The following is a 57,671-nucleotide window of genomic DNA, read 5'->3' as shown; positions in this document are numbered from 1 at the left end:
GTCCAATTTTCCCTTTGAGAAACTGGCTGACTTTACGATTGTATTTAAAAATATAATGATTCCCTTTTTTGGATGTCGTGATCTGCAGCAGCTTACTGTAGTGAGCTCCAGAAGCAATCCCCAGATTCATGAACAGGTCCTTGTAATTGATGGAGAACGCATATTTATCCGCATTCTCCACATCCCGTGCCTCATCCTCCAGCTCTTCCTGAAGATGAGATAATGAGGATATTACCTGCTCGACCTGGGTTTTTGCGTATTGATACGTATCAAGGAATGAATAATCGGTCAGCCGTGCGCCCGATGAATGAATTAAGGACATAGCCCCGGATACGGACCCGGCTGAGTTGGAAATCGCTTGATTCGCTGTATTTTTCTCATTCTCAATCTTTTTCGAAAACTCCCGTAAACGATCGGGATTTACAAGCATCGCCGCTCCTCCTCTCACTCTCTTCTATTTATCCGGTTCTGGAATCACTTTTCCCGGAATGCTGTTTACCTGATTGGCCAACTCCCCGAGCAGGCTCGCCGCATTGCTGATTTTCACCTTGCTTTCTTCAAGGCTTTGAATAAATTTTTGCTTTCTCTTGCTGTCCCATTCATTGCTAGTACCTTGCAGATATTGGTTCAAGTTATGAGAAATCCTGGCTATCCGCTCGCTGTCTTCTCGTATGGATTGTGCCAACCGGTTGATGGCATATGCATCAATATGTGGTTTGGTCATGTTTATCCTCCCATGTCTAGGAAACTCCCAAAACAAAAGACCAGCCAAAGGAATTGACTAGTCTTTCTGGTTTGCTTTCAACAGATTCCTTATTGTGCGTCGACTGTACGGAAACGAGTTGCGATTTGGCGAAGCTCTTGGTCGATGTTGTCAAGTAACTGTACATAAGCCTCCATATGGCGGCGGGATTGTTCGAATTGGTCGAAGAAGCGTTTTTTCGTTGCTCCATCCCATTTACCTTCAAGTGATTGAAGTGCCTGGTAAAGCTGTTGTGTTTGCTGGCGGCTGTTGTCGGATCCGCTTCTGAATTTTTGTGCGATAGCTTCTAGTTCTTCTGGTGTGACGAGAATTCTTACTGACATTCATTTCATCTCCCTTTTTTCCATTATGAGGCAAATATACAATACATTTACCCAGTTAGAAATATCTGAAACTCTTTTCCGTTCTTTTTTCCTATGCAATTTGGTACACATGTACCTGCTTGACCGCTCTTACATTTCTAAAACTTGGTTATTATCACGGACTATAGACTCCCATTGGCGCTGTTCTTCCACAGTAATATACGGAAGGGCCGCCTTAATCCTTGTATGCTTTCCTTTAATAATAAATCCGTCGCCTGCAGGAAGCTCCTTATCCGTCTCCGCATGCGGAAGGCGCATGTTAAAGAAATACAGATCGTTGCTTAAGGTGGAGCCCAACAGGAAGCCAGCGAACTTTTTCTTGATGTTCATAAACCATGCATCATGCATATAGCTGTTCATGCCCGTAAGTGAACCGGCCATTATAAAGTGAATGTTCTTCTGACGTGCTTCCCTTGTCAGCTTTTCCAGATGATCCTTGATTTCAAAATCCATGTTCATCTGCTGCATGAAGTTCTCTGCGTCATCGATCACAATTACGACCGGAGAGTAGACATTTTCCTCCTGCCCGCTTCCCCATCCGAAGGAAAGACTGCGGGCCTTGCGCTCGTCCATTTTTGCGGCGATTTCATTAAACAGCTCCTTTGCCTGCATGAAATCAGTGGCATATCCCTTGACATGCGGAAAGCCGGCCATGCTCATGATCCCCTTGGACTGCGGCTCCATTTCGATCAAATAGAGATCAATTTGGTCCGGCCGGTACTGGAACATCATGGACAAGGAGAGAGACTGAAGCAGCGATGTTTTGCCCGATTCCACACGGCCCGTCACAAAGACATGGTCCGCGTCATCCAGATCCAGTGACTGAATATCGAGATCTTCCACATCAATACCATACGGCAAAAGCTTTGTATCGGCTGGCGGAAACTCATCGAGCAGCTGGTTGAGCGAAACTTCGCCCGGCAGCAGCTGGATCGGCTTGGCCCGTTCATTCTTCGCTTCCTCCATCATTTTTCCTGACAATTCGCGGATAAAGGACACCTTCTCAAGCTCGCTTCCGCCCTTGTAAGGAAGCATCGCCTGGAAAATGTGCGGCGGGTTATGGCCCTTTACAAAGCCCCGGCCCTCAGGCAGGTTGACCGCTTCAAAATTCGGCCGTCCGACCGCATAGTAATAATCGGTCGGATCCGCAAGCTCAAACGCCACCATGGACGTAAAATTGCTTCGGTATCGCTCGTACATGTCATTGGTCTGGTTCGCCGTCACAAACACAAGTAAACCGTATGTGGCCCCTTCCCGAAGGATGGTTTCGAGCCTTTCATTTTCAAACTCAAACGTAGACCGGAACCGGTGATAGCCATCAATGCAGAGCAATAGCACCGGCAGTGATTTTTTCGTGATGCTGCGGTACGTTTCCAGGGAACTTACCCCTTCATTGGAAAAAAGCTCTTTGCGCGCTTGCAGTTCCTTCAGGAAATAACGGAACAGGCGCTGCATTTTTTCGCTATCTTCTTCATGTACAACACCGCCCACCTGCGGGAAACGGGAAAAGTCCTTCATCTGCCGGCTGAAGTCAATAATATAGGTATACAGATCACGCGGACCGTGATGATGGAACAGCGACAGCAGCACAGACTGCAGGAACGTTGTTTTCCCTGTTCCCGGCATGCCAAATGCCATCAGATGCCCTTCCTTCAAATCAATGTGAAGCGGATATTGATCCTGGTTTTCGACGTCATCAATGATTCCGGCGACCGGCTCCATCCATTTTCCCTCTTCATTCCATCTGTCTGACGTCCAGTGATCCGTATCCACCAGGCGGGTGATCAGCAGACTTTCTGGCAGCGGCTGCAGCCATGGTCCCGGAAGAGGCCGAACCCCGTTCTTTTCCGCTTCTTCCTTCATATAGCGGATGAGCACCTGTATTTGTTTTTCCGCAGTTTTACTGTCGGTATTAATTTTCTTCTGCACCTCATCCGTCCCATCCAGCTTCACTTCGGAAATAGCGATGGTATTGTTTTCTTCATCACTTTCCGGATAATAGCCGGCTCCGCTCCAGGCGGACTGGAAGTATTCGAGTACTTCATTATTGCCGACCTGAAAATAGGCACGTCCCGGTACGTTGATGCTAGATGCATTCGGAATCTTGATCATTTCTCGGCTGTCATTGTCATCCTGCACGCGCAGACAGATACGAAACCTCGAGTTACTCCATATTTTATCGTCAACCACACCGGCTGGCTTTTGGGTGGCCAGCAGAAGATGGACCCCAAGCGTACGTCCGATTGCAGCAATGGAAATGAGCTCGTCCATGAACTCCGGCTGGTCTTTTTTCAGCTGGGCAAATTCATCAATAATAATAAACAAATGCGGCAGCGGTTCTTTCGTCTTCCACTCCGACTTGAAGTATTCATCAATATGCTGGATGTTGCCCGCACGGTTAAACAGCTTCTGCCGCCGTTCAAGCTCAGCACGAAGCGATATTTTGGCCCGGTTGATCAGGTTCGGATCCTCGAGGTTCGTGATCGTGGCCACTACATGCGGAAGCTCTTGGAACGTGTTGGACATTCCGCCGCCTTTATAGTCGATCAGCATGAACGCCATGTCATGCGGATGGTAAGTGGCCGCAAGCGAAAGAATCATCGACTGGATGACCTCACTCTTTCCGGATCCGGTCGTACCCGCCATCAATCCGTGGGGTCCATGCCCCTTCATTTCAATCTTGTCGTGTATGTTCAAATAAACCGGCTTACGCCCTTCTCTTACACCGATCGGAACCGGCAGCGTGTCCGGATAGCGGTTTTCGTTCCATTTGTTTATGACTTCAAGCTCTTCCACCTTTTTGACCCCGTACATGTCCAGGAAGGAAAGCACTTTTGGAATCACACCGGCTGAAGACTGCTTCACCCTGAGCGGGGCAATCATTCGTGACATATTCTGTGCTTCAATAAGGGAGAAATGATCAATGGCTATTTTTTCGGAACCAGTAAAATAAACAACTTCATCCTCATCATTGGAGAACGTCTCGTAGAGCTGAGCCACACCGTCCCGCACTTCCACAATGAGCTCGCACTCCATCGGAAGCGCTTCCTTTGCCGGCGCCAGCAGCACGGCAGACGCACCGATTGCATCCCCTTGCTTTAAAATGAGCGGCAGGAGGGAATCATCCTCCAGCAGCGCCAAGCTTGGCAAAAAGAACACATATTCCGGCACGTGGATCACGTCATTGCTGTCTTTCCCCTCCTGCTCAAGCCTGCGGATATTGAGCTTACTGTAAAGCCGCTCAAACAGCTTCTGGGTCATGAGCTTTCCTTCTGCCACATAGCGGCGCTCGCGGTCTTCATCCCACACGTGCGGAAGCCACTTCATCCAGTCCCACTGCCCGCTCTCGTTTTCCATATAAGCGGTCACGAGCTTCACCTCTTCCGGAGACTGGTGGGTAACAAGCTGAAGGGCCAGCACACGGGCCATTTCAAGGATATCTCCGCGGTCCCCAACCAAGCCGACCACGCGCTTTTCCTGCAGCGGAATGGATACCGGAACATTCTGCAGCTCCCGGTATTCGGCCTGCAGCTTTTGCGCCTCCGCAATCAGCGGGTTCACGTCATACCCATCCTGCGCCGGTACCTCAATCTCCATCTGAAACGGACGGGAACCCAGGCCGAGCCTCAAATCCATAAAGTCTTCAGAGTTATACGCCCGTTCCCAGAGCGAGCTTTTGCGGTCGGCAATCCTGCGCACACAATCTTGAGGGTTCGGATCTTTGTCCCGCAAAAACTGAGACTGCCTGTTTTTTAAATCTTCAATTTCGGCATGATGCTTTTTGATCTGCTCGTAATATTCGTTGTGCAACTGCTCTACTTCGAGCCGGTACGTCTTCTTTTTCTTGAAAAAAATTACAATCGTCGCAATATATGAGCCCAGCATTGGAATGCTCATCGCCATCATAAAAATGGCATAGCTCGCGCTGTTGTACATCGTTTTTGAGATGTAGTACATGATCCCGACCGTTGCGAGGGTCAGAAAGATCGGTATGATCATTGATTCGAACGAAAACTTCGGTTCACTCGGTTCCGCTTTTGGGCGGTGGACGATCATTCTTCCTGACGGCATTGCCAGCTTAAGCCGCGGTGCCCGTTTAAAATACGGCGATTTTCTCATCCCGTCCACTCCTATTCAATAATTTTCCAGGCGTAGCCGCTTTCAGCCTGAACCTGGGCCTGATCCTCTTCTGTATGTCCATCGGCAACAAAGTCATCTTCTTTTGGCAGAGACGACTGCCCTTCCCGGCAAAATCGCATAAATGTTCCATCCCAGATGCCTGCCTCGCTCAGCGATTTCTTTTTCTCCAGTCTGAACCAGTTCTTCTGGTTAAAGGAATATTCCAGGTCATAGGGCTCCTCTCCCCAGCCCCGCTCAAACCCGAGCCATTCATGAAGCGCCTCGGCGATTTTTTTACTTTCCAGATGATTGGGCAGGCGCAAATCCCGCTCCTGATCATTATGTATAAATGTCAAAATAATATCTTCCATACTGCTTCTTCCTCCCTACCAGGCGATATCCAAAAAGGAAAGATCATCACTTAATGGGGATTGCAGCGATTTTTTCACAAGAATCTGCAGCTGATCCGTCGAAGGCAATGTCTTTAAACCATCGATCGCTGCAAATCCATCCGAATAAACCGCAATCCGCCGTGTGTCTTTGAGCATGCCTCCCGTTGCGATTTGAATCTCCCCGCCAATGATGCCGTCTTTAGTGGACCAGCGCTTTTTCGTGTCCGAAGTGATATGTGGATTTGAAATCTCTTCAGTATGACCCCAGAGCCTGAGCCGCAAATCTCCGGATGAAGCGAGAAAAACATGAGCCTCATGCGTGATGTCATCGGCCATGTCGATCCGTCCGCACAAAAACATCGTCTCACTGCCATTCGTTCGTTTCTCCTCCAGAACTTCCCTCAGGATAGGAGGCATCGAACCCGGCAGCCGGTGCCTTCGGATCGCCTCTGTCCCTTTGGCCGTCAGCTGACCGAGGTGTTCTGTCAGCTTTTCTTTGATAATAATCTCGTCCTTTAACTCTTCAGGTGTCCGGCTCCCCAGCCATTGAAGGAGCTCTTCGGATAAAAAACGGGCAGCCAAATCTCCGCAAAACGACAGGCTGACCCCGTCGCATACAGCAAACACAAGGCTTCTTTCCTTTACTTCAAATGCGAGAAAATCCTGTCCGAAATCGTCTGCTTCCTGAGTCTCGTTTGCCCGCGCATAGCCGTATCGAATCGAAAAGGGATCCCGGTACACCGAGGATACCGGTGTTTCTTTCTTTTGGTCACTGTAGAACGTGTACATGAATTCACCTCAAACCGGTTGGATTTTTATCGTACAGGTGTAGCGGCAGACATTTGAAAGCCAAGCGAAACCAGGTCGGCATTCGTGCCTGGCAGCATCATCAGCGCTCCCGGTTCAATTTTATATCCGGTTTCAATCATCATTTCACGGTAGCTTTCCGGGAGAGGGCTCGACAGACGCTTCAGCTTGTTGCCATAGTCTTCCTCCAGCACGGTTTCATACATGATGCCGGGCCATTTTTTCGAATTCTCAATAGGCTTGGACAAAATTTCATCCGAGATAAAAATGTTTTCGACGAGCACTTTGCCGTCCGGCACGGAAAGATTCATAATCCGCTGCACAATCGGCTCTGGATCCTCCCCTGTATAAGCACCGTCTGTCATGTGGCAAATTAAAGGTGTCGGACAATCCTTCATCTTGTCCAGTTCCTGAAGCAGAATTTTTTCAGCAGCTGAAAACGCCTTGGCCGTATTCGTCAGACGCTGAGTCTGAACGTTATCGAGCGGCTTCATACGGGCGAGCTCATCTATGCTCTTGATGCCGCCGAGCACATCAAAAACGTTGTCGCTGTATGCCAGGATCGAAACCTTATAGCGCGGGCTCAGCCGGCTTCCTTTTGTTGACCGGAACACCATCTGCCGGATGGCTGAATTCAGTGCACTCGTCACCACATCGATGCGTCTTTTTTCCTGGCCGTTCCCCGCATCCATCAACTGGTTCATCGAGGCACTGATGTCGAGCAAGTACATAATATAGGCGGGTGTTTGTTGCGTTGCTTGAAGGCGATAATCCATTTATTTTCCGTCCCCTAGTTTAATAGTTTTAGTTAGTTCCTACTCTATATTGTAAGAAAAAAAACTGGAAAAGTGTAGGTCAGATGAGCAATCCAGCTTACTATGTGACTATTTCCCTATTTCCTGTTTTTTAATACAGTGTTTTCCAGTCATAAAAAAATCCCGGACAGTACTTCCTGTCCGGGATTTTTCTCCGTCTTCCTACTCCACCAAGAAGGCAAAGTAACAAACGAAGATGACAAATAATACATACATAATCGGGTGAATTTCTTTGGCGCGGCCTTTTACAAGCATCGTTACCGGGTACATGACGAACCCGAGCGCGATTCCTGTGGCAATTGAATAGGTGAGCGGCATCGCAATGATCGTCAAGAATGCGGGTACAGCAATCTCAAGCTTTTCCCATTCAATCTTGCCAAGCACACCAACCATGAGCACACCGACCACAATCAAAGCCGGAGCGGTTACCGCTGGCGTGACTACTACCAACAGCGGTGAGAAAAACAACGCTAATAACAGGAACAAACCCGTTACAACCGAAGTAAAACCTGTCCGTCCGCCTGCTGCAACGCCAGAAGCTGACTCGATGTAAGCAGTGGTGGATGATGTACCAAGGGTTGCACCAACCACAATTGCAGAGGAATCCGCCAACAACGCACGTCCGGCACGCGGAAGCTTGTTGTCTTTCATGATTCCGGCCTGGCTCGCTACTGCCATGATCGTTCCAGCTGTATCAAAGAAATCAACGAAGAAGAACGTTAATACAACGACAATGATATGCGGCGTAAAGACTTTATCGAAGTTCGTGAATGCTTCGCCAAAGGTTGGCGCAAGACTTGGAACAGAACCTACAATTTTGGAAGGTGCATCGATCAGTCCGAAGATCATCCCCACAACAGCGGTGATCACCATTCCGTAGAAAATTCCGCCGCGCACACCGCGCACTACCATCAAAATGGTTACGATGAATCCGAAAATCGCAAGAAGTGTATCCGGCTTCGTCAAGTGGCCAAGCCCTACGAATGTTGCTTCATTGGATACGACAATCCCTGCACTCTTTAAACCGATAAAGGCAATGAACAAACCGATTCCGCACGCGGTAGCGTATTTCAGTTCAACCGGAATCGCGTTAATGATTGTTTCACGAATTTTAAAAATGGTAATCGCAATAAAAATAAGTCCGGATAACAAAACACCAGAAAGAGCGGTCTGCCAAGGAATCCCCATGCCAAGCACGACGGAAAACGTAAAGAACGCGTTCAGTCCCATTCCGGGTGCCAGTGCAATCGGATACTTGGCCACAAGTCCCATAAATAACGTTCCATATGCCGCAGCCAGCGCTGTTGCTGTAAACACGGCGCCCTTGTCCATTCCTGTTTCACCCAATACAGACGGGTTGATAAAAAGGATATACGCCATGGACAGGAAGGTTGTCAGTCCTGCGATAAATTCTTTGCGGTACGTGGTACCGTGTTTGTCGAAGTTGAAGTAGTTCTTCATGTAAATCCCCCTGATTTCACTAGAATGAAAAAACAAAAAAGCTCAAGGCGTTTGTTTCTGCCTTGAGCTAACATACAAAGGGAATGGAAGAAGATATGACAAACCTGCTGCAGCTGCTGCAAATCTGATATATAATTCCATGTACCTTCGTAGTCAGGCCATTTACGGCAGCCTGGTAGAAACTTTTGGGCCATATTCCCAAATTTATACGAATGACTTAAGCATCACGGTTAAAAGCGGTCAATAGCTTCGATCCTGTGACTTTTATACTGTTTACATGGAAATTATACAAATTGCTACACGTTTCGTCAATCTATTTCCGAATATTTTTCTGGTAAGATTATCTAACGTTCGTATTTTGCTGTTATTCCCACTCGATCGTTGCCGGTGGCTTGGACGTAATGTCATACACCACGCGGTTGATGTGGTCTACTTCGTTTACAATGCGTGTGGAAATCTTCTCGAGCACTTCATACGGAATACGCGCCCAGTCAGACGTCATTCCATCAATAGATGTTACAGCTCGAATACCGATCGTGTAATCGTACGTTCTCATGTCTCCCATAACGCCTACGCTGCGAATGTCCGGAAGAACGGTAAAGTACTGCCATACATCACGCTCAAGGCCAGCTTTGGCGATCTCGTCACGCAAAATAAAGTCGGACTCGCGCACGATTTCAAGCTTCTCATCCGTAATCTCACCAAGAACACGGATACCAAGACCAGGTCCAGGGAAGGGCTGGCGCCAAACAATGGCATCAGGAATTCCAAGCTCTGTACCCACTTTTCGGACTTCATCTTTAAAGAGGGTATTCAATGGTTCGATCAATGTAAATTGCATATCTTCCGGAAGCCCGCCAACGTTGTGGTGAGACTTGATCGTTTGTGCCGTAGCCGTTCCGCTTTCCACGATATCGGTGTACAGTGTGCCTTGGGCAAGATAGTCCACACCTTTAAGTTTGCTTGCTTCTTCATCAAATACATAAATGAATTCATTACCAATGATTTTACGTTTTTTCTCAGGGTCGGAAACACCTTTCAGCTTGCCTAGGAAACGGTCCTTGGCATCAACCTTGATGACGTTCATGTGGAAACCTTCACTGAACGTTTTCATAACACTATCCGCTTCCCCTTTTCGAAGGAGGCCGTGGTCCACAAAAATACACGTCAGCTGGTCACCGATTGCTTTATGAATCAACACCGCAACAACGGAAGAATCCACTCCGCCGGAAAGCGCACAAAGAACACGCTTGTCACCAACAATATCGCGTATCTTTTGAAGCTCGTCCTCAATCCAGTTTTCCATCGTCCAGTTGCCTTCGCATTCACAGATCGAGAAAATGAAGTTACGAAGCAGTTCGTTGCCATATTCGCTGTGGCGCACTTCCGGGTGGAACTGCACCCCATACAGATGGCGGGAAACATCGCTCATTCCGGCAACCGGGCAGGATATGCTTGTTACATCGGTAACGAACCCCTGCGGTGGCGCAAGAACAAGGTCACTGTGGCTCATCCACACGACTTGCTGTTCCGGAAGATCCTGATACAGCTTGGACTGGTTAACAATCGTAATTTCTGCTTTTCCGTACTCACGGTGATTGGCGCGTTCAACTTTTCCGCCAAAGTGGTGGCTCATCAGCTGCATACCGTAGCAAATTCCGAGAACCGGAATTCCCAGGTCAAAAATGGCTTCATCCGCGGACGGCGAGTTTTCTGCATAAACGCTGTTCGGCCCGCCGGAGAAAATGATTCCCTTCGGATTCAGCTTTTTGATTTCCTCTGCAGTGGTTGTGTGCGGAAGCAGTTCGCTGTATACGCCAAGATCACGAATACGTCTTGCGATCAGCTGATTGTATTGGCCCCCAAAATCTAAAACGACAATCATCTCATTGGCTAAATTCATTCTGTCACCCCATCTATTGATCTTTCCGTAGTATTTGCATTATTTACCCCTGCATATCCTTTTGCCTATAAAAAAACCGGAATCCCGACTCTGTTTTTTCAGCAAAAAAAACAAAGGCAGAATTCCGGCTTATACATCAAGAACCCTGCCTTCATAGTCAGGCCATTTACGGCAGCCCGGTAGAGACTCTCGATCCTTATTATCGAGGATATACGAAGGTAAATCATATATACGGCATAATATCTTAAGCACATTCTAACAATGGCTTGTCAGGCGGTCAACCCCGCAGCCTTTTAATTAAATTTTCCCACAATTTGCGGTTCGTATCGTTCCAGTAATCCGTGCTGTCCCGCCTTCCGTATTGCAGCGATTCATACGCAGATGTCAGGACTTTCATATCCTTCGTATCAAGGGAACGGTCAACATAGGCGGCATATTCCCTTAACGTGAAAGCCGGGTCGCGCTTTAAACCGTACAGCTGAGTCAGATAAAGAAGACGGTGATACGCTTCTGCAAAGGTTCCCGTCCCTCTTTGCCGGCGGAACTTCCAGATGTAATACTGGCGCAGCCATTTTTTACGGAATAAAGCAACGATTGGCACAGCGGCCAACACAAGGAACAGTGCCACAAAACCGGCAATGTTCACGCCGGCGTCGCTTTTCTTTGCCGCTTTATCCAATCCCTGTTCTTTTTGTTTCGGTTTAATCTCGTTCTTTTTCTTATCTTTTGGAACAGCAGGAGCAGCAGGAGCGGCAGCGCTCTGAATTTCCTCTTCAAATGAACTCGGGTTGGAAAAACCACGGGTCGGTTCAAACGGCACCCAGCCTACTCCTGAAAAATATACTTCCGGCCACGAGTGGGCATTGGCATTGGTGATTTTGTAGGTTTTGTATTCTTTATTCGTTTCCTGGTAATCACCATACGTAAATCCTTTTACCCAGCGGGCCGGTATGCCTACTGACCGCAGCATGACCACCATGGCAGAAGAAAAGTTATCACAGTAGCCTTTTTGTGCCTTGAACAAAAATTGGTCCACGTAATCCTCATCTCTTTTTGGTGCCCGCACGTTTACCGTATCGTAACCATAGTTGTTGAGAGCAAAATAATTTTCGACAGCCTTTGCCTTATCGTACGGATTATCCAACTTCCCGGTCACCTTCGCGGCAAGCTGCTTCACACGTTTTGGCAGTTCGGCCGGCAGCTGCAGATAAAGGCCGGAAACATACCTCGGGTAATCTCCCCCGCTTTCCCGCAGCTTCTTTTCATCATACTGCGGCAGTTCATAATCCATCTGGTAGCTTTTGAGCTCGGTCGAGCGGTTCTGGCTGAACGTATTGATTTTTCCAGTTTGGGGATGCATCAGAAAATTCACATCGTCTCTGGCACGAAGCGAAGTAATCACGCCGGGGGACACGATAAACGGATATCGTTTGGTCATCTTAATGGAGGCTTTTTGCTTTTCCATTTCGGCTCCGCCCGGTTCAATCAGGTTAGAGCCCAGTGCGTTGTACTCCACATGATCCCGGTTCAGGAACAACGGTTCATCCCGTTCGGAGCTCTCCCATCCTTTTCCGGTATACGTATCCTTCGTTTCCACCCGCCAGTAATGCCGCTCTTTCACTTTGGCCGTAAACACTTCATCATAATTAAACTTGAACGGACCGCCCAGCCGGCTGTCATTGGTGCCGTAGCCGATACGCCCAAACGAGTTGCCATCTCCCGGAATTTCCTCATCCGAGTTGTTCAATGCAGAAAGAAATGGTACAGGATCCGGCCATTGCGGAGACGCTTTTGGAGCGAGCAGCCCCAATGTGGACGACAGGGCGATAACCACTGACAGCGGCACCATCCACATTACAGGAAAGCGGCCTTTCATCAGGGAAAATCCTTCTTTCTCTACAATCTTCGTGATCCGGAGAATTCCCACGAGAATAAGCCCTATAAATACTGTACGGACAATCGCGACCTTGGCATCATACGGAGTGAACGTGTCTAGAACCGTAATATAGAGTACGGTCATGAACAAAAACAGAAAAATGCGCTTTGTCTGCGTGAGCCAGTAATTCATAAGATAGCTAACCAGCCAAAGCAAAATGAGGAACAGCAGTGACCGGGTGACCGAGGATAATTCAGTCCAGCTCCGGCTCCAGATCATTCCCATGTTGGCTTGGATATCTCCCAGCAGATGTGGAACCCATTGAAAGGAAAGAAACAGATCAGGATAGTAGAGGGAGTGAAGGGCATACAAAAGGGCAACGAATTTGATGGGAAACGAGATCCACAACCGCAATTGAAAATAGGTGATCAAAAACAAAAACGCCGTAAACACCACAAAAACGTGAGTGTCTTCAGTTGATGAAATCTGGTTTAGCGGCCGGAGCCACTCCCACAAAAGCATGAAACCCAGAAAATAAAGCACAAGAGAATAAAGCGCCGACGGCCGTTTTTCCTTAAATGCTTGCACGATTTGCACCTGCCTTTAACGCCTCATTGAAATGTGGCCCATAAATGGCTGTGGTCGGAATTAACCCATTGTTTAAACGGTGAATATAGGACAATTCCTGCGGATGAAGTCTGTCATTCGGTGACATGTAAAAGAAAATCATATTTGCCTGTCGGGCCGAAACCACTTCCAGGGTCTTCATCATCACATCATCCAGCAGCGGGGATATGACCACAACCGTGCGGCTCTCCAGCCGGCCTTCTGTGAATTCACGCCTGAGCCATTCGTAAAAAGGCTCCTGAAGACGGGGCTGGACCCCTGCCAGCTCATGAAAAATCCGCCATTCATGGTCGGTACCGGTATTCATCGGCACCCGCTGCCTGCTGCCGCTGCTGTGAAGGCCGAGTGAAGCTCCATTTTGCACCGAATAATGGGTGATGGAGGCAGCAAACGAAACGGCCTTTTCAAAAAGCAGGTCGTTATTTTTATAGCTGAGCGCGGACTGGTCGAGAACGATGACATAATCGTTGTTGCGCTGGTGTTCGAACACCTTTGTGACCAATTTATTGGAGCGTGCGCTTGCCTTCCAATGCAGCCAGGACAGGCGGTCACCCTGCACATAATCCCTGACGCTCACGCTTGACGTATAATCGGTCATTGAATTTCTTCCTGACTTTTGAACGCCGTTTTGGAGGTGTTTATCCATCTCCAGATGCTCAATTTCCTGATAACGGGGATAGATAAAAACCCGGTCGCTAAGATGGACCTTTATTTCCTTTTGAACAAAACCAAATACATCCCCGGTCCGAAGCGAAACGCTGTTCAGCTCATAAATGCCCCGTGGTACCGGCTTAATTCGGTATAGATATACCAGCCTCTTCTTAAACAACGGAAAAAACAGCACGCGGGAATGAATCTGGTCCTCCTCCCCGTCATGCAGAGCTTCATTATATAAAGGAGCGGGAATTTCATCATGAATGATCAGATAGAACAACGGAAATGGCGTCTTGCGTTTCAGTTCAATCGTTACCACCAGTTCCTCTCCCGCCATCATAAGCTCCTTGTTCAGCGTCCGGGTGATTTCAATTTTATGAAGCGGATAGAATACCATGGTGATGGTATACGCCACAAACGGAAGCATGCTGTAAAACAGAAACCAGCTTACAAATCCTCCCTGGAACATGGCGTATGAAAAAAGCATTCCAAGCAGGACCATGATGCCGGTCAGGCCAAGTGGAGTTTTGTACTTGCTGCCCAGTTTCCATGTTAACCGTTTCATCTGGCATGCTGGTCTTTCTGAATCGGTACAGGGACACGATTTAAGAGTTCCATAACGACAGACTGTGCTGACTCCCCTTCAAACCTCGCTTCCGGTTTTAAAAGAATCCGGTGGGTCAGTACGTACGGTGCGAGATATTTCACATCGTCCGGCACCACAAAATCGCGGTCCATAATAAACGCCAGCGCCTGGGAAGCCTTCATGAGGGCAAGCGATCCGCGCGGGCTTGCTCCGAGGTAAATGGAGCGGTGGTTCCGTGTACGATTGACCAGATCAATAATGTATTTTTTAACGGTGTCGTCCACATAGACTTCCGTTACTTTTTGTTTCATCTCCTGCAGCTGCCCGGAGGTAACAACGGGCTTCAGGTTATCAATGGGATGGTGATGAATCATCAGGTTGAGTATGGACATTTCTTCGTCTGGAGTGGGATAGCCCATGTTGAGCTTCAGGAGAAAACGGTCCAATTGGGCTTCAGGAAGCGGATAGGTTCCTTCATATTCAATCGGGTTCTGAGTAGCCATCACAAAGAAAGGGTTGGGAAGGATATGAGTGTGGCCATCGATCGTTACGCTTTTCTCTTCCATGGACTCAAGCAGAGCGGACTGTGTCTTTGGTGAGGTACGGTTGATTTCATCGGCCAGAACAACATTGCCCATCAACGGGCCGGGCCGGAATTCAAAATTCATTTCTTTCTGATTAAAGATGGAAACACCAGTAATATCAGAAGGCAACAGATCCGGGGTAAACTGAATCCGGTTAAACTGCAGTCCAAGGGATTTCGCAATTGCACGCACCATCATCGTCTTACCAACACCCGGTACGTCTTCGAGCAGCACATGCCCGCCGGCAAGAAGGGCAACAAGGCTCAACTCAGAAATCTGCTTCTTTCCAACAATTACGTGCTCTATATTCTTAATTACCGCATCAAGTTCAGAACGATAACTGTCATACCTGGCTTTGTTTACACTCATTAGAATCCCCCTTCATAATCGCCTACTCGCGGCATACCATACTTTGGATATTCCCGTACTTTCAGCCTTATAACCCTCATCCCCAAATTCTGTCTAGTCGATAGTACCTATATTATTAAATTCGGAAACTCTCGCCTTATCTCCTTGTTTTCGACAAAAAAATTACAAGACGCTGCCCACAACACAAAAAAGCCGCCGGGAAATCCCCGGCGACTTATGTGCGGTTTCGTGAATGTTATTTTTTAGCCGATGACTCTATAAAATATTTTACACCGGCCACTGTCCCAATGCCAAGTAATGCGTACTTTAACCCAACCAATGTCGTATGCGGCGATACGCCCGATTCCCAGAAGGAATAAAGTACGCCAAGAACAATCGCCACAATCGGGATATAGCGGTTTGATACCTTTGAAGTCTGACGGATGGCATACAAAATGACGGCTAACCCAACATACGGAGCAAAATCATTGATAATGTCCATTCTTAGCCCTCCTTATTGATGCGTTGCTATTTGTACTAATGTATGTCGGATAACTTTACAGCAGAACAGAACGGTCCTGTTCTACTTCTGTCGATATCCACGAAAAAGCTGTAGATATTTCTCGGGAAATGTTGAAGGCAATCGAGGATCGAGCATTTAACTTGTGATTTATTTTGATAGGCGTAATATGTGTTAGGTATAGGTCAAGGAGGCACAGCGATGAAACAACTTTCACGAGCACAAACCGCCTTTCTGCTTACATTCCTTGTGATTCTATGGGGGATCAATTGGCCGTTATCCAAAATGGCCCTTAATTACACACCCCCATTATTATTTGCAGGAATCAGAACGATTTTGGGCGGTCTTATCTTACTTCTTTTCGCACTTCCACGGTTGAAGAAGCTTCGTTTTAAAGAAACATGGCACTTTTATTTTATTTCCGCTTTTTTTAACATCATCCTTTTTTACGGGCTTCAGACGTTAGGCCTCGGATACGCCCCGGCAGGGTTGTTCTCCGCCATTGTTTTCGTTGAGCCTGTGCTGCTTGGGATTTTCTGTTGGATTTGGCTCGGGGAATCGATGTACGGTTTAAAAATAATCGGGTTGTTCCTCGGCTTTGCAGGTGTGGCAATCATCAGCGCCAGTGGATTTACGGGAGAGATTTCAGTAATAGGCATCATACTTGCGCTTGGCTCCGCCATTGGCTGGGGACTTGGCACGGTTTATGTGAAAAAGGCCGGTGACCGGGTGGATGCGATCTGGATGGTTACCATACAACTGCTTATCGGAGGGATCTTCCTATTAGGCGCAGGCACCGGGTTTGAAAGCTGGTCAATGATCAAATGGGAAACACCATTTATCATAAATCTAGCTTTCATTTCTACCTTTGTGATCGCCTTTGGCTGGCTTGCCTTTTTTACACTGGTTGGTTCCGGTGAAGCGAGCAAGGTCGGATCCTTTACCTTCCTGATCCCGCTCATTGCCATCCTTTGCAGCTCGTTTTTGCTGCATGAAAGCATCACCCTGAATTTAGTAGTTGGGTTGTTGTTTATCGTAGTCAGTATCATTTTTGTTAATATGAAGCTTAAATCGAAGAAGATCACCGATTCGGGTGCTTAAAGCCACTAGAAGGCTGTTTCCTTTAAGGAAGCAGCTTTTTTGTTTTTCCACCCCACCTCTTTTTGCGCATCAGTCACCAATATAATGAGAGAATCGTTGATTTATAAAATGGGTAAATTATGTATCAGCGTAAATCTTTTCAAAGTAGCGAAGTATATGTTGGACATACATACAGAAAAACACCCCCCGCCTTTATATGAAAGGAGGGCACGCATGAAGACCATTCGGGGCCGCCTGCTGCTGATGCTTGTTCTTTTTATCCTTATCCCTTATTTCTTAACGGTTCTTATCCTCTATGGAGTAACTAAAAATAGCGTAGAGAAGCATGAATTGGAAAACAGCAGGGCGCAAATGCAGAAAAACGCGGAGGAACTTCAGCAGTACTTTGGTGATCTGGTGGACCTGCCGTATATCCTGTACCGCAATCCTGATTTGTTCCGGATTTTTCAGCATGGATTCAAGGATTCCATCTACCTGGATCAGTCTTCCATGGAAAAAAGCCTGGAGACCTTTTACCTGATGCGAAAGGAAATCCGCCAGCTCCGTTTTTACATCGCCAGGGATAAGGAGTCGTTCACCGTTTACAACGCGATTGTCAGCACACGGAAACACAAGCCGGACGTCCTAAAGGAAAAGCCTGTTCAACACTTGCTTCACTCCAAGCAAACGTACATCATTGAACCGCCACATCCACTGAAAAACTATAATAATGTAGCCATTGTTCCACAATCCGATAATACAAGCGTGCTGACGATTCACCATAAGATCAAAGATATCCTTTCAGGTAAGTTCCTTGGCATCATGACGATGGACATCAACCTTAGCACCTATTCCAGCATCATTGAGAAAGTAGAACAGAAAAACGGCGCTTCTGTTCTGTTGATTGATAACAATAATCAGGTGATATTCGGAAGCGATCGGTCTCTCATCGGCAAAGAGGTTCCTGCTTCTTTACAAAGAAAGATGGATGCTCCTAAATCGAAGGCGAACATTATCTTTTCTAAAACCCTGTCAGGGCCGCTCGGTGGATGGAAGCTGGTGAAGATCACCCCTGGTGATGTCTTGTTTTCCAACGTAAGGAAAACAGCCTATACCAACATTTTGATCGGCCTTGGTGTGGGACTGCTCGGACTTTTAATGATCGGCTTCATCTCCTACCGGATCACCCGTCCGATCCAGGAACTAAGCGGCAAAGTCCGGTCCATTGAAGGCGGAAAGATGGATGTCTCCTTCGATACGAGCAGAAAAGACGAGATCGGCCATCTGGAGACTCATATTCAGGAAATGATGCACCGGATCAATCTTCACATCGACCGTGAATATAAGCTTGAAATCGAAAACCGGAAAAACCAGCTCAGGGCGCTAAAATCACAGGTGAACCCGCATTTCCTCTTCAATGCCCTCCAATCGATCGGGGCAGTTGCCGTGCGGTCCAGGGCACCAAGGGTCTATCAGCTGCTGACGTCTCTCTCAAAAATGATGAGATACTCCATTCAAGCAAACCAGTGGGTAATGGTGAAGGATGAAGTGGCCTATATCAGGGCGTACCTTATCCTGCAGCAAGAGCGGTTTGGCCGCTCGTTAAACTACTCGATTGAGCTCAGTGACCAGATCATGCAGCTGACCATCCCCAGCATGATCCTTCAGCCGCTCGTGGAAAACTTTTTTAAACACGCGTATGAAAAAACGCATCAGGCTCATCTGTCCATTTTCGGAGCGCTGGAACAAGAGTTTTTATTCCTCTATGTGGAGAACAACGGCCCCACCCTGTGTGATGAAGCCCTTCAGGAGGTAAGGAAGACGATTTACACCTCCCCTGTTGACGGAGATCTCCCAAATGAACATATCGGTCTGAAAAATATATATGACCGTCTCCTGTTAAATTACGGGCCAAACGTGCGTCTTGAGATTGATACGTTACAAGGAAAAGGATTCTCTGTGAAACTATCGATCCCCCTGTCAGAACCAACCGATGGAAAGGAGGATGGGCATGAAAGTTTTAATCGCTGATGATGAATTTAATGTACGGGATATAATCCGCCACCTGGGACAATGGGACGCCCATGGAGTGACTCAGCTATTAGAAGCAAGCAATGGAGATGATGCCCGGCAAATCATTGAGACATCTGAGCCGGAATTGATCTTTACTGACATCAAAATGCCCGGTATGAACGGGATTGAGCTCATCGAATGGCTGAACAGCATTTCCTATCCCGGGAAAGTAGTGATGATCACCGGGTATGACGATTATGCGTTTATGCGAAAAGCCATCCAGAACAACAGCTTTGATTATTTGCTGAAGCCGATTGAAGAAGAGGCTTTTAACGCCACTCTTGAAAAGGCGGCCAACGCCTGGAAAGAAGAACAACAGAAGCTTCTTTTCACTGAAGATGCCAAACGGCTCCGGCTTAACCAGGTGATCACTGCAGCTTGTCAAGGTGAACCGGCCGACCTGGAATTGGCAGCACCATACCTTCCTGAAGCGGAAACCTATGAGGTGACTCTTCTGTCGTTCTATCAGATGCATCAGCCTGACGCTCACCTTCATGACCTGGCTGATTACCTTTTGGAGCGCCGGCTCGGCTATGCTTTCAAGCTACAGCATCAGCACAATTCCGGATTGGTGATCACAGTGCCCGGAGAGTGGCTCGCAGCAGAGGAATGGCTTGTCCATCACCTGGACATACCCGTCCGGCTGGTAAGCGGTATAATCAAATCATTGGACCACCTCCCCCTGCTTTTCTCAAAACTGCAAAAAGAAATGGAGGAACAGAATTTCCGGTCCATCCAGCGGCTTGATGATTTGGAAGCCGCCCGCCGCATGCAGGACATCATTTCCTACGTGGACCATTATTATATGGAAGACATTACGCTGGAGAAGCTCGCAAACCGTTTCTTTTTCAGCCGCGAACATATCTCTAGAAAGTTTAAGCAGGAAACCGGCATGACCCTGTCCAAGTACCTGGCCCGATTAAAAACGGATCAGGCCAAATACTGGCTGAGGGAAACGGACGAAAGCATCTACTCCATTTCATCCATGCTTGGGTATCAGGATGAAAAATACTTTTCCAAACTGTTCAAAAAGGTTGTCGGTGTCACGCCGTTCGAGTACCGGAACAGGCGAAAGACAGGAGTAGAATGAAGATGAGAAAACCTTCTTTGATCCTGTTAACCGGTGTGATCAGCCTGACGCTCACGGGTTGCCAGAGCCCGGACGACAGGGAAACGAAAAAGCAAACATCCTCAAAGCCCGACGTCACCTTGACGATTCGAAATCCGAAGGTGGAAATTTCCACGCAGTTTGAGGAAATGGCCAAGGCTTATGAAAAGAAAAATCCAAATGTGAAGATCGTGATTCATACGGTAGGCGGTGCAGCAGATACCTTATCTGATCTGAAAGCAGAGATGGCCAGCGGCAAAGCACCTGACATTTTTACCAACACCGGATTCGAAAATGCAAAGCTGTGGAGAAAATACATGGAGAATTTATCCGATCAGCCCTGGGTAAAGGATGCCTATGGTGATGCTTTGAACCCCATCAAATTGAACGGAAAAATCTACGGAATGCCGATGAACCTCGAGGGCTACGGACTGATTTACAATAAGGAGTTATTCCGCAAAGCCGGCATTACCCGGGAGCCTGGAACATTGAGTGAACTAACAGCTGCCGCGCAAAAATTGAAAAAAGCGGGCATTACTCCGTTTGCGACCGGTTATTATGAAGACTGGAAGCTGGGTGTCCACCTGTTGAATATCGCGTTTGCCATGCAGAATGACCCGGCCACTTTTATCCAACGTTTGAATAATGGAACCGCACGTATTGACAAGAATCCAAAATTTAATGATTTGCTGGATTTCCTGGACCTTACCTTGAAATACGGTACGGCAAACCCGCTGACCACCGACTATACAGCAGAAGTGAACAGTTTCGCCAATGGAAAAGCGGCCATTATTCTTCAGGGAAACTGGATTCAGCCAATGATTAATGAGCTGGCACCCGGCATGAAGCTCGGCCTGATGCCCGTTCCGATTAATGAAGAACCTTCCAATGACGCCATCGTGGTGAGTGTTCCAAACTATTGGGTGGTTAACCAACAGGCCACGCCCCAAGAGAAAAAGGAAGCCAAAAAATTCTTGAACTGGATGGTTTCATCCTCCAAGGGGAAAGCCTATATGACGGAAAAGTTCAAGTTCATTCCTGCCTTTAGAACGATTAAGCCTGCTGATCCCGGTCCGCTGGCTGCCGAAATCATGCAGCATTATAAGGAAGGAAAAATCCTCTCTTCCAACTGGTTTCAATTTCCTGTCGGCGTACGGGATGAATTTGGCGCCGCCATGAAAATGTATGTAGGAAAAAAGCTGACTCGGGAGCAGCTGCTTCATGAATTCCAGAAATCCTGGGAACGTTCGATATCGCAATAACGGTTTAAGCCTCCAAAGGGGGCTTTTTTTGATTCACTTGGTTTTCCTATATCAATATAAGACGAAATCCTTATCAATATGTGCCATATCCAAGCCTGACCCCCCTGCCCTATAATTCATTGTGTAATAAACAAGTTACACCTGCCGCACGGTTATGACAGGTATACCGCAAAAAACATTATAGGAGGAAACAAAATGAGATTTCAAAAGCTGGCCGTAAAGGCTTCAGCCGTATCGTTGGGCGCCGCTATCCTTTTTGGAGCAGGCGGGCCAGAGGCTTTTGCGGAAACTGCAACAAAAGACTACAAGGAAACGTATGGAACATCGCAGATTACCCGCTCCGACATGAAAGACATGATCTCCCAGCATGGAGATGCCAACTTCGAAGTTCCAAAATTCGATGCATCTTCCATCAAGAACATCCCTTCTGCCAAAAAGTATGACAAAGACGGCAACCTGATCAAAATGGATGTGTGGGATACGTGGCCGCTGCAAAACGCTGACGGAACCGTGGCGAACTACAAAGGTTACAACATCGTATTCGGACTTGCCGGTGACCCAAAGAACGCCAATGACACGTTCATCTACATGTTCTATAAAAAAGCAGGCGACAACTCCATTGATGCCTGGAAAAATGCCGGCCGAGTGTTTGATGACAACGATAAGTATGAAGCGAACGATCGTTACTTAAAGTATCAGTCCGAAGAATGGTCCGGCTCTGCCACGTTCACATCTGATGGCAAGATCCGCTTGTTCTATACCAATCGTGAGCCGTTCACACCTGAATCGAAGCATTACGGCAAACAAACACTGACCACCGCACAAGTTAACGTGTCTGAAAAAGACAGCAGCACCTTAAACATCGATGGCGTGGAAGACTACAAGTCCATCTTTGAGGGCGGAGACAGTAAAATGTACCAAACGGTGGAAAAGGCCTTTGGGGGCGGTGACTACAACGACAACCACACGCTAAGAGATCCGCACTATGTAGAAGACAATGGCCATAAATACCTTGTTTTTGAAGCCAATACCGGCACCGAAACAGGCTATCAGGGTGAAAATCAGCTTTACAACCAGGCCTACTACGGCAACAGCAATGCCTTCTTCCAGGACGAAAAGAACAAACTGCTTCAAAGCCCGAAAAAAGAGGAAGCCGAAAAAGCAAACGGCGCTATCGGAATCATTGAAATCAATGACGATTACACGTTGAAAAAAGTTATGAAACCATTGATCGTTTCCAACACCGTAACCGATGAAATTGAACGTGCCAACGTATTTGAAAAAGACGGCAAATGGTATCTCTTTACAAGCACACGCGGATCCAAAATGACCATTGACGGCATCGATAATAAAGACATTTACATGCTTGGATATGTTGCCAACTCCCTGGACGGCCCCTTCAAGCCGTTAAACAAAACAGGAATAGTCCTTCACCAAGACCTTGATCCAAATGATATTACATGGAACTATGCCCATTATGTTATTCCTCAGAAGAACAGCGACAACGCCGTAGTCACAAGCTACATGACCAACCGTGGGTTCTTTGAGGATCACAAGTCCACCTTTGCGCCAAGCTTCAAGCTGAACATCAAAGGACCGCATACCTCTGTTGTCAAAGACAGCATCCTGAACCAGGGGCAACTGACGGATTAAACGACCACGAAAAAGAAAATGCCAGCACTTCGGCATTTTCTTTTTTCATTTCATGGGAAGGAAGGTGAATGATATGAAGACCATAACTAATAAAAAACTGTTGTGGATAGTTATCGCTCTTGTGGTGCTCAGTCTTCTGAGACTTTATTATTATTCGTTTATACAGCAGCCAGCCGACAATCCGCCAAGGAAAAAGGTAAACGAGCAATCCTACAGGGCAGCGTACCATTTCACTGCACCGGACCATTGGAAAAATGATCCGCAGCGGCCGATTTACGTGAACGGCAAATATCACTATTACTATCTCTATAACAAGGACTATCCGAAAGGCAACGGAACGGAATGGCGCCATGCCGTCTCGGAGGATCTCGTCCACTGGAAGGACGAAGGCGTGGCCATCCCCAAATACACGAACAAGAATGGAGATCCTTGGTCCGGATCGGTCGTCATCGATAAGAAAAACACGGCCGGCTTCGGCAAAAATACCTGGATCGCTATCCTTACCCAGCCTTCAAAAAACGGCGGCAGGCAGGAGCAGTTTCTCTGGTACAGCAAAGACAACGGAAAAACCTTTACATCCTACAGCGATAAACCGGTCATGAATAACCCTGGCACGAAGGATTTTCGTGATCCGAAAATCATCTGGAACGAACAGCACAACAAGTGGGTCATGACGATGGCTGAAGGAAACAAAATCGGTTTTTACGAATCAAGCAACCTAAAGGACTGGAAGTATACGAGCGGCTTTTCCACCGAGAATCTCGGAGTGCTTGAGTGTCCCGACCTTTATATGATGCGTGCTGATGACGGAACAATGAAATGGGTTCTTGGCTTCAGTGCCAATGGCTCCGTTATTGGCGAACCGAACACGTACGCCTACTGGACCGGCAGCTTTGACGGAAACACCTTTATTCCCGATCAGGAAAAACCGCAATGGCTTGACCACGGCTTTGATTGGTACGGCGGCGTGACATTTGAAGACGGAGCAGCGAGCGATCCATACGAAAAGCGTTATGCGTTTGCCTGGATGAACAACTGGACATATCCGCATAACACCCCAACCCGAAAAGAAGGCTTTAACGGCATGGATTCAGTTACCCGTGAGATCAAGCTTAAAACCGGAGATGGCGGTGCCTGTTATTTGGCCTCCCAGCCTGTGAAAGCATTGGAAGATTTAAAAGGCAGAACAAAAACCTATGAAAAAATTGAAGTGGACGGCTCTAAAACACTGGATATGAAAGCAGATGTCTATCAGCTTGAGACCGATATCAGCTGGAACGAGGCCAAGAATATTGGCCTGAGACTTCGTGAATCAGATGATAAGAAGCGTCACATCGTTGTGGGAATTAATGCGGCAGATCAGTATTCTTATGTGAATCGGTCATTTACAGACCATCCCGATAAAGAGAACAAGTTTACCGAGAGCAAGGCACCCTCTGATACAGCCAAGAATAAGGTTCATATGAAGGTATTAGTGGATAAAACAAGTATCGAAGTGTTTATGGATGATGGGAAAACGGTACATTCGAATTTGGTTTATCCTAGGTTTCAAGATGAAGGGGTTTCGTTGTTTTCTGATGGCGGGAAAACGACTTTTCAGAACATTAAAGTTAGCCCTTTGAAAGAGAATCGATAAATCAGGCTACTTCCTTTTGGAAGTAGCTTTTTTATGGCCAAGCAGAACTATTAATATGGTACAATTTGGATAAACCACTTGAAGGGACTAACACTCTTTGGCTATCGTCTATGAAACCAACCGTCTGGTTTTACATGTATTTGATCTCACGTACTTGGAGGATACCCGTCTCTTCTGGGGAGATGATGAAGTGATGGTGCACTGTAACGGGGCAAGTCCTGATGACTTGCTCCCAAAAATCATTGAGGGCTACCGTAAGCTGCATCATAAATATGGATTATCGGTTTATGCAGTTCAACAAAAAGACACCAACAGAATCATTGGTGCAGCAGGGTTTAATATCCATGATGGGTTAGAGAAGATTGAATTGATCTACCACTTTAACAAAACGAGCTGGGGTAAAGGCTATGCCACCGAAGCCGCAAGGGCGTGTATGGAGCTGGCCAAACAAAATAAAAGTGCCCGCTGTGTATATGCCACGGCAGATCCACTGAATAAAGGTTCGTTCACCGTTTTAGAAAAAGCCGGCTTTACACAGAAAGGAACACTTTGGTGTGAAGACACAAAAAAAGAAGAGCCCTATTATGAGTTCATGTTCTAATCTCGTGAACCATATTCAGCTCAAATCTGATATGGCTCCTTTTATATCATCAAGTGAGAAATTCAGTTTGATTTGCATTAGCTTCCGATTATTGGTATGATGACTATAGATTATTTTTGTTCGGTGTAGAAAATTTAATACTTTGAGCAGGGATAGTAATACATTTGTGTGGGAACGCACTAGGAGGCAACATACATGGAAACAGGTACAGTTAAATGGTTTAACGCAGAAAAAGGTTTCGGATTCATCGAGCGCGAAGAAGGAGACGATGTATTCGTACATTTCTCTGCTATTCAATCTGAAGGATTCAAATCTTTAGACGAAGGCCAAAAAGTAACATTTGACGTTGAGCAAGGTGCTCGCGGGGCTCAAGCTGCTAACGTTCAAAAAGCATAAATTGTATTTAAACAGGCTCTTGATCATCAGGAGCCTGTTTTTTTATGGATAAATCCAAAACGATGCAAAAAGCCCCGCACCAAATGGGAGCAGGGCTTTTTACAAGTAATAAAACGTGTAATCTTCACAGGATAGTAACAGTATACCATATGATTTGGAAATGGCAGTGAAAGAGTCCGTTATACTTTAACCTTTGCCAGGATTTTTTTACTATGAAACCACATTCAGGCTCAGTAACAATTCTTTGATTTTCTTTAAGTCACTCTTGGTATAGATCGGCTCTTTATTTGCCTGTTGTTCCAAATATCCCTTTAACTCTTCCTGAGAGCTGATAAATGGAGGATTTCTATCCCCTGTATTCGTTACAAAACTGGTTAATCGGTTGTTTTGATCCTGCGGATAGCCGAAATATAGAATTCCCTGCACCCACTGGCATGGTAAGTTTTCATGGTTTAAAAAGTGATACAGGCTGCCGGCCGTCATTTTCACTTGCTGATCCGGATTTCCATCCCCGTATCGTGTGATCTTTAAGGTGCTTTCTTTTTCAGAAGCAGAGTCAGTATCACTCATCCCTTTTACAACAATCGTGCGTTCATCCGTTTCTTTTATATCTCCAAACAATTTGTCCACTATAAAAGAAAACTCTTTGGCGGTTCTTTTGGAAATGCCATGCAAAACATCTCCTGCCCAGTATTTGGTCTCGATCATATAGATGCCTGTTCTCATCAAAACCAAATGATCAATTTGACGGGAGTTGAATTCTTCCATCGTTGTATGTGTGGCATGCGGTATAAACACATTTCCCATGATCATCATATCATCATAATCCAGCATACCCTTCTCCACAAATTCCTCCTTCACCATGCCGAGAAACGTATGAGTGAGAATCTCGCCTTTATCCCGTTTATAACGCAGCAAATGATTGATATAGTTGTTTTTTTGCAGCAGCTTTTCTTCAAACGTTTGCCTTAGGGCTACTTGCTCTTCCGCCGCCTTCGCCAATTCCCTGTTTTTCTCCTGCAGAAGCTTTTCCTCAGTGATTTCCAGCGTGGCTGCCGTCTGAAGCTGTATTTCTTCGATCTCCGTTATCTTTTCTCTTTTGATCTTTTTCAATTGTTTTTGATGATGAGCTTTAGCATCCGTTTGCCGTTTAAAAAGAAAAATGCAAAGCACCGCTAACACAACAACTAAAATGGACAATGTAATTACCACTTTAACAAACTCCTTATAGATGAATTAAACCGATGCTGATTTAGTTAATGGTTACTTACAATTCTATCCCTGTCCAGTTTGAAGTAAATACTCACAAAGGCCCGATTTGGCTTTATTTGCAAAATTCCTGAATCATTTCTGCTTTTAGTTCATCAATGGGAAAGTTCTCTGGATACGTGGAGATCATCAGCATGATCCCTTGAAGTGTCGATGAAAAATATAAAGACCTTTTTCTCGGTTCCTTCACACCCATTTTTTCAAACATTTCACACTGCAAGTTGAACTGTCTGGCACTCTCCTCAATCAACATTCTGCTGTAATTTGATAAGATCTGATCAGATTCCGGCTGTGTCTGCAAATGAAGATAAAATCGGTACACTTCAGGATGCTCGCAAACATTATTAATCGCCTCTTCGATGATATGCCTAATCTGATTAACCGGTGTTTCAATGGCTACTGCTTCTTCCATTACTTGAATCAATTCACCCATCCTGGTTTCTACCATTGTCGCAAGCAGATCTTCTTTTCCTTTGAAATAATTGTACAAAAGGCCTTTTGATATTCCAGCGTGTTTTGCAACATTATCAATGGAAGTCGCATGATAACCCTGTTTAATAAACAGTTCCATTGCTGCTAATTGAATTTTCTCTTTTGCTTTGCTTCGTATACGTTCATTCTCTTGCTGGGTCCGCGGCATGTCTTACTCCTCCAAAAACTCAGTGATAGTACGACTGACCACATTCGGATGCGTCAACGTCAGCATATGGTCCGCTTCCGGTAAGTGAGTAAATCTTACGTCTGGCAGTCTATTAAAAAAACTTGCGATTCGCTGGTTATCGGGAAGCTCCACTTCTCCGAGAATAAACAGCGTCCTAGCCTTAATCTCCTCTAATCTTTCAATGGCTGGCGGTTCTGGCCATACGGATTCAAACGTCTTCCATTCTCCTATTTTCTTCAAATGATGTCTAAACATTTCGACAAGCAAATCCTTCTGCCGACTCGTCAAAACCACACGATAAGAAGGGGCGTCCAGTGAAAGTTCCAGCATTTTTTCCATATCAGGGAAAAAGGAATTGATCTTTTGCATCCACTGGTTGAATTCCTCTGAGTATTGATAGCCTGACAATGATGGGGCGATAAGGATAAGCTCAGCTACCCTTTCCGGGTACTCCAATGTAAATTCTGTGGCGATTTGTCCACCCATGGAATGACCAACGAGCACAACCTGATCAAGTTCCAGATGGTTCAGCAGGGTAAGCACATCTTCTACATAGTTGGCTGGGCTTACTGGTGAAGGTGACAATCCGGCCCCCCTCCCATCCACAGTGATTACCTTATACTTCTGAGCTAATAGAGGTGCGATAAACGTCCAATCCCGTAAATCCGCACCTCCACTGTGAAGAAGAACAATAGGCTTTCCGCTGCCGCTTGCCTCATAATAAAGGTCCATTAGAATCTCCTCCATCACGTATTCAATTTCCTGTTAAACCCATTTTATTATTGAATGAATGTTCAGTCAATGATAAATTTAAATTTTTGCAGCCTTTCTTTTATACGTTAACGGTGTCATTTTCATGGACTTTCGAAATGTATCAATGAAATAGCTCGTACTGTTAAATCCAACCTGATAGGCTACTTCAGTCACATTTGAATCCTCTTGCTGCAGCAGAATCAGGCTTTGTTGGATACGATACTCTGTCACGTAATTCACAGGTGATTTCTTTAATATCTTTTTGAAATAACGGCAGCACTCTGAACGGCTCAATTGGCCCGCTTTGGCGATATCATCCAGTTTCACCTTTTCTCCATAATGTTCATGAATCCAATTCAGCATCTGCTTCATCCGGAGACTTTTTACCACTTCTGTTTGTTCATGCTCCAGTTGAAATCCGTTGAGTATTAAGTTTTTCCATATTGAAGTCATCTTCATGGTAATCGTGATTTCATAGAAAGAGGGCTTTTGATGAATCAACTGGTGGATCTGTGTAATAGCTTCTAAACTATTCTTCGCCCATGTTACATGGTGATCTAAATAGATGCAGGGTAAATTCGTTGCCTGTACATAGGGATAAACATAAGTCGTATACAGCTCTGGTGATAACACAAAATGAGGAGAAACATTTAGACAAATATACATACTGCCAGGTTGATTTACTTCCTCAGCCTTGTGAAGGCACCCGCTATTGATAAATAACCCGTCGCCTTCTTTAACCACTATTCTTTCTTCATTTACCTGAAAGACCGATTCCCCTTTTACCATCAAAACAAACTGAATTTCATCATGCCAATGAAGTGGAATATAGCCATGTATATTTTGGTTAATCGTGGTTTCATAACACGCAATGGGCAGCACAACTGTACGATGAGGGGTTAATTCTTTTAAGTTTTGGTCAATCTTAAAATTTTTGATCTGCATATAGGCCACCTCAATATCCTTATATTTTTCCGTTCAATCTGCGTATTATCAAGCTCAATTTCCAGTTATTATAGCACTATTATGATAATTGAAGGTGGAGAATGAATCATGAACAGTTCTGCAAGACGAACAGGATTACTCCTCGTGATCACCGGGGCGATATTTTGGGGTATTGGCGGCACAGTAGCAAAAAAACTGTTTCAACAGGGAATTGATGTGAACTGGCTGGTAACCACCAGATTGCTTCTATCCGGTTTTTTACTGTTAATGATTCAATACGTTGGAAAAGACCGCACACAGATTTTAGACGTTTGGAAAAACAAAAAGACTTCTCTTTCCTTGCTTGTTTTTGGGTTGCTCGGCATGCTGGCGGTTCAATATACATACATGGCCTCCATCCAACATGGAAATGCGGCGGTCGCCACTCTGCTGCAATATTTAGCACCGGCCATGATTATTGTTTATTTACTTCTTCGCAAACAAACGACTTTAACAAGAAAAGATATGATTACCGTTTCACTTGCGTTGGTTGGATGCTTTTTCTTATTAACAAATGGCTCGATCTCACAACTGTCCGTGCCGGTCCCAGCCATCATTTGGGGTGTTTTATCCGGAGTATCGCTAACCTTTTATACGTTATATGCTGTCCCCTTGCTGAAGAAATACGATTCACTCGTGATCGTGGGTTGGGCCATGATTATTGGAGGCTTTGCCTTAAGTTTCATCCATCCACCCTGGAAAATGGATATAAACCCCTTCACTTTTGAAACCTTTTTATATCTGCTTTTCGTGATTGTCTTTGGAACGATGATTGCCTTTTGGTTTTATATCGAAAGTTTACAAAGCCTTTCCCCTAAGGAATCCAGTCTGCTGGGCAGTATTGAACCTCTGGCAGCTGTACTGACAACGGTCTTTTGGCTAAAAGAACCTTTTGGATTTTACCAATGGTTAGGCACCGCTTGTATCATCGGCATGATTTTTCTGTTGGCATTGGGTAAACAATCCTCTGTAAAGTCAGATCAGAACGAAAAGCCCCTTAGAGTCAGTTAACTGATTTAAGGGGTTATTTATTTGTTTTAAGTGCAACCAATAAGTTGCACTTAAAACAAACATGTGCTACCTTATAGTTGCACGAAACATTATCCTCTAGGAGGGCTCAAAATGGAAAACGACCGAATTGAACGGAATATTTTCATAAACGCCTCGATTCAAACCGTCTGGGATATCGTTAACGAACCTGCATGGTGGGTCGGTGACGCACCAGGTCCCGACAAGGTGTATGTAGAAGGATCACGTGTGGTGGCCGATACCAGGTACGGGAAGTTTCCGGTAATCACAGAACAAGTGGATCCGCCAAATTATCTCGCTTGCCGATGGGCAAGTTCATTTCCAGGCGAAGAACCTCGGGAAGGAAATTCAACCTTAGTTGAGTTCATGTTGACTGAAAAAGATAGCGGAACCATGCTAAGTGTTATTGAAAGTGGCTTTTCCAGCCTTAACGTGGCCCAGGAGGAACAGCGTAAATTCTTTGACGGGAATGTTAAAGGATGGATATATCAGCTGGAAGTTTTGCGAAAGCGTGCGGAGCAGTAAGATGCTGTCCACAGATAAGCACTTTGAAAGTGTGTTAAATGCCCTGGCCGATCCAACCCGCAGGGAATTGCTTAACCTCATCGCGGAAAGAGGCCAGGCAACTGCCACGACATTGTCGTCTACAGTAACCGTGTCCCGACAGGCGGTAGTCAAACACTTGAATGTCCTCAATAAAGCCGGACTTGTAGCAGGTGACCGCATTGGCCGGGAAATGCGTTATAGCGTATGCCCCAGTCAGCTATCCAATACCGCAGAGTGGATGGCAAATCTGGCATCAGAGTGGGATTACAAACTCCAGTGGGTTAAACGAGCAGCAGAAGCAAAGGACAACAAAAAGCAATAAGTCACCTTCGCTTGATTTGGCTTCACAAAAAAAGACCCTTTTTGGGTCTTTTTTTCACTGCTTTTCAAATTCTCTTATTTCTTCTCGTTCACTTTCCCCAGGAATTTTCCTTTTAAATCTCTTTTCCGATCTAAAAATTGACTAAACTGTTCTTTTGTAACCTCTGATCTCATGGCTTCCACTACAAGCTGCTGCCATTCAGGATCAGGTAAATCCCTTTCCATCATGGCTCTTGATAAATCAATAATCTTGTTGTCCATAACTCCACCCCTTACCCGATTACGGAAATATACGGAACGTTACCCTTTACTTATCGACTTCTAAACTTAATGTTTATATATGATAAATGATGTGGTTTTAGCTATTTATGCTCTTTCTAATTGACCAATCAAAATCAAACAAGCATCCATTTTCCTATTTCAAATTCATATAAGGAATTAGTCAATTGAAAAAAAAGATATAATTCTGTAAAATAGACAAAGTTTGGTTCTTTAGGTATATAAAATGTTTTTTGGAAAATGTACCCTTTTTATCAGTTTGATCTGAATACAAAAAAGGTAGTATTTGATATACACAACACCTTGGAGGGGACCTGCATTGATCATTGAGACAGAAAAATATTACATTCCTAATAAACGACGAGTTATATTATTACCAATCGCTTGGCGAGAGGAATTCAATATCGATGTAGAAGACCATGTGTTAATTGGCTTAAATGATAATGAAATTATTATTAGCCCTGATTCAGTCATGGAAACAGAGTATGCGAAACCTGCAAAGGTTTATAAAAAAGGTGAATTAACCATTCCTAAATCTATTGATGAACAGCTGGAGCCAAAACTTCATCAGTTACTGGTAGACCCTGTAAAAAAATGTTTTTACCTATCCCCTGTCAACTAAGTTTCTTAGTTATGCCTTCTCAAAAAAATAATCCACCCCTGAGGAGGCAGACATCATTACCGCGTTTGATACATAAAAATCAATTTATCTAGTTCCTGACTTTTTTTTACTAACTCATTGCCTGAATAAACTTCCCTCTTTTTTGCAATCGAGTATAGCGATTGACGCACAGCTTTTATTTCTTTTTTTAAGTCTTCTTTAGTCAATTTTTCTACTCTCCCATAAACGTTAAGATTAAGGATAATATAATGTTACTGTTAAAAATTACAAATATCAACTATGATTTGCTGAAAATGAAAAAGCTTCTCGCCAAAAGAAGCTTAATGTTCTCTGTTCCCCTCGAAAGGAGTCTGTGTGTGTCGACATTTACTCACAATTTGTAGATATTTCTCGGGAAATAGCTAATATGCCAGAACCCTTATTTTCCGAATAGAGAAAACAGCTTACCCCATCTTCCTTTACGCTGTTGCAGCGCTTCTTCCAACCGTTGATTAAAATCGGTTTGAGAACTCCATTCTCTTTTTTGTTCATCCCTCATTAATTGTATCTCTTGTTTTAACTGTTCGGTTTTTTGTTTTTCTTGCTGCAGCAATGTTTCATAATGATTCGTTTGCTGTTCGGTTAACTTTTGGATTTTGGCATTCGTTTTTTGCGCTGCGTTTCCTATGGTGGAACTGATAATATGGTGATCTTGCTGGAGTCTGGAAATGGTTGTTTTGAGCTGAGACATATCGTTGGTCAGTTGAATATTCATTTCACGGGTGGCTGCGAGTTCCTTGAATACAATCATTAAGGCTTCTTTTAGTTGATTGGGATCGTGGGGTAGTGTTTCGTATGTATCGCTTATTGCAATTTCTGTTTGATTGGATTCTTTTAATCGTTCTTTCTGCAACTCCACAAGCTCTTTGGCTGTATCGTCCAGAGAGTTCGGTGTATCGCGCAGCGCTACAAGCGCTTCGATGTCAGATTGAACAAAGATTCGGCGTTCACCGTCCTTTAGAAACTCGTATCCATTCCTCTCCAGGACTTGTCCATACTTTCGCACAGTGGGAGTGGCTATTCCCACTGTTTCCGCGACTTCCTTGGACGAGAAAGCACGTTCATTCGGTTGTATATCGCGTCGCATATCGGGCCTCCTTTTCTATTTGAAATGTCGTTAATTATGTAAGTTTGCTTATCGCTTAATATATCGCCCAGCGATACGCAAAACTAAAGCACTTTTTAAAAAAGACATCTACCTATTCAATTATAACATTTCGTTAAATAGGATGCTTTTTTGTCGAGTTATTATATCGGGTAGCGATACAAAAAAACAACTAGAAGTAAAAAAAGCCTATCTGTGTGATAGGCTTTCAAGGTTATTGGATTAGTAGACCCATTTAGTAACCGACTCGGCACTCTGCCTGACTTTTGCATGATTAGGTTCCTGGGCACGGTAGCCAAATGCCGCCATGACTGATACACCAAATGCACCATCTTCCAACAAACCTTCATCCTCAAGGATTTTGGTCACTTTTTCTAGGTTAAACCCTTCTATTGGGCAAGAATCGATGCCAATTTGAGCGGCTGATGTCATCATATTTCCAAGGGCAATGTAGGTTTGTTTACTGGCCCAGTCAAATAACGCCCGCTCACTCTCAAACAAATTCAAATCATTTTCCTGAAAGCTTCTATACGCCTCGTTCATTTTCGCAAGGGTTTCTTCCGGTATTTCCTTCACTTCTCTAAGCAATTGCTGGACATAGGATGAATCGTAACGTGCATTTTTTCGTGCAAGGAGAATGACGAAGTGACTGGCTGTGGGCAGTTGTCCCTGTGCTCCAAAACTGACCTGTCTGATTTTTTCCCGAAGCTCTTTATTTTGAACCACCAGGAACTTCCACGGTTCATAACCCACTGAACTTGGAGATAGCCTGCCTGTTTCTAAAATAAATTGAAAATCTTCCTCCGAAATTTTCTTCGTTGGATCAAACGCTTTGGTGGCATGTCTGAATTGAAATGCCTCTATGATTTTCTTCTTTTTTTCCTGTACAGCTGTCATTTGGTTCCACCCTTTCCTTTCATTATTTCCCTCTACAAGTGACAATATTAATTCATAAATACACTCCAAACAAGTACGCACATTTTTGTGATATAGAACCCTTTTTTATACCTGCTTTTCCACAGAAAAATCCCCGCCCGATTGGCAGGGATTAATGCTTATGTTTATTTTTATGTACTTTCTTCAGCAGTCTTGCCCTTGTTCTTTTTAGAAACACTTCTGACTTCATCCCGATAACGCTCACCCCAATCCCGTAAAGCGAAGATAATCGGATTTAAGGTTACTCCAAACTCCGTCAGTGAATACTCCACTTTTGGTGGAATCTGTTCATAAAATTCCCGATGGACGACGCCATGCTGCTCCAGTTCACGAAGCTGAAGCGTAAGCATCCGTGTTGTAATTTTGGGGACCAGCCGCCGAAGTTCGTTAAAGCGTTTCGGCCCGGAGGTTAAATAATAGAGAATAACCCCTTTCCATCGTCCTCCGATGATTTCCAATGTAGTGGTTACAGGACATCCGGCATTCGTCGAGTAGTCCCTATTGTTATCTTCCATTCGTTCATCACCGCACTTGTTATAGTCGTTATTCACCCTATCGTATCACAAAATAATCTTCAGTCACCATCGGGAAAATCCCCCACACACTTCCCTTCGTCTGCAGTAATTTATGTTAAAATTAAGGCTGGTTCGAACGCAAGGCAGACAGCCCTGTCTGCTTCCAATTGAAAATCAGGGCAGCTTAGGAGTGTTTTTTATTTATGAACAAAAAAGATATTGCTCAGATTCGGAAGCAATTTAAAAAAGATAATCATTCTCTCAAGATCTCTAACATTTTTAATGTTTATATTATGAAGGAAACAAGCGAAATTTATCATCATCAGAATCAGCCGTTTGAAATGCTGGATCCCGACCAGCAAGAGCTCTTTTTAATTAACTTCAAGAAATTACTCGGCGGAAATCTGGATGAGAAGCTCTTTGAACTAAAGTTTCAGCGGAATGCAGAAAACAACAGTCAGCTTATTTTGCATCAAGGATTGCTCAGCAGTGATGTGGAAGACTGGAAAGAGCGCATGCTGCAAATCGTAGGCAAAATGCTGTTAAACCGGCAATACGAGAAAGATATTGTTATTACGTTTATTCGCGGAGAATACTTTAAGCCAAGCAAACGCCGTGGGGCTGATGCGGAGGAGAGTGCCAACGATACCGTTTATTCACATCCCTTTATTCTTTGCAGTATCAATAACACTCAGGAACCAAAAAAAGAACTGCTTTTTGATTATGTAGAAAAAGAGTTCAAGTACAACTTCGTGCTGGATCCCGTTATCAACCTCAACGCACCAATGGGTGGATTCCTATTCCCTTGTTTTACTGACAATGCAGCAGATGTGAACCATATTCTGTATTCCTCCGGGAAGGTCCATGAGCCAGATTATTCTTTCATAGAGGACGTATTGAACGGGGAAGAAACGATGACCGCAAAGGATGACAAAGCGGTTTTTGAAGAAATTATCAAACATGTAACCAGTGATCAATTGAATACATCCACCCTCTCCAATGTGTACGAGGAAATTCACCGGATGATTGAAGAAAATGAAGAAGAGGAACAGCCCAAGTTGGACACGAAGGATGTGGAGCGGGTCCTCACAATGAGCGGCCTGGAAGACATTAGCTCGGAGAAAGTAGAATCAGCCTTTAAAAACATAATCGACGATCAAAACTATGAAATTAAAGCAAGCAACGTTGTTCCGAAGTATAATTCAAAATCCATTAAAATCAACACAAAAGTCGCCAACATTTCAATCAGCCCTCAGGATTTAAGGTACGTCAAACAAGTCCATCTCAGCGGCAAGCGCTATCTCATGATTGAAGTGGAAGAGGATACCGTGGTAGAAGGCTTCACAATGATTCCAGAAGCATTTGGTGAAAAAGCAGAAGAATAATAGAAGAAAAGCTTCTCCCTTTTTAATGGGGGGAAGCTTTTTTGATAGATACTTATACCTTTTGATCAATCGGCAGAGGGGCCAGTGGGGAAACAAGATTTTGGTCCCTTAACTCGTCCCAAAAGTCGGAAGGAATGTCTTCCTTGGAGGCCGCAACGTCCTCCTTTATATGTTCCGGCCGGGTAGAGCCGGGAATAACAGCAGCTACTGCAGGGTGGGCCATCGAAAATTGCAGGGCAGCAGCTTTTACGCTTACCCCGTGCTTTTCGGCAATCTGTTTGATTCTATTGGCTTTTGAAGCGATTTCTTCAGGAATATCTCCATAATCGAAATGACTTCCTCCAACCAATACGCCTGAGTTAAATGGTGCGCCAACGACAATTTTCATATCCTTCTCCAGAGCCCTTGGCATTAACTTAAGCAATGCGTGATCATGATTTAAAAGCGTATAATGGGTCGCCTGAAGGCTGATATCGGGGTGAGCTTCTTCCAGCTCCATGGCAAGTTCAATCGGTTCTGTCCGATTGACTCCCAGCCCCCACTTCGCAATGACTCCTTCTTCTCGAAGCCGGGAAAGTACACGAAACGCTCCTTTTCGTGCAATATCAAACTGTGTGACCCAGTCGTCACCGTGATAATCAGGCGAAACATCATGCACATACACAAAGTCCAAGCGGTCCGTCTTTAAACGCTCAAGACTTTGCTCAACCGACCTCTTAATAGCATCCTCACTGTAATCGGTGGTCACTTTATTTTTGCGGCCATATTGAAACATGCCTTCTTTTACTTCTGTTTCATCTTCAATCACCCTGCCCACCTTCGTCGACAGGAAATAGTCATCACGATTGTGCCGGGATAAAAATTCTCCCACGCGCATTTCTGCTAATCCGGCTCCATATAACGGTGCGGTATCAAAGTAACGAACACCCAGGTCCCATGCCGTTTCAAGCGTTTGTCTCGCTTCGTCCTCCGGAACGTCCCTGAACATATTTCCAAGCGGCGCCGTTCCAATTCCCAGTTTTCCTTTGATTAAACTCATCCATGTTGCCTCCTATCCAACGATTCGTCTTTTTTAACACTGTTTTGTTCAATTCCTTTTCTTTCTGCACTTAAAACAAAAAAAGCCGCCCAATTAAGTCGTGGCGGCTATCATTTCTATTATTGTGATCTTAACCAACAGTAACAGAATCAAATTCATAGTATTTGGAGACTGATTTAACCGTCGTTTCCTTCGCGGTTTTGATGGCTTCTTCAGCGCTTAATTGATAGTACTCCGGACGGAACAATTCAATGGATGCTGCACCATCATATCCAATTTCCTTTAAGGTGGACAAAATACCATCCAGATCAATGGCACCCAGTCCCGGCCAAACACGATCTTCATCGGTTAAAATTCCGATTGGGAAATCTTCTGTATCATCCATATGCAGGATGAAGATTTTTGATCCGTCTGCCCTTTTCAAATCCTCCATGGTTGATCCCATGGCATGGAAGTGGAAACAGTCAAAAACCAATCCAACATTCTCACGGTTAACGGTTTCAACAATATCATATGCTTGTCCAAACGTATTGACCGTACATTGCGGATGACCCACAAACTCAACAGCAATTTTAATTCCATACGGCTCAGCAATAGCAGACAGTTCCTTGAGCACTTCAACACAGCTGTTTTTAATATCTTCTTTTAGAATCTTTTGTTCAGTGACCAGCGGAACAGCGACCACATACTGGATACCCAGCTTCTTGCCGGTTTCCATCATCTGTTTGAACTCGTCAACCATTTCTTTATATCCAGCTTCATCACGGTTATTGAAAAATACGAGCGCGTTGAAAGCAAGCGGTTTAATATGATGAGTTTGAAAATACTCCACGAGCTCATTCAAGGAATGGTCTTTCAAATACTCCGGTAACTTATCCATCGTACGGATTTCAATGAAGTCGTAACCATGTTTGTCGCAGAATTCAAGATCCTTTGCAAGATTTGAGTTTTCAAGAGTTGTCGCCTGGTTAAAACATAATTGCATGGAAGTCATCTCCGTTCTATATCTGTTAAATAATTAGTTGTTTTGAAGAATTTTCTCACTGTAAAACGCCGGTCTCTCCTGAAGGCTGATCCGTTCTTTTTTTCCGGTTTGCTGGGCTTTCACACAAGCATCAGAGGTTACAGCCGCAATATAACCATCCCAGGACGTTGGTCCCTGCGGCTCACCGGACTTGGCGATGGAATCGATAAAGTCCTGGATTTCCACATTGTACGCATCCATAAAGCGGTATTTCCAATCATTTAAAATGTTGGTGCTCAACTGTTCACTCTTTCGCATAACCACACTTGGGAATTCCGGCAATTTTGCAATTCCGTCTTCACCAACGACTTCACACTGAATGTCATAGCCATATTTGCAATTAACGAAAACTTCCACATTCATGACGATTCCGCCAACTGTTTCGATGGTAAACAATTGTGGGTCCTGCAGCTTTTCATGCGCGTTTTTCGTTTTACGCGGAAAGGTTACTTGAACCGTTTTATAATCATCATTTACCAGCCAGTGAAGCACATCGATTTCGTGAATCAATGTATCTTGTACCGCTGTTTCCGTAACGTAATTTTCACCTACTGCCGGGTTGCGGTGCGCGGCATGAATCATTAATGGCTCACCGATTTCATTGTTTTCAATCACTTGCTTCAATTGGGCATATCCCGTATCATAGCGGCGCATGAAACCGACTTGAACGAGTTTCTTCCCCTGTTTCATTTCCGCTTCCACGATTCTCATACAGCCAGCTGCAGTGGTTGCCAACGGCTTTTCGCAAAATACATATTTACCAGCCTCAACAGCTGCTACTACGGTTGATTCATGGGCAGGGCCCCAGCTTGTGACTAACACCACATCCACATTTTCATCTGCAATCAGTGCTTTATCATCCGGGTGGATCACGGTATCCAGTTGATAGGTTTCTACGGTCTGTTTTGCAGATTCCTGATTCACGTCAGTTACTGCAACAATTTTTCCGCCCGATAATTTATTGGTAATACGATCAATGTGTTCTCTTCCGATGGCTCCTGTTCCTACTACACCAAATCTTAAAGTCATGATGTTTCTTCCTCCTCATTTATCGTTCATTTATTTCATTGTAAGAATAGTGTGAATTTTATCCCTGTACTTATTGGTTAGCAACTTTGTTCGCAACCTTTGCTTCACCCTTATCCTTGTAGTTACGGAAAAAGCTTTCCAGCTGCTCAAGTGATTTCCCTTTTGTTTCTGGCAAAATTTTATTTACAAATAGAATGGCACAAATTCCCAACACTGCAAAGATAAAAAAGGTCGAGGATAACCCCACTGCATCTAATAGAATCGGGAATGAAAGACCCACAAGGAAATTGGTAATCCACAAGCAGAATACGGTTACTCCCATTCCAAGACCCCTCAATCGTAGCGGGAAAATTTCGGACAGCATCAGCCAGGTGACCGGTGAAATCGCACCTTGTTGGAAGCATAAAAAGGTAACAGTCAATGTAAGGACGACAAAAGGTAGTGCTGCGGATCCTCCAAGAACCGTAGAAAATAATCCAATCAAGGCCAGTGCGGCAGTCGTTCCCGCCAACCCGATGATCAGCATGGGGCGCCGGCCGATTTTTCCGAGCAGCCAGATACCCACAAACGTCGCGATGACCGAAATGGCACCGTTTGCAATATTACCAATCAAAGCAGCATTGGTTGAAAATCCGGACTTCTGAAGAATTTGAGTTCCATAGTACATAATGGAGTTCACACCTGTAATTTGCTGTACAATCGCAATCCCAATTCCAATCAATACAATGCGGCGTACCCATGGCACATTCAGATCACTATAGGTTGCCTGTTTAATTTCAGACTCTTGCGCAATGTTATTCTGAATTTCTTTCAGTTCGCCTTCAGCTTTACTGGCTTCGCGTATTTCTTTGAGGGTGCGCAGTGCGTCCCCTATTTTTCCCTTGGAGGCCAGCCAGCGCGGACTCTCTGGGACAGACATCATTCCAAACCATAATACGACAGCCGGAAGTGAAGCGATGACGAGCATATAGCGCCATACATGTGCTGCTTCCTCACCAATGGTACTGCCGAGTGCAGCATTAAAGACAAAGGCTAAAAGCTGTCCGGAGACAATCATTAATTCATTTTGGGTAACGATTCTTCCCCTCTGTTCTGCCGGCGCGATTTCAGCAAGAAAACTTGGCACCATTACAGATGCAGCACCTACGGCAAGACCGAGCAGAAACCGAGAGGCAATCATCACTCCGGCAGATGGCGAAATCGCACAGCCGACTGTTGCCAGGAAAAACAGCAAAGCCAGGTTAAGAATCATTTTCCGACGGCCAAAACGGTCGGACAAACGGCCTCCAAATACAGATCCAAATGCTGCCCCAAACAGAAGGGAACTCGTTACGAGACCTTCAGCTGCCGGAGTCAGATTTAACTGATCGGATTTGGCCATGAAAGGCAGCGCTCCATTGATAACACCTGTGTCATATCCAAAGAGCAGTCCCCCAAATGTGGAGATAACCGTAATCTTTTTTAAAGCCTTCTTGTAATCACGTGGTTTTTCAATCGTCTGATTACTCATGCCCTTCCCTCCCCAGGTTCCGATTTTTAATGCTTTACCAATGAACCATTCTCTAATGGAAGTAATTTTGCATCAATATACTTACGGGCTTTTAACGCATATTCCAAGGGGTGTGCAATGGAAGGATCCTGCTCTGCTTCAATGACGATCCATCCTGAATACTGGGTTTCCAGCAGCTTGTTATATACTTTTGTAAAATCAATGCATCCGTCGCCAGGCACCGTGAACATCCCTGCCAAAAATGATTGTAAGAAGGATCGTCCATCTTTGTCGCATTGGTCTTTGACCGCTTGGCGGACATCTTTAAAATGAACATGTTTAATACGGTTCAGGTGTTTATTTAACAGCGTCATAAAATCTCCGTCGGATACATAGATGTGGCCAGTATCATAAAGCAAATGCACATGATTGGGATCCGTGTTTTCCATTAACCTGTCCACTTCTGCGAGGGTTTGGACACCCGTTCCCATATGATGGTGATACACCAGTTTCAAATCATATTGTTCTGCAATTTTCCCCAGTTCATTGAGCCCCTGACATAAATGATTCCATTCTACATCTGTAAAACCGGGTTTCTCCGTAAAAACATTTTTCCCTGTACCCTGGATGCTGTATGTTTGCTCGGATACAACGGCAACAGCTGCCTGAACTTCCTTTAAATACTCACAATGTTTATGGAAAGCTTGTGTTGCTGCTTCCACTCCATCCTGAATGATGTAACTGCTGAACCACTGCCCGGCGATTCGCAGATTACGCAGCTGAAGCTCTTTGTTCAGCACGTGAGCTTCCGGGAAAAAACCGCCAACTTCAGTTCCCTCAAAACCCGCTACAACAATATCGCTGAGCAAATGGGACAATGTGTTTTCTGCACCGATCTCAGGAATGTCATCATTCCGCCAGCCTATGGGAGCAATTCCCCATGCTATCCTCTGATTCCTCATAATCATGCCTTCTTTCTGTTTGGAATCCGCTTTCATTTTCTTAAAAAAGTAAATTCAATCTCTTTTCTTTTCATCTGTTTAATATAAGTTTATCAAAACTTATCTCTTTTTTGGTTAACTCTTGGATATCTTGAATTAATAATAATATTAAAAGCGCTTACAGTCAATCTATTTTTCAGAAAATACAACCTTTTTACCATGACGCAACTGACAGGATCTTAATTAAACACAAACGATGGATCTCCATTGCTCACCTCTAAACGGTTGATTGACTTAAAGGCAGAGGGCATGATTTTTGAGGAAAGCAAAAATAAAAATCAATGAAAATTAAAGATAGTAAGAGAAATTCAAAGAAAAGAATTGATGCAAAAGGCTTACATTCCAGTTGTTGCCGTTTTCATACACTTTGTCAAAAGTTACCCAACAAATTATAATTAATTCATAATCATTTGAATGGAGGAATCGAATATGAAACAATTTGCTAAAGTGATTTCGACTTTCAGAGCAGACTTGGCAGAATCCATGAAAAAATATGGCGCTGCACGAATCAAGATGTACACCAACCTTTAAAATAACCATAACTATTAATTGAACATAAAAACCGCCAACCAGAGTCTCTTGAAAGATCAGGTCGGCGGTTTATTTATGAAGTGATAAAATACGAGGGTGGTTCTGAAGAAAGATGGGAGAATGAGTGGTTAATATCCATTTTCTCCCAATTTTCTGCAGACAGCCTTGGTGCCCGATCAAGATGGCTCGTTCCATTTTTGTAAATTTAAGAATGGTTAATCTTTGCTGCTCTGAGAGTGGTTGATTTCCGTTCCGGGATGCACGCTTTCCTCGGGGCATGCGCTGATCCTCCTCGGCGCCAAGCGCCTGCGTAGTATCACCTGTCACGCTTGTCCCATAGGACAAGGAACGCTTCGGCAGCGATACATCGCACGAAGAAAATGTGATATTCATTTTCGAGGAGTCTTGCACCTTCACTTTAATCAACGTATTAATGAAGCAAGTTAAGAAAAATGTTCCCAAAGCAATATCTTTTGAAGCAAACCTATAGAAAAACCGGGCAACAACTGCCCGGTTCTATTTATGCTTTCTGGTTTGATTTAAATTCCCTGATCTTGGTCTTTACTGTTTCTTTTACGGCTTCTTTCCCCGGTGTAAGGATGGTCCGGGCATCGTAGACATCTTTGTCGTTATCAAGCACCTGGCGAACGGCCTTTGTCCATGCTTGCAGACATTCTGTGTTCACATTGATTTTGGCATGGCCCAAATCAATGGCTTTATGGATTTGATGCAATGGGATTCCTGAACCGCCATGCAAGACAAGCGGAACATTGGTCAGCTCTGAAATCTCAAGCATTTCGTCAAATCCCAGTTTGGGCTCTCCCTGGTAAGGACCGTGAACAGAACCAAGCGCCGCTGCCAGCGCATCAACACCTGTTTCCTGAACCAGCCTTAAGCATTCCTGCGGATCAGCATAGTTGATGCCGCCGATCAGGCCATCCTCGTTACCGCCCACAGTACCGACTTCCGCTTCCACAGAAACGCCAAACTTGCGGGCATAATCGGTAACCTGCTTCGTCATCTCGATGTTTTCCTCAATCGGAAAATGCGAACCATCGATCATCACGGATGTGTATCCAGCATCAATCGCTTCTTTACACCGCTCCACACTTTTTCCGTGGTCGAGATGCAGCGCAACCGGTACAGAGATGTTCTTTTCCTCTACAATTCTATTAATCATGGCAGCTATGGTTTTGAATCCACCCAAATAATCGACGAGTCTGTCAGACGAAGCTACGATAATAGGAGACTGTTCTTCTTCCGCCGCTTCGAGCATCGCTTCCGCCCATTGAAAGCTGTTGATGTTGAATTGTCCCACGGCATAGTGCTCTTTTTTCGCTGTCTCCAGCATTTCTTTCATAGGAACCAGTCGAGTTGTTGTAATCATGTTATTCCACCCCTTTCATTTGATTTTCTTCGAGGCTCTTGAAGGTAGTTGATTTACGTTTTTAGGATGCTCTTTAGTTATCAGTATTGTTTTGCCAGTTCCAATTTTTGCTTTCGGGCGTCAAATGCTTTTTGGATGCTGTCTTTGTGGGAGACTTCGGCTACGCCGACATTCCACCAGCTTTCGTAGCCGTCGGTCATGGTTTTTGGCAATACTTTGATATCAATGAGTGTGGATACTTCCTGCTTTTTAGCATCTTCCAACGCAGCCTTCAGGCCTTCTACCGTGTTTACAATGTATGTCTTTGCACCGTAACCTTCTGCTACTTTTGCATAATCAATATTTAAAATCTCATTATTATGTGTTCTGAATTCAGTGTGGAAACTGTCGCTTCCGTTTTCCATTTGCAGGTTATTGATGCACCCCCATCCGGAGTTATCAAAAAGGACAATGTTCACCTTTTGGTTGTATTGAATGGCGGTAATGAATTCGGAGTGCATCAACAGGAAGCTTCCGTCACCCACCAGGGAGTAGACTTCCTGATTCGGAGAGGCCAGTTTAGCTCCCAGTGCCCCGGATACTTCATATCCCATACAGGAATAGCCATATTCTACGTTATACGTATTTTCTACGGCCGGATTCCAAATCCGCTGGACATCGCCCGGAAGAGATCCGGCTGATGTGATGATCACACTGTCTGGTGCGACCGTATCATTTACCGCCAGTAATGCTGTTGTTTGGGCAAGCTCGGTATTCAGGGCATCCGCATATTCATTGAGTACGTCCTGAGTAAAGTTGTTTTTCACTTCGGGTTCAAAGTTTTCACGGGTGAAGGTGACTTCGCTCAGCCGTTTTCTCTCGGTCAGCCATTCTTCTTTCAACTCGGCGATTTCCCTGCCGAACTCCGTTTCATAGCCTTCCAATAAAGGTGCCAATTGCTCAAGGGTCAATTTTGCATCAGCTACAACCTGGAAGGCATCCAGCTTATAAGCCTGCAGTCGGCTGACATTGATGTTCAAAAACTTGCTCCTTTCAAAATCAAATGCCGTTTTTGAGGATGTGGCGAAATCCGTATATCTTGTGCCGATCCCGATAATCAAATCGGATTCGCGCGCTGCTTTATTGGCCGCGAGTGTCCCTGTGATTCCCATTCCGCCGAGATTATTTCTAAAGTCTGACTCCACCGTTGCCTTACCTGCTTGCGTTTCTACAAGCGGGATATTGTGTTTTTCAGAAAGCTCGATGAGAATCGTTTTGGCTTGTGAATATTTCGCACCTCCGCCCACGAGAATGACAGGCTTCTTGCTGTTTTTGATCAGCTGTGCTGCTCCTTGAAGCTCACGATCCGCCGGTGCCTTGCGATCTACATAATGAACGCGCTTCTCAAAGAATTTCTCGTCATAATCATATGCTTCTCCTTCCACATCCTGCGCAATACAAATCGTTGCAGGACCGGATTTTCCAGGATCGGTCATGACTTCAAAGGCACGAAGCAGACTGGACATTAATTGCTCCGGCCGGGTAATACGGTCCCAGTATCTTGAAACCGGCTTTAATGCATCGTTCGTGGTCACAGCCGCACTGTATTCCTGTTCCACCTGCTGCAATACCGGATCCGGCTGACGGGTCGCAAAGGTATCGGCCGGCAACAGCAACACAGGAATGTTGTTGGCAAGCGCCGTTGCCGCAGCCGTTACCAGGTTGGCAGAACCAGGTCCTACAGAAGTTGTCACCGCATAGATCTTTTGGCGAAGCATTTGTTTGCTGTAGGCCATTGCGGCAAGAGCCATTCCCTGTTCATTTTTTCCCTGAATGACTTTCAGGTGTCCGGGATCCTGTTCAAGTGCCTGGCCGATTCCGAGCACGTTTCCATGTCCAAAAATAGCAAATACACCTTCCACGAAGGGAAATTCCTGGCCATCAATATGGATATATTGCTGGTTTAAAAATTTAATCAACGCTTGAGCGGTTGTTAATCTCACTTTCCCCATGTCCATCAAACCCCTAACGTAATTGATCTGCTGTTTCTGTTCGTTCTGCAATCAACTGCTCGATTTCAGCAACAGTTGGCATCGCTTCTGAAGAACTGTGCTTGCTTACTACAATCGCTGCCGAGGCACTGCCGTATTTTAGTGCGGTTTCAATACCCTTGCCCGAGATCAGGGCATATAAGAAGGCTGAGGCATAAGAATCGCCTGCTCCAAATGTTTTCAATACTTTCGTTAAATACGCTTGCCCTCTGAAGGTTTCACCATTTCTGGTGTAAGCATAAGATCCTTCGACACCATGCTTGATCACAACCAGTTCCGGAGAATAATTAAACAAATGTTTAATTGTGGCTTCGTTATTGCCTTCCGCCACATTTTCCATTACATCAAATTCATCTCGTGTTCCCACTACCACATCGGACTGTTGGGCTACCAGCGTATAGTAAACGGATGTTTCTTCAAGGGATTGCCATGTATACCCGCGATAGTCCAGTTCAAAAATAACCTTCACATCATTTTTTCCCGCTAATTGAACCGCTTTCAAAACTGCTTCACGAGAAGGGCTTTTCGCAAGAGCGGTCCCGGAAACCAAGAGCACTTTTGCCTTTTTAATATAGTCTTCGGATACCTCCGACGGCTCCAGGTAAAGATCGGCTACATCATCACGGTACATAAGAATACTGCATTCTTCCGGACTCTTAATCTCTGTAAATGCCAGCCCCGTCTTATGGCCTTCTTCATCCACCACCATGTTGGACGTGTCAACCCCAAGGCTGCGCATATATTGCTCAATGAAACGCCCATGCTGATCATCAGCAAGCTTGCCGATAAACCCGGCCTTTAGTCCAAGCTTGGAAGATCCAATCGCAATGTTTGCCGGCGATCCTCCAACATACTTCTTGAATGTCATCGTTTCTTCCATTGGCCGGTTATACTCCACCGCGTTCAAATCGATGCAGGCGCGGCCAATCGCAATAAGATCGAATTCCCGATCCGGATTAAATTGAATATTCATCTCTGCCACAGCTCCTTTATTTACGGTTTAAAATCCACTCATGGGCTGGTTCGTTATGGAACTTCCACGAACGCGATGGCCCTGCCATCACATTTAAGTAATACGATTCATAGCCATCGGGGACCCCAACCGGATGGTAGCCTGCCGGTACAACGACAACATCACCATTCTCTGCAGCCATCGTTTCATCAATGGAGCGATCATCGGTATAAACACGCTGGAATACAAATCCTTGTCTTGGGTTCATTTCATGGTAGTAGGTCTCTTCCAAAAAGGATTCATGAGGCAAATTGTCCTGATCATGTTTATGCGGAGGATAACTCGACCAGTTTCCGCTTTCCGTATAGACTTCTACCACCAAAAGGCTGTTTGCGGATGGGTCGGAATCCGGCAGGATATTATGCACCAGGCGTTTATTGCTGTATTTTCCTCGGTTTTCTATGCTGTTGTCCTCTGCCTTAATGAGCTTTGTCGGCAAGGACTGGCCAGAAGGCGAGTAGCAAAGAACGACGCGGGCCTGCGTTACAGCCGTCACTTCAAAGGAACGATCATTGGATACATAGACGCTGTCGGTCGGTTTCTTTTCAAAAACACTTTCTCTCGTACCCAGATTTTCAAAAACCTGTTGTGAATCAGAAACATTTATTTTTCCTGTTAAGGCAACAATGCAGCATTCAGTGCTGCTCAAGTTTTCCTTATAGGAACGCCCCGGAGCAAGGTCCAAGACTTTCACACCGACATATTCCAATTGGGAGTTTTCACTGTTGACTTCCTGAACGACAGTGACTCCTTCTGCTATCTCCTTTTGTTGCGGTTTACGAAGCAATTGACTCACTTTGCCATCTCCTCCTGTCTATGTAAAACCATTATCCTGATGCAGGGGACATCAGGATAATAGCTGTCTATCTAGTAGTTGAAACTCAATCAAATGATGGTGCTTTATAATTGGCAGTCACTACTTTTTTGCGTGTGTAAAACTCAACGCTGTCTTTTCCGTTGGCAGGAAGTGTACCGTAGAAGGAAGACTTCCATCCTGAGAATGGGAAGAATGCCATTGGAGCTGGCACGCCTAAGTTAATTCCAAGCATACCTGCGTCGATATTTTCACGGAAGTAGCGGATTGCAGATGCATTGGATGTATAAAGGCAGGCACCGTTGGCAAACGGAGATTGGTTGGCCGTTTCCACTGCCTCCTTCAAGTTCTTCACACGAACAATGGACAATACCGGAGCGAAAATTTCATCTTTCCAGATGGACATATCGGTTGTTACCTCATCGAAAATCGTTGGGCCTACAAAATATCCTTTTTCAGGTGCATTATTGCGGCCGTCACATACGAGCTTTGCACCCTCTTCAACGCCTTTTTGGATGTAGCCTAATGTACGCTGCTGATTTTGTTCACGGATCACTGGTCCAAGGAATACTTCTTCATCAAGGCCATGGCCGATTTTAACCGTTTTTGCTTTTTCAACCAATTTATCGAGGAATGCATCCGCAATTCCTTCTTCTACTGTTACTACGGAACATGCCATGCAACGTTCACCGGCAGAACCAAAAGCGGAAGCAAACACGTTGGTTACCGCAAGCTCAAGATCTGCATCGTTTAATACAACGGAGTGGTTCTTCGCACCGGTTAGGGCTTGAACACGCTTAAGCTTTTCGCTTCCGCGCTTGTAGACGTATTCGCCGACAGGCTGGGAGCCTACGAAAGAAATGCCCTTTACTTCAGGATGATCCAACAGACCATTTACCACATCGTGTGCACCGTGAACGATATTGAACACGCCCTTTGGAAGACCTGCTTCTTCAAACAATTCTGCTAAACGATTAGCAAGCAGTGGCGTTCTTTCAGACGGCTTTAGAACAAAAGTGTTGCCTACAGCAATCGCCATTGGGAACATCCAGCATGGCACCATCATCGGGAAGTTAAATGGTGTGATTCCTCCAACTACCCCGATTGGATAACGATAATTTGTAATTTCCACATCGGCTGCGATCGTTGCAAGTGAATCACCCATCATGAGTGTCGGAGCGCCAGCTGCGAATTCCACGTTTTCAATTCCGCGTCCTACTTCACCAAGTGCTTCGGTCAGGTTCTTACCATTTTCAATGGTGATGATCCGAGCCAGTTCATCTTTATTTTTTTGAAGGAGCTGTTGGAAGTTAAATAGAATTCGTGCACGCTTTTGCACCGGAACTGCTTTCCAGCTTTCAAAAGCTTGGGCTGCCACTTCGATCGCGTGATCAACCTCTTCTTTCGTAGAAATAGGAACCTGGGCAATTACTTCTTTTTTAGCAGGATCGTATACATCCTCGAATTGAGTTGCTTTGCTTTCCACCCATTCCCCGTTTATATAGTTTTTCAACTTTTCTACTTGCGTTACTACTTCAGCCATGCTTTTTCCTCCTCTGTTATCACTCCTAAAGAGTGCGGTCTGCTTGGTAAAGGGTAAATCAAAATCACATTATTATTATATATTGGTTATGTTTTGGTTATATTTGACTCAATGTTAATACTAAAAGCGCTTTCAGTCAACCGTTTTCTGTGTTGTTTTTTGATAATTTGGAGAGGTTATAATCTTCCGGTTAAAAACTGAGCCTCTCCAAAGCCAAAGCTCCAGTCCGCTGCTCCGTTCGTCACAATGGAAACCATAATGTCGCTTGGTGCAATTCCGCAGCTATCTCCCAGTTCCTTTACCAAAAGGTCATAAAAAGCTTTCTTTTGCTTATCGCTTCTTTGGCTGCTGGTCATACTGACAACCACCACATCACGGCTTCTTCCAAATCCCAACCCCGTATCTTCAATGATCATTTCATTGGGAGAATGCTGGGTTACAATCTGATACCGATCCCGTTCAGGTACACCAAACGCTTGAACCATCGCTTTATGGGAAGCATCCAATAACTGTTTTAACGCTTGATCATCCCGCCCTTTTATTACATCGAATCGAACCAACGGCATGCTTTTAACCCCCTGTTTATGTAGATTCGCAGTACAATTGAGTACATTTTGGTAATATTATGATTATACTTTAATATTATTTGATAATTTGGTCAATAACTTTGATAGAAGAATACCAATAAAAAAAAACCTTTCCTTATACGAAAGGAAAGGCTTTTCGAATTTCAGATTAGATATGTAATCCTTCTCTGATCGACTTTAAAGTCATTTCATTCGACCATTCTGGCTTATCAGGATAGGCAAAAACAGAATTCGTTACAATGCCATCAAACTTCATTTCTCTTAATTTATGATACAACGCGTCAAAGTTTACTTCTCCCTGGCCAGGGTTCAAATGCTGATGAATGGTAACATTCGCATTTGGCGGGTTAATAATATAGCGCAACCCAAATGCCGCTTTGTGATTAAGCGTGTCCGCAATAAGAACATGGGCGAGCAAGTCTCCCGCTTCCTCCAGGTGCTGTTCAACATCGCCAATGCCATCATCATAAAAGAAAGCATGAGCGACAGAATACACCAGCTTAATCCAATCCTTGTCCAGTGCACGGATCATACGTATGGCTTCGGTGTTCAGCTCAATAAAATCATGGGGATGGGACTGTAAGTTAAGCTTAATTCCCTCTTTTTCAAAAAGAGGCATTAACTCGTACATTGATTTAACAAAAGCGCCTTCACTTTCAACCGGACGGCTCTTGTCTCCGCTAAATTCGGTGTTCATTAAGTCGACGCCCAAGTCCGAAGTGATTTCAATACAGCGCTTCCAATTTCTCACGGCCACCTGGCGCTCTTCTTCATTAGGTGAAGACCATTGCTGTACTGGGAGTACGGAAGAGATTTTCACACCTGCATCCGAGCAGTATCGTTTCAGGTCTTTAATCAGCTGCTTGTCTACCTTCGGATATTCATAAAACCAAATAAAATCCTTGCGCGGAGATAACTCTACCCATTCATACCCTAATCGGGCAACTGCGTCAATCGTATCTTTTAAATTGGTGTTATCACGATAGTGTGACGGATCATAAGCTAAACGCATTCAAAAATTCCCCTTTCTTTGGTAGGCAATAAGCAAAAAATCAGAAGCGCTTTCTGTTTGCACTTGGATTAATCAGACCAACATTTAATAATGTGTTGGTTAACTTTTGATTATCTTTAAATCCATATTAATAGTAAACGGATGCTCAATCAAGAATTTTTTATTTGTTGAACTGAGATTTGGAGCTTGCTCACCCATTTCACAAAAAAATCAGGAGAACGAGAGCTCCTGATTCCTATCCTTATTCGGCAATGACAAATTGGATGTTATTCTGTTTCGCAAATTCTTGATAGTTTTCTTCAGGTGCCCTGTCCGTAACGATATAATCAACTTCATCCAAACCACAGTAGGTCATTAAACCGTATTTATCGAATTTGTTATGGTCCACCAATAAGTACACCTCTGAGCTTCGGTTCACGACGGTTTTTTTCAATTCACTTTCATTCGGTGAAGCATTGGTTACACCATTTACCAGCGAGATTCCGGTGGATGCCATAAATGCTTTCTTGATGTTGTAATCTTTTAATAGGTCCATATTTCGAGGGTTAACAAATGAATTGGTTTTTCGGTCCACCATCCCCCCGATTGAGATCACATTTAAGTTTTCATACGGAAGCGCCCGAACGATAAAATCAATGCTGTTGGTAAAAATGGTCAAGTTCTTTTCCTTTAGAAAATTAAACATTTCAATGGTTGTCGTTCCGGAATCCAGGAAGATAAAGTCCCCGTCCTCGATAAAACTGGATGCTGTTTCAGAGATTAACACCTTTTCCTGCAGGTTCCGGACTTGCCGGTCCTGGAAAGACTCCAATTTTTTATGGATGGCAGAAACCCCGCCATACACTTTTTTAAGTTCGCCATTATCCACCAATTCCTGTACATCACGTCTGATCGTGTTTTTGGACACATCAAATACTGTAACCAATTCGTCCAGGGAAGCAGATTCATGCTCCATGACATATTCTTTAATTTTTTTTATTCGCTTATCTTTAATCATGTTATTCCACCTTAAATTCGTACCTGTACTTTTTTAACCGCTTACATTTTATCATACCATTTTAAATATATATTACCAACAAATGCTCAAAACTTCATGTTTTTTTAAGAATTTTCAATGGGAAACAACCAGTTGGATATTATTTTTGCCTGCGTACTCGGTATAGGCTGTATTCGGGGCGGCATTGGTAACGATATAATCGATCTCATCCAGTTCACAGTAAGTAATCAGCCCGTATCTATCAAATTTATCATGATCCACCAATAAGAAGACTTCGGAGCTTCTGTGCACGATCTCTTTTTTCAATTGGCTTTCGAGTGGCGATGCATTTGTGACACCATTAGAGAGTGAGATTCCGGTCGATGCCATAAAGGCCTTCTTGATATTGTAATTGCTCAACAAATCCAGATTCCGCGGATCGCCGAACGAGTCCGTTTTGCGATCCAGCATCCCTCCAATTAACATGACATTCAATTCCTCATATGGCAGGGCGCGAACCACCAGCTCTATGCTGTTTGTAAAAATCATAAGATTTCGGCCCTTAATGTATTCAAACATTTCAATCGTTGTCGTTCCTGAATCGATAAAGATACTGTCTCCATCTTCCACAAACCTTGATGCCTCTTTAACAATCGATGCTTTTTGTTCCTGATTTCGTTTTCTTCGATCCTGAATGGATTCGAGTGTCTTATGATTTATCGTGACCCCGCCATATACCTTTTTCAATTTCCCACGGTCAACCAGCACTTGTATATCACGCCGGATTGTATTTTTGGATACGCCAAAAACTAAAACCAACTCGTCAAGTGAAACCGAGTCATGCTCCGAAACATAGTTCTGTATCCTGTTAATTCGCTTTTCCTTGATCATTGGTTTACCCCCTATTCCCATCTCTTATAGCAATATATTATCAATAGTTAACCATAACTTCACTATCTTTTTCTAAAAATAACAAAAATGCCGCCAAATCTAATTTTGGCGGCCTTCATCTGTTTAATCGTTAACCATGGGGAAAGGCGAGTGGTGGGACAAGACGGTTGTGAATTAAATGACCATATTCCTGTTGCAAGTTATGTAAAAAAGAGCATTTCTACCCTTATTTTTTATCTATTACAGCCACCAGTACGTAAAGTTGAAAACAATTGTTTGGGACCAATCAAAGGAGGGGTGTTCCCCGATTGGTCTTACTATTAATCTATGAAAAAATCTATGAATGGTGTGGGTTATAGCGTCCAAAAGTAAAAGCCGCACACGTACAATTTTGGCGGCTTTCAACAGGGTGGCTAATAAAGTTTTAGCTTTTTGCATAAATGATGAAGACATGAAAGTCCCTGTAATTGCAGCAGGTTATTATGGTCCAGGTACTGTTTTATGTCTTGTATGATTTTTTTTACAGCCAGCAGATCGTTTGACCTTCCTGCTGCTCCACAGTTCTTTGTTTATGATGGTATGGAACACCATACAATTGTTGAAAAGATTCGTCAGTTCAAAGAGGAATAAGCAGAAAGCCGCCAAACTTTAATTTGGCGGCTCAATCGTTTTTTATAAATCATGCCGATTTGGCATCCTCCAGCTGCCGGCTTGGGGAGTTCCACATCTCCAGCCATTTCTTAATTGCAGCCACCATAATGATAACTCCGAGGATCAGCATGATCACAGAAAGTACAGCATTCAGCATATTGTAGCCCGGGTTATCCGGGTTAAGGTAAACATTCTTGACCATCCAGTAACCGGCATAATTGACGGTAACAAAGAGATAGGCCAGCGGGACAAGGCACGTGAGCATGTATCGTCTCTTGTCGGCTACTTTCAAAATAACCGTTCCTCCAATAATCAAACCAATGGAGGCCATCATCTGGTTGGATACCCCGAAGAGTGCCCAGATCGACCCAATATCCCCGGAGTACAGAAGATAGCCCCACATGAAGCAGGCAAGCGCACTGGCGATAATGGAACCCGGAAGCCAGTCTGTCTTCTTCAGCGGCTTATAAAATTCACCAAAGAAATCCTGGATCAAGTAGCGGGAGACACGTGTTCCTGCATCAATCGCTGTCAAGATGAATACCGCTTCAAACATAACCACGAACTGGAAGAAATAAGCGGAAAGCTTGGCGAACCAGGGAATTCCGGTAAAGATATAGGTCATCCCGACCGCAAGCGTTACTGCTCCGCCTGTTCTGCCTTCCAGATCCAGACCGATTTCACGGCTGAGTTCTGGCAAATTTACAACATCCATTCCCAATGCTTTAAATACCTCAGGAGTGGAGTTGATCGCAAAATAGTCCGCCGGATGAAGCGCAGTTGCTGCGATCAAGGCCATGATCGCCACCAGGCATTCCACAAGCATTCCGCCAAAGCCAACGACTTTAATATCCGACCATTTATCAAGCATCTTAGGTGTCGTACCTGAACCTACAAAGGCGTGGAATCCGGAGATCGCTCCACAGGCAATCGTAATCGAGATAAACGGCCAAACCGGACCCGCTAAAATCGGGCCACCGCCATTAACGAATTTTGTAAAGGCCGGAAATTCAATCGATGGGTTAATAATAAAGACACCGATAATCAAGGCAATGAACACACCAATTTTCATAAAACTGCTCAAGTAATCCCGTGGTGCCAGGAGCAGCCATACCGGCAGTGCTGCGGCAAAGAAGGCATAGATTGGCAAAATGATAGCCAACACTTTCGTATCAAGCGTCAGCCAATCGCCAAGGGCGGTCTCTTGAATTTGAGGGCCCATAAAGACGCCGACCATAAGTAAAATAAATCCGATCGTTGACGTGACTTTCAAGTTGCCTGTTTTCTTATAAACAATCCCTACTCCCATCGCGATGGGAATGGTGATACCGACAGCAAACGTACCCCATGGGTTGTTTTCAAGCGCATGAAGAACAACCATGGACAGGCCGGCCATTGTGATTGTAATAATAAAGAGCATCGCAAGGCCTGTACAAAAACCAGCTACAGGACCTAGTTCATCTTTTGCCACTTCAGAAAGCGATTTCCCTTTTTTGCGCATGGAAGCAAATAATACAACGACATCATGGACTGCTCCGCCCAGTACCGCACCGATCAATAGCCAAAGCAGCCCTGGAAGGTAGCCGAATTGTGCCGCCAGAATGGGACCAACGAGTGGTCCGGCAGCTGCAATCGCTGCAAAGTGATGTCCGAACGTTACCCATTTATTGGTTGGAACATAATCCTTCCCATCATTTAATTCGTGTGCCGGGGTCGGCTTAGCATCATTTAATTTCATGACCTTTGCCGCCATGAACGTTCCATATAACCGATAAGCTATCATTAATATACAAATGGATCCGATAACAATTGAAACCGCATTCAATTTATTCTCCCCCTCTGCCTCTTTTCATTTATGTATCCTTCATCTTACTAAATGAAAGCGTTCACAGAGGGTTTTCATTTTAAAATGCAAAAACAAGGAGCTGAATGACATGATCCAGCCATTGAATTGCATCTTTTAAAAGCCGAAATGCTCTTTCAAATTTTTTGTAAACGTCCGACTGACCGGGATTTTCTCTCCGTCCTTCATGATCAGGTTATAGGTGGAGTTAAACCAGGGCTGGATCTCCACAATTTTATCCAAATTCACCAGGTATCCGCGATGCACGCGAATGATCGATTTCTGCTGCAGCTTTCTCTCATAGGTGACCAACGGCTCATTCACCTCGTACCGTTGCTGATCGGTGACAATCACTGTTTTTCCCTCAACCGCTCCGATCGATACAATGTCAGAAACAGCAATCAGCACGATCCGCTCATCAACGGTCACTGCCAGCTTGTCCGTTTGTTTTCCGGTGGTCACCCCTTGCTCTGGAGGCGGGCTTGTCCGGTTTTCTTTCCCCTTGATCACCTTGGCCACTTTTTCCACCGTCTTTTGGACCCTGGTTTCATCAAACGGCTTCATGATGTAGTCAATGGCTTGCAGATCAAAAGCTTTCAGCGCGTACTCATCATACGCCGTTGCAAACACAATTTCTGGACGGGGATCAAGGTCCATGATCTTTTCCGCCAAGTCCAACCCGCTTTCATCCGCCAGTTGGATGTCCAGGAAAATCACATCGACCGGCAGCTCTTGAAGCTGGCTTATCGAACTCTCGATGGAATCATCTTGACCCACAATCTCCACTTGCTTGCTTCTTTTTAACAAATACTCCAGTTCATCTCTGGCTAACGGCTCATCATCAACGATAAATGCCTTAAACATCATTTTCACTCCACTTGTTTTGGGTTAATGGCAGGGTCATGGTCACCTTTGTTCCTGAATCCTGTTCACTTTGAATCATAAAGGAACCCTCCATTCCGTAGATCTCCTGTATTCGCTTCCGTATGTTCCAAAGTGCAGTTCCGGTCCCCTCTTCGGAGCGGACCGACTCCTTTCCGAGCGATTGGATCAGGTCGGCAGGAATCCCCTTGCCATTGTCTTCAGTTGTTAACATCATTTTGTCCCGATTCATATAAGCGGTAACCTTCACGTTTCCCTGTTTCCTGTTAGAAAACGCATGGCGGATCGCATTTTCTACCAAAGGCTGCAGCGTAAATGGCGGTATGAGTACATGGTTCAGTTGCGGCTCGATATCAAACTCCACTTCATATTTACCCGGAAAACGCGCTTGCTCGAGTGACAGATAGGCCTCCACATGTTCAATTTCCTTTTCCAACGGAATCAGCAAATGCCGTGCTCCCTGCAGGTTGCTGCGAAAGAACACGCCCAGCTGAATCAAGAGTTTCCTTGCTTTTTGTGCATCCGTCCGGACAAGGCTTGAAATGGTATTGATGGCATTAAACAAAAAGTGCGGGTGTACTTGCGCCTGCAAAGCTTTTACCTCAGCATCCTTTAATAATTTTTGCTGTCGCTCCGCTTCTGCCAGTTCCAGCTGAGTGGAAAACAGCTTGCTTAAGCCTTCCGCCAGCTCTTGCTCCACCTGATCGAGCTTTTCCGCGTCCTCAAAGTACAGCTTCAGTGAGCCCACCGTTTCATCGCGAACCTGCAAAGGAACAACGATCGCGGCCTGCAATGGACAATTTTCTCGATAGCACTGGATTTCCTCTGTTGACCTGGCAATCAAGATCTTCCCGTTTTCAATGACCTTTTTCGTCAACAGGGTTGCCATGTTTTGACCAGGCTGGTGATGGTCTGAAGCCGCTCCGGCATGAGCCAGCACCTGTTTCTTATCCGTGATCGATATAGCATCCGCCTTAGTTGCTTGCAAAATGATCTTCGCTGCCTCCCCGCAGGAATGAAAATTTAAGCCCTGACGGAAAAAAGGAAGCGTTTGCTGAGCAATCTGAAGCGCATTATGGGTTTGAAGCGCGCGAGTACGCTCTTCCTCCATTAAAATGCTTTGGATGATCATGATAAAAATGAGCGTTCCGAGCCCATTGATCGTAATCATCGGTATGGCGATTACCTCAACCAAATGAGAAGCCGCTTCAAACGGACGTGCAGTCAGCAAAATGACACCCATCTGGATGATCTCCATCAAAATCCCTACCGCTACTGCTCCCCACGGTGAGCGGTTCCTTCCGATGATGCCAAATCGGCGGCCAAGCAAACCTGTGATTAATCCTGCCAGAATGGTGGAAATCGCACAGGCTTCAGCCGTGAACCCGCCGAGCGTCAAACGGTGGAGACCAGCAATTAGTCCCACACCCAAGCCAACGATGGGCCCGCCGAGCAATCCGCCAATGGCTACACCCATGATTCGAGTGTTCGCAATGGCCGCATCATAATCCACATCCGCCTGCCAGGTTTGCGACACGATGGCTCCATTATTTATCTCGATCCCGGTATAGTTGCTGATGATGCCAAAAGCGCCGAATATCAGGATAAGAAGCATCTTTTCTTTTTGATTATGCTCTTGATGAACGATTTGCCGGAATGATTTCAATCTGGAAAGCAAAAAAGCCACCATCACGAGAACCCCCGCCCGCTCAAGCATTAAAGGCAGCAGCTGTAACAGCGCAACCCCCTCCTTCGGTAAAAATTCTCTATTAAAAATAGCGCAGTAAACTCTTTCATACGTATCTATTTTAACAAACTTAAGGTTTCTTTCATTTCACTATTTTCTAAAACGTCACAGGT

53 protein-coding genes and 2 riboswitches (1 of these 55 only partly in view) are annotated in these 57,671 nt (G+C 44.9%); of the genes, 13 read left to right on the top strand and 40 right to left on the bottom strand.

Annotated features, from left to right (window positions below; genetic code table 11):
* The 13 genes from BLT53_RS22705 to BLT53_RS22645 form a co-directional block, all read right to left on the bottom strand.
* Positions 1-430 carry the 5' portion of a DUF6861 domain-containing protein gene (locus BLT53_RS22705; RefSeq protein ID WP_090239232.1) on the bottom strand. It extends 611 nt beyond the left edge of the window, so only the first 430 of its 1,041 coding nucleotides appear in the window; its start codon is at positions 428-430; its stop codon lies beyond the left edge, outside the window.
* A gap of 24 nt (positions 431-454) precedes the next feature.
* On the bottom strand, positions 455-724 hold the full coding sequence (locus BLT53_RS22700) for a hypothetical protein (protein WP_090239229.1): 270 nt from the start codon (positions 722-724) through the stop codon (positions 455-457).
* An 89-nt stretch (positions 725-813) separates the two neighbouring features.
* On the bottom strand, positions 814-1,086 hold the full coding sequence (locus tag BLT53_RS22695; RefSeq protein WP_061975586.1) for a WXG100 family type VII secretion target: 273 nt from the start codon (positions 1,084-1,086) through the stop codon (positions 814-816).
* A 129-nt stretch (positions 1,087-1,215) separates the two neighbouring features.
* A complete protein-coding gene (gene essC / locus BLT53_RS22690; protein ID WP_090239227.1) occupies positions 1,216-5,244 on the bottom strand; it encodes a type VII secretion protein EssC in 4,029 nt (1,342 codons plus the stop codon).
* An 11-nt stretch (positions 5,245-5,255) separates the two neighbouring features.
* Positions 5,256-5,615 (bottom strand): EsaB/YukD family protein, encoded by a 360-nt coding sequence (locus BLT53_RS22685; protein ID WP_090239224.1) that lies wholly within the window; start codon positions 5,613-5,615, stop codon positions 5,256-5,258.
* A gap of 15 nt (positions 5,616-5,630) precedes the next feature.
* On the bottom strand, positions 5,631-6,425 hold the full coding sequence (locus BLT53_RS22680) for a hypothetical protein (RefSeq protein ID WP_090239222.1): 795 nt from the start codon (positions 6,423-6,425) through the stop codon (positions 5,631-5,633).
* Between the two features lie 26 nt (positions 6,426-6,451).
* Positions 6,452-7,219 (bottom strand): vWA domain-containing protein, encoded by a 768-nt coding sequence (locus BLT53_RS22675; protein ID WP_090239219.1) that lies wholly within the window; start codon positions 7,217-7,219, stop codon positions 6,452-6,454.
* A gap of 201 nt (positions 7,220-7,420) precedes the next feature.
* Entirely contained in the window at positions 7,421-8,719 is a 1,299-nt protein-coding gene (locus BLT53_RS22670) for an NCS2 family permease (RefSeq protein ID WP_090239217.1), read from the bottom strand.
* 130 nt (positions 8,720-8,849) lie between these two features.
* Positions 8,850-8,951, bottom strand: a riboswitch (purine riboswitch).
* 132 nt (positions 8,952-9,083) lie between these two features.
* A complete protein-coding gene (gene guaA / locus BLT53_RS22665) occupies positions 9,084-10,622 on the bottom strand; it encodes a glutamine-hydrolyzing GMP synthase (protein ID WP_090239214.1) in 1,539 nt (512 codons plus the stop codon).
* 134 nt (positions 10,623-10,756) lie between these two features.
* Positions 10,757-10,858: riboswitch (purine riboswitch) on the bottom strand.
* 41 nt (positions 10,859-10,899) lie between these two features.
* On the bottom strand, positions 10,900-13,086 hold the full coding sequence (locus BLT53_RS22660) for a transglutaminase TgpA family protein (protein WP_090239211.1): 2,187 nt from the start codon (positions 13,084-13,086) through the stop codon (positions 10,900-10,902).
* Positions 13,073-14,344: a DUF58 domain-containing protein gene (locus tag BLT53_RS22655; RefSeq protein ID WP_090239208.1), complete on the bottom strand. Its 1,272-nt coding sequence runs from the start codon at positions 14,342-14,344 to the stop codon at positions 13,073-13,075. The genes BLT53_RS22660 and BLT53_RS22655 overlap by 14 nt, the downstream gene beginning before the upstream one ends.
* Positions 14,341-15,318 carry an AAA family ATPase gene (locus tag BLT53_RS22650; RefSeq protein WP_090239205.1) on the bottom strand — a complete coding sequence of 326 codons (978 nt, stop codon included), beginning with the start codon at positions 15,316-15,318 and terminating at the stop codon, positions 14,341-14,343. The genes BLT53_RS22655 and BLT53_RS22650 overlap by 4 nt, the downstream gene beginning before the upstream one ends.
* A 235-nt stretch (positions 15,319-15,553) precedes the next feature.
* Positions 15,554-15,799 carry a phage holin family protein gene (locus BLT53_RS22645; RefSeq protein ID WP_090239202.1) on the bottom strand — a complete coding sequence of 82 codons (246 nt, stop codon included), beginning with the start codon at positions 15,797-15,799 and terminating at the stop codon, positions 15,554-15,556.
* 219 nt (positions 15,800-16,018) lie between these two features.
* On the opposite strand from BLT53_RS22645, the gene BLT53_RS22640 reads away from it, so the two are divergent.
* The 8 genes from BLT53_RS22640 (at position 16,019) to BLT53_RS22605 (ending at position 25,626) form a co-directional block, all read left to right on the top strand.
* Positions 16,019-16,918 (top strand): DMT family transporter, encoded by a 900-nt coding sequence (locus tag BLT53_RS22640; protein WP_090239199.1) that lies wholly within the window; start codon positions 16,019-16,021, stop codon positions 16,916-16,918.
* 213 nt (positions 16,919-17,131) lie between these two features.
* Positions 17,132-18,928, top strand: a complete 1,797-nt coding sequence (locus tag BLT53_RS22635; protein WP_090239196.1) for a sensor histidine kinase — start codon at positions 17,132-17,134, stop codon at positions 18,926-18,928.
* The gene (locus BLT53_RS22630; RefSeq protein WP_090239193.1) at positions 18,909-20,060 is read left to right on the top strand and encodes a response regulator; all 1,152 of its coding nucleotides are present in this window, start codon (positions 18,909-18,911) and stop codon (positions 20,058-20,060) included. Before BLT53_RS22635 ends, BLT53_RS22630 begins: the two co-directional genes overlap by 20 nt.
* A gap of 2 nt (positions 20,061-20,062) precedes the next feature.
* Positions 20,063-21,340, top strand: coding sequence for an ABC transporter substrate-binding protein (locus BLT53_RS22625; protein WP_244520548.1), 1,278 nt, complete (start codon positions 20,063-20,065; stop codon positions 21,338-21,340).
* Positions 21,341-21,535: 195 nt separating this feature from the next.
* Complete coding sequence (locus BLT53_RS22620) at positions 21,536-22,993, top strand: glycoside hydrolase family 68 protein (RefSeq protein ID WP_090239187.1); 1,458 nt, start codon at positions 21,536-21,538, stop codon at positions 22,991-22,993.
* 73 nt (positions 22,994-23,066) lie between these two features.
* Positions 23,067-24,629, top strand: a complete 1,563-nt coding sequence (locus tag BLT53_RS22615) for a glycoside hydrolase family 32 protein (protein ID WP_090239185.1) — start codon at positions 23,067-23,069, stop codon at positions 24,627-24,629.
* A gap of 97 nt (positions 24,630-24,726) precedes the next feature.
* Entirely contained in the window at positions 24,727-25,230 is a 504-nt protein-coding gene (locus tag BLT53_RS22610) for a GNAT family N-acetyltransferase (RefSeq protein ID WP_244520547.1), read from the top strand.
* Between the two features lie 195 nt (positions 25,231-25,425).
* Positions 25,426-25,626, top strand: a complete 201-nt coding sequence (locus tag BLT53_RS22605; protein ID WP_061975552.1) for a cold-shock protein — start codon at positions 25,426-25,428, stop codon at positions 25,624-25,626.
* 210 nt (positions 25,627-25,836) lie between these two features.
* Here BLT53_RS22605 and BLT53_RS22600 read toward each other — a convergent pair whose 3' ends face one another.
* From BLT53_RS22600 to BLT53_RS22585, 4 genes are all read right to left on the bottom strand, one after another.
* On the bottom strand, positions 25,837-26,838 hold the full coding sequence (locus BLT53_RS22600; RefSeq protein WP_090239183.1) for a nuclease-related domain-containing protein: 1,002 nt from the start codon (positions 26,836-26,838) through the stop codon (positions 25,837-25,839).
* Between the two features lie 112 nt (positions 26,839-26,950).
* Complete coding sequence (locus BLT53_RS22595; RefSeq protein ID WP_090239180.1) at positions 26,951-27,535, bottom strand: TetR/AcrR family transcriptional regulator; 585 nt, start codon at positions 27,533-27,535, stop codon at positions 26,951-26,953.
* Positions 27,536-27,538: 3 nt separating this feature from the next.
* Positions 27,539-28,288, bottom strand: a complete 750-nt coding sequence (locus tag BLT53_RS22590; RefSeq protein WP_090239177.1) for an alpha/beta fold hydrolase — start codon at positions 28,286-28,288, stop codon at positions 27,539-27,541.
* 78 nt (positions 28,289-28,366) lie between these two features.
* A complete protein-coding gene (locus tag BLT53_RS22585; protein WP_090239171.1) occupies positions 28,367-29,254 on the bottom strand; it encodes an AraC family transcriptional regulator in 888 nt (295 codons plus the stop codon).
* Positions 29,255-29,362: 108 nt separating this feature from the next.
* Between BLT53_RS22585 and BLT53_RS22580 the strand changes: the two genes are divergently transcribed.
* The 3 genes from BLT53_RS22580 to BLT53_RS22570 all read left to right on the top strand — a co-directional run bounded on the left by BLT53_RS22580 (position 29,363) and on the right by BLT53_RS22570 (position 31,190).
* A complete protein-coding gene (locus tag BLT53_RS22580; RefSeq protein WP_090239167.1) occupies positions 29,363-30,304 on the top strand; it encodes a DMT family transporter in 942 nt (313 codons plus the stop codon).
* Positions 30,305-30,415: 111 nt separating this feature from the next.
* Positions 30,416-30,847 (top strand): SRPBCC domain-containing protein, encoded by a 432-nt coding sequence (locus BLT53_RS22575; RefSeq protein ID WP_090239165.1) that lies wholly within the window; start codon positions 30,416-30,418, stop codon positions 30,845-30,847.
* Between the two features lies 1 nt (position 30,848).
* Positions 30,849-31,190 carry an ArsR/SmtB family transcription factor gene (locus tag BLT53_RS22570; RefSeq protein WP_090239162.1) on the top strand — a complete coding sequence of 114 codons (342 nt, stop codon included), beginning with the start codon at positions 30,849-30,851 and terminating at the stop codon, positions 31,188-31,190.
* 74 nt (positions 31,191-31,264) lie between these two features.
* On the opposite strand, the gene BLT53_RS22565 is transcribed toward BLT53_RS22570, so the two are convergent.
* Entirely contained in the window at positions 31,265-31,450 is a 186-nt protein-coding gene (locus BLT53_RS22565; RefSeq protein WP_090239140.1) for an anti-repressor SinI family protein, read from the bottom strand.
* Between the two features lie 337 nt (positions 31,451-31,787).
* Between BLT53_RS22565 and BLT53_RS22560 the strand changes: the two genes are divergently transcribed.
* The gene (locus tag BLT53_RS22560) at positions 31,788-32,090 is read left to right on the top strand and encodes a hypothetical protein (protein WP_090239137.1); all 303 of its coding nucleotides are present in this window, start codon (positions 31,788-31,790) and stop codon (positions 32,088-32,090) included.
* 56 nt (positions 32,091-32,146) lie between these two features.
* Here the strand turns inward: BLT53_RS22560 and BLT53_RS22555 are convergent, their stop codons facing one another.
* From BLT53_RS22555 to BLT53_RS22540, 4 genes are all read right to left on the bottom strand, one after another.
* Entirely contained in the window at positions 32,147-32,296 is a 150-nt protein-coding gene (locus tag BLT53_RS22555) for an aspartyl-phosphate phosphatase Spo0E family protein (RefSeq protein ID WP_170834477.1), read from the bottom strand.
* Between the two features lie 212 nt (positions 32,297-32,508).
* Positions 32,509-33,216, bottom strand: coding sequence for a hypothetical protein (locus BLT53_RS22550; RefSeq protein ID WP_090239132.1), 708 nt, complete (start codon positions 33,214-33,216; stop codon positions 32,509-32,511).
* A 240-nt stretch (positions 33,217-33,456) separates the two neighbouring features.
* Positions 33,457-34,131, bottom strand: coding sequence for an NAD(P)H-dependent oxidoreductase (locus tag BLT53_RS22545; RefSeq protein WP_090239129.1), 675 nt, complete (start codon positions 34,129-34,131; stop codon positions 33,457-33,459).
* A gap of 170 nt (positions 34,132-34,301) precedes the next feature.
* Entirely contained in the window at positions 34,302-34,685 is a 384-nt protein-coding gene (locus tag BLT53_RS22540; protein WP_090239126.1) for a winged helix-turn-helix transcriptional regulator, read from the bottom strand.
* Positions 34,686-34,888: 203 nt separating this feature from the next.
* Between BLT53_RS22540 and BLT53_RS22535 the strand changes: the two genes are divergently transcribed.
* The gene (locus tag BLT53_RS22535) at positions 34,889-36,070 is read left to right on the top strand and encodes a DUF4317 domain-containing protein (RefSeq protein WP_090239123.1); all 1,182 of its coding nucleotides are present in this window, start codon (positions 34,889-34,891) and stop codon (positions 36,068-36,070) included.
* Between the two features lie 52 nt (positions 36,071-36,122).
* Here BLT53_RS22535 and BLT53_RS22530 read toward each other — a convergent pair whose 3' ends face one another.
* The 18 genes from BLT53_RS22530 to BLT53_RS22445 all read right to left on the bottom strand — a co-directional run bounded on the left by BLT53_RS22530 (position 36,123) and on the right by BLT53_RS22445 (position 57,549).
* Positions 36,123-37,109, bottom strand: coding sequence for an aldo/keto reductase (locus tag BLT53_RS22530; protein ID WP_090239120.1), 987 nt, complete (start codon positions 37,107-37,109; stop codon positions 36,123-36,125).
* Between the two features lie 130 nt (positions 37,110-37,239).
* Positions 37,240-38,094 (bottom strand): 2-keto-myo-inositol isomerase, encoded by an 855-nt coding sequence (iolI, locus tag BLT53_RS22525; protein ID WP_090239117.1) that lies wholly within the window; start codon positions 38,092-38,094, stop codon positions 37,240-37,242.
* A gap of 33 nt (positions 38,095-38,127) precedes the next feature.
* Positions 38,128-39,162 (bottom strand): bifunctional inositol 2-dehydrogenase/D-chiro-inositol 1-dehydrogenase, encoded by a 1,035-nt coding sequence (gene iolG, locus BLT53_RS22520; protein WP_090239115.1) that lies wholly within the window; start codon positions 39,160-39,162, stop codon positions 38,128-38,130.
* 70 nt (positions 39,163-39,232) lie between these two features.
* Positions 39,233-40,672 (bottom strand): sugar porter family MFS transporter, encoded by a 1,440-nt coding sequence (locus BLT53_RS22515; RefSeq protein ID WP_090239112.1) that lies wholly within the window; start codon positions 40,670-40,672, stop codon positions 39,233-39,235.
* A gap of 26 nt (positions 40,673-40,698) precedes the next feature.
* Positions 40,699-41,613 carry a myo-inosose-2 dehydratase gene (gene iolE / locus BLT53_RS22510; RefSeq protein ID WP_090239268.1) on the bottom strand — a complete coding sequence of 305 codons (915 nt, stop codon included), beginning with the start codon at positions 41,611-41,613 and terminating at the stop codon, positions 40,699-40,701.
* Positions 41,614-42,252: 639 nt separating this feature from the next.
* Positions 42,253-42,576 (bottom strand): hypothetical protein, encoded by a 324-nt coding sequence (locus BLT53_RS24830; protein WP_139168457.1) that lies wholly within the window; start codon positions 42,574-42,576, stop codon positions 42,253-42,255.
* A gap of 127 nt (positions 42,577-42,703) precedes the next feature.
* On the bottom strand, positions 42,704-43,570 hold the full coding sequence (fba, locus tag BLT53_RS22500; RefSeq protein WP_090239106.1) for a class II fructose-1,6-bisphosphate aldolase: 867 nt from the start codon (positions 43,568-43,570) through the stop codon (positions 42,704-42,706).
* Positions 43,571-43,650: 80 nt separating this feature from the next.
* Positions 43,651-45,561, bottom strand: a complete 1,911-nt coding sequence (gene iolD / locus BLT53_RS22495; RefSeq protein WP_090239103.1) for a 3D-(3,5/4)-trihydroxycyclohexane-1,2-dione acylhydrolase (decyclizing) — start codon at positions 45,559-45,561, stop codon at positions 43,651-43,653.
* Positions 45,562-45,574: 13 nt separating this feature from the next.
* Positions 45,575-46,573, bottom strand: coding sequence for a 5-dehydro-2-deoxygluconokinase (gene iolC / locus BLT53_RS22490; protein ID WP_090239101.1), 999 nt, complete (start codon positions 46,571-46,573; stop codon positions 45,575-45,577).
* Between the two features lie 16 nt (positions 46,574-46,589).
* Complete coding sequence (gene iolB, locus BLT53_RS22485; protein ID WP_090239098.1) at positions 46,590-47,408, bottom strand: 5-deoxy-glucuronate isomerase; 819 nt, start codon at positions 47,406-47,408, stop codon at positions 46,590-46,592.
* Positions 47,409-47,493: 85 nt separating this feature from the next.
* The gene (locus tag BLT53_RS22480) at positions 47,494-48,969 is read right to left on the bottom strand and encodes a CoA-acylating methylmalonate-semialdehyde dehydrogenase (RefSeq protein WP_090239095.1); all 1,476 of its coding nucleotides are present in this window, start codon (positions 48,967-48,969) and stop codon (positions 47,494-47,496) included.
* 176 nt (positions 48,970-49,145) lie between these two features.
* Positions 49,146-49,535, bottom strand: a complete 390-nt coding sequence (locus BLT53_RS22475; RefSeq protein ID WP_090239092.1) for a tautomerase family protein — start codon at positions 49,533-49,535, stop codon at positions 49,146-49,148.
* Between the two features lie 169 nt (positions 49,536-49,704).
* The gene (locus BLT53_RS22470; protein WP_090239089.1) at positions 49,705-50,568 is read right to left on the bottom strand and encodes a sugar phosphate isomerase/epimerase family protein; all 864 of its coding nucleotides are present in this window, start codon (positions 50,566-50,568) and stop codon (positions 49,705-49,707) included.
* A 241-nt stretch (positions 50,569-50,809) separates the two neighbouring features.
* Positions 50,810-51,565: a DeoR/GlpR family DNA-binding transcription regulator gene (locus tag BLT53_RS22465; RefSeq protein WP_090239086.1), complete on the bottom strand. Its 756-nt coding sequence runs from the start codon at positions 51,563-51,565 to the stop codon at positions 50,810-50,812.
* Positions 51,566-51,679: 114 nt separating this feature from the next.
* Positions 51,680-52,435, bottom strand: a complete 756-nt coding sequence (locus BLT53_RS22460; protein WP_090239083.1) for a DeoR/GlpR family DNA-binding transcription regulator — start codon at positions 52,433-52,435, stop codon at positions 51,680-51,682.
* 679 nt (positions 52,436-53,114) lie between these two features.
* Positions 53,115-54,911: a carbon starvation protein CstA gene (gene cstA, locus BLT53_RS22455; protein ID WP_090239080.1), complete on the bottom strand. Its 1,797-nt coding sequence runs from the start codon at positions 54,909-54,911 to the stop codon at positions 53,115-53,117.
* Between the two features lie 135 nt (positions 54,912-55,046).
* Entirely contained in the window at positions 55,047-55,793 is a 747-nt protein-coding gene (locus BLT53_RS22450) for a LytR/AlgR family response regulator transcription factor (RefSeq protein ID WP_090239077.1), read from the bottom strand.
* Positions 55,786-57,549, bottom strand: coding sequence for a sensor histidine kinase (locus tag BLT53_RS22445; protein WP_090239074.1), 1,764 nt, complete (start codon positions 57,547-57,549; stop codon positions 55,786-55,788). The genes BLT53_RS22450 and BLT53_RS22445 overlap by 8 nt, the downstream gene beginning before the upstream one ends.
* Positions 57,550-57,671 lie beyond the last annotated feature (122 nt).

It is taken from the genome of Fictibacillus solisalsi (assembly GCF_900103485.1).
Taxonomy (GTDB): Bacteria; Bacillota; Bacilli; order Bacillales; family Fictibacillaceae; genus Fictibacillus_C; species Fictibacillus_C solisalsi.
Note: the sequence above shows the minus strand (reverse complement) of the source record. Positions and strands in the feature narration are given on the sequence as shown.

Bases quoted from the DNA above. Each gene is read 5' to 3' on its own strand.
- BLT53_RS22575 (WP_090239165.1), top strand. From the start codon at position 30,416: ATGGAAAACGACCGAATTGAACGGAATATTTTCATAAACGCCTCGATT.
- BLT53_RS22480 (WP_090239095.1), bottom strand. From the start codon at position 48,969: ATGGCTGAAGTAGTAACGCAAGTAGAAAAGTTGAAAAACTATATAAAC.
- BLT53_RS22470 (WP_090239089.1), bottom strand. From the start codon at position 50,568: ATGCGTTTAGCTTATGATCCGTCACACTATCGTGATAACACCAATTTA.
- BLT53_RS22590 (WP_090239177.1), bottom strand. From the start codon at position 28,288: ATGGACCTTTATTATGAGGCAAGCGGCAGCGGAAAGCCTATTGTTCTT.
- BLT53_RS22475 (WP_090239092.1), bottom strand. From the start codon at position 49,535: ATGCCGTTGGTTCGATTCGATGTAATAAAAGGGCGGGATGATCAAGCG.
- BLT53_RS22550 (WP_090239132.1), bottom strand. From the start codon at position 33,216: ATGCGACGCGATATACAACCGAATGAACGTGCTTTCTCGTCCAAGGAA.
- BLT53_RS24830 (WP_139168457.1), bottom strand. From the start codon at position 42,576: ATGAATATCACATTTTCTTCGTGCGATGTATCGCTGCCGAAGCGTTCC.
- BLT53_RS22530 (WP_090239120.1), bottom strand. From the start codon at position 37,109: ATGAGTTTAATCAAAGGAAAACTGGGAATTGGAACGGCGCCGCTTGGA.
- guaA (WP_090239214.1), bottom strand. From the start codon at position 10,622: ATGAATTTAGCCAATGAGATGATTGTCGTTTTAGATTTTGGGGGCCAA.
- BLT53_RS22450 (WP_090239077.1), bottom strand. From the start codon at position 55,793: ATGTTTAAGGCATTTATCGTTGATGATGAGCCGTTAGCCAGAGATGAA.
- BLT53_RS22465 (WP_090239086.1), bottom strand. From the start codon at position 51,565: ATGATTAAAGATAAGCGAATAAAAAAAATTAAAGAATATGTCATGGAG.
- iolE (WP_090239268.1), bottom strand. From the start codon at position 41,613: ATGAGGAATCAGAGGATAGCATGGGGAATTGCTCCCATAGGCTGGCGG.
- BLT53_RS22695 (WP_061975586.1), bottom strand. From the start codon at position 1,086: ATGTCAGTAAGAATTCTCGTCACACCAGAAGAACTAGAAGCTATCGCA.
- iolC (WP_090239101.1), bottom strand. From the start codon at position 46,573: ATGAATATTCAATTTAATCCGGATCGGGAATTCGATCTTATTGCGATT.
- BLT53_RS22680 (WP_090239222.1), bottom strand. From the start codon at position 6,425: ATGTACACGTTCTACAGTGACCAAAAGAAAGAAACACCGGTATCCTCG.
- BLT53_RS22540 (WP_090239126.1), bottom strand. From the start codon at position 34,685: ATGGAAGATAACAATAGGGACTACTCGACGAATGCCGGATGTCCTGTA.
- BLT53_RS22615 (WP_090239185.1), top strand. From the start codon at position 23,067: ATGAAGACCATAACTAATAAAAAACTGTTGTGGATAGTTATCGCTCTT.
- BLT53_RS22650 (WP_090239205.1), bottom strand. From the start codon at position 15,318: ATGAGTGTAAACAAAGCCAGGTATGACAGTTATCGTTCTGAACTTGAT.
- BLT53_RS22700 (WP_090239229.1), bottom strand. From the start codon at position 724: ATGACCAAACCACATATTGATGCATATGCCATCAACCGGTTGGCACAA.
- BLT53_RS22595 (WP_090239180.1), bottom strand. From the start codon at position 27,535: ATGCCGCGGACCCAGCAAGAGAATGAACGTATACGAAGCAAAGCAAAA.
- iolG (WP_090239115.1), bottom strand. From the start codon at position 39,162: ATGACTTTAAGATTTGGTGTAGTAGGAACAGGAGCCATCGGAAGAGAA.
- BLT53_RS22640 (WP_090239199.1), top strand. From the start codon at position 16,019: ATGAAACAACTTTCACGAGCACAAACCGCCTTTCTGCTTACATTCCTT.
- BLT53_RS22585 (WP_090239171.1), bottom strand. From the start codon at position 29,254: ATGCAGATCAAAAATTTTAAGATTGACCAAAACTTAAAAGAATTAACC.
- BLT53_RS22605 (WP_061975552.1), top strand. From the start codon at position 25,426: ATGGAAACAGGTACAGTTAAATGGTTTAACGCAGAAAAAGGTTTCGGA.
- BLT53_RS22645 (WP_090239202.1), bottom strand. From the start codon at position 15,799: ATGGACATTATCAATGATTTTGCTCCGTATGTTGGGTTAGCCGTCATT.
- BLT53_RS22460 (WP_090239083.1), bottom strand. From the start codon at position 52,435: ATGATCAAGGAAAAGCGAATTAACAGGATACAGAACTATGTTTCGGAG.
- BLT53_RS22515 (WP_090239112.1), bottom strand. From the start codon at position 40,672: ATGAGTAATCAGACGATTGAAAAACCACGTGATTACAAGAAGGCTTTA.
- fba (WP_090239106.1), bottom strand. From the start codon at position 43,570: ATGATTACAACAACTCGACTGGTTCCTATGAAAGAAATGCTGGAGACA.
- iolD (WP_090239103.1), bottom strand. From the start codon at position 45,561: ATGGGGAAAGTGAGATTAACAACCGCTCAAGCGTTGATTAAATTTTTA.
- BLT53_RS22670 (WP_090239217.1), bottom strand. From the start codon at position 8,719: ATGAAGAACTACTTCAACTTCGACAAACACGGTACCACGTACCGCAAA.
- essC (WP_090239227.1), bottom strand. From the start codon at position 5,244: ATGAGAAAATCGCCGTATTTTAAACGGGCACCGCGGCTTAAGCTGGCA.
- BLT53_RS22685 (WP_090239224.1), bottom strand. From the start codon at position 5,615: ATGGAAGATATTATTTTGACATTTATACATAATGATCAGGAGCGGGAT.
- BLT53_RS22625 (WP_244520548.1), top strand. From the start codon at position 20,063: ATGAGAAAACCTTCTTTGATCCTGTTAACCGGTGTGATCAGCCTGACG.
- BLT53_RS22570 (WP_090239162.1), top strand. From the start codon at position 30,849: ATGCTGTCCACAGATAAGCACTTTGAAAGTGTGTTAAATGCCCTGGCC.
- BLT53_RS22565 (WP_090239140.1), bottom strand. From the start codon at position 31,450: ATGGACAACAAGATTATTGATTTATCAAGAGCCATGATGGAAAGGGAT.
- BLT53_RS22535 (WP_090239123.1), top strand. From the start codon at position 34,889: ATGAACAAAAAAGATATTGCTCAGATTCGGAAGCAATTTAAAAAAGAT.
- BLT53_RS22655 (WP_090239208.1), bottom strand. From the start codon at position 14,344: ATGAAACGGTTAACATGGAAACTGGGCAGCAAGTACAAAACTCCACTT.
- BLT53_RS22620 (WP_090239187.1), top strand. From the start codon at position 21,536: ATGAGATTTCAAAAGCTGGCCGTAAAGGCTTCAGCCGTATCGTTGGGC.
- BLT53_RS22580 (WP_090239167.1), top strand. From the start codon at position 29,363: ATGAACAGTTCTGCAAGACGAACAGGATTACTCCTCGTGATCACCGGG.
- BLT53_RS22545 (WP_090239129.1), bottom strand. From the start codon at position 34,131: ATGACAGCTGTACAGGAAAAAAAGAAGAAAATCATAGAGGCATTTCAA.
- BLT53_RS22635 (WP_090239196.1), top strand. From the start codon at position 17,132: ATGAAGACCATTCGGGGCCGCCTGCTGCTGATGCTTGTTCTTTTTATC.
- BLT53_RS22630 (WP_090239193.1), top strand. From the start codon at position 18,909: ATGAAAGTTTTAATCGCTGATGATGAATTTAATGTACGGGATATAATC.
- BLT53_RS22675 (WP_090239219.1), bottom strand. From the start codon at position 7,219: ATGGATTATCGCCTTCAAGCAACGCAACAAACACCCGCCTATATTATG.
- iolI (WP_090239117.1), bottom strand. From the start codon at position 38,094: ATGCAATTATGTTTTAACCAGGCGACAACTCTTGAAAACTCAAATCTT.